A 55,378-nucleotide genomic window follows, 5' to 3' on the forward strand; every position below is an offset into this window, starting at 1 on the left:
CCCGAGCTGGTGGCGCTCGAGGTGCGTCGCGGCCTCGTCAGCGCAGACGGCGCTCTGACCGGCTACGGCGTCGTCTGCGACGCGGACGGTGTCATCGATGCCGACGCATCCGCGGGCCGACGCGAGAGCATGGCAGCCGAGCGGGGCGAGATCGAGGTGTTCGACAAGGGTCCGTCCCTCGAGGTCATCCTCGAACGGTGCGAGGAGGAGACCGGTCTGCCGGCGCCACGTCCGCCCGTCAACGTACGGAAGGCGGTGCGCGCGTGACGGACACGCTCGGGTCGTATCGCGAGTCGGGTTTCGCCGGCGATCTCGGACCGGGGCGCAGCGCGGCGGTACTGGTGGTCGACGTCGTGCAGGCGTACCTCGTCGACGGGTCGCCCCTGCGCGCTCCCGTGGAGGACGCCGTCGCCGCTGCCGCGACTCTCGTCGCGGCAGCCCGCGACGCCGGGGTACCGGTCGTCTTCACTCGCGTGAGCTATCAGGCCGGCGGCGCCGACGGCGGGCTGTTCATGCGGAAGATCCCGGCGCTGAGCGTGTTCGAGGAGGGCTCGGATCTCGGCGACTTCCCGTCGGCCCCGCGGCCCGCAGCGGGCGAGACCGTCGTGACGAAGCAGTACGCGAGTGCCTTCTTCGGCACGTCGCTCGCCGCGACCCTCACCGCACGCGGTGTCGACACCCTCTACATCTGCGGCCTGACCACCAGTGGCTGCATCCGCGCCAGCGCCACCGACGCTCTGCAACACGGATTCCGGCCACTCGTGGTCGCGGACGCATGTGGTGATCGGGAGGCGGGGATGCACGAGTCGAACCTGCTCGACCTGCGTGCGAAGTACGCGGACGTTCTCACCCTCGACGAGGCGGTGGGGCAGTTAGGTGGAGTCGCCGACTGACGCCTGTGAATCACCGAGCACCGCCGCGAGGCTCGATCCCGTGGGGTACCGACTGATCCACACCGCCTGGGCTGCGTGGTAGGTGTCGGGCTTCCCGCCCCACACACTCGTCGCCACGGCGTTGTGCTCGTCGAGTTCGTGGTGCCACGATCCGCGCGCTCGGTCGACGTAGCAGTCGGCTGCGTGATCCCACCACGCGCGATAGTCGTTCTCGTACTGCCCTTCTCCGGTCCACCGCAGCAGGGTCGCGGCGGCGGCGATCGCCTCGCACAGCACCCAGTGCAATCGCTGGGTCACGACGGGCCGGCCGGTCCAGTCGGTCGTGTAGACGAAGCCGGGCGTCGACCCTTCCTGCCATCCGTCGGCAGCGGCGCGCCGATACAGCGATCGAGCGACGTCCACGTGGTCGTGGCCGCGCGCGCTGGTGGCCACGAGGGAGACCTGCAGCATCAGGCGCGACCACTCGAAACCGTGACCGACCGTCGCACCGTAGGGCTTGAACTGATCGGCCGGACTGTCGGAGTTGTACTCCAGCAGCGGTTCCCACTCGGTGGTGAAGTGTTCGGGGATGCGCCAGTCGTTGGCCTCGGACCACTCGATGACGCTGTCGCAGATGCGAGCGGCCCGCTCGCGCCACACCGTGGGGGCGCCGGCGTCCACTGCCGCGAGCATCGCCTCCACCATGTGCATGTTCGCGTTGATCCCGCGATAGTCGTCCAGTTCCGACCAGTCGGCGTTCCAGGTGTCCACGCACATGCCACTGCGGTCGTCCCAGAACCGGGCATCGACGACGGCGAGTGCCTCGGCGAGCAGTGCAGGTCCGCGAGGGTGACCCGCCGCGGTGGCCGTCGACGCCGCGAGAACGACGAAGGCGTGCGTGTAGGCCGACTTGGTCGCGTCGTCGGTCGACTCGACCCAGCCGTCGTGTCGGTCGTCGCGCAGCACCGTCAGGAGTCCGTCGAACAGTCGGTCGGCTCTGCGGCGAGAGCCCGGATGCCCGAGCAGCGCACCGAGGTACTGCACGTGCACCATGCGCGCGGTGATCCAGGTGAACACCGGCCGCGTCAGGTCCGGCTCGCCCGTGTCGTCGAGCCACGCCGCGCCTCCCGACGGGTGATCGAGAGTGCGGCCGAAGTCGAGCAACCGGGCGGATTCGCCGTCGAGCCACGACCTGTGGGACGGAAGCGTCGGCCAGGAGGGACCCGCAGGTATCTCGTTCGAGGACACCGCGTCACCCTACGAGACCGTCGGCGCCTCCCGGCTCGGAACAGCGGCACCGGTGCTGACATGATCGGGTCCCGCATCGAACAGGAGTCCCTCTGATGGCAGCACCCACGCGCGTCCACGTCACCCACAAGTTCACGTCCGCACCGGATGTCGTGTTCGCAGCCCTGTCGGAGCACGAGAACCTCGGCCCCCTGTTCGGAGCGAAGATCACGCGTGTTCGTGACGGAGACAGCTCGCGCAACGGTGTCGGCTCCACGCGCGCACTGAAGCTCGGCCCGCTGCCCGCCTTCCACGAGACGACGATCGTCTCCGAACCGAACACCCTCATCGAGTACAAGATCACCAAGGGCTCACCGCTGCGCGGACACTGGGGCACCCAGCGCCTGACCCCGACGACCGACGGCGGCACCGCTCTCGACTACACCATCGGATTCGACGCTCCGGTTCCCGGCCTGGCTCTCGTCGTCGCGAAGGTTCTCACCTCGACCATCTCCGCCAAGATCGGCAACCTCGTTCCCTGACGTCGGTCAGTACGTGTAGTTGATGTCGCGGGAGAACGTGAACCCGCCCGTGGGTGCGGTGCAGGCGATGATGTCGTCCGGCCCGGACTTGCACACCACCCCGTCGACAGAGAGCACCTGGCCGACGTCGAGCACCAGAGCGTTCTGATCGACGTAGATGCCCTGCGTCGTGCAGAAGCTCCCCGAACCCGCACCGGTGACACGAATTGCCACCTTGTCGTTGGCCGCGTTCGAACACTGCGCACCCTCGACTGGGTTTCGGCCGTCCTCGGCCTGGCATCCCACTCGTCCCTCTGGACCGTCCGACGCCCAGATACCGCAGTGCAGGTTTCCCATCGGCGACGTGAAGTTGTACTTCCCGGGTTCGGTCAGGAACACCGCGGGATCGACGTTGCCTGCCTCGTTGCCGGACGGCTGGAAGGGCGCACCCCCGGGCACGAGATCGGCCGCTTCTTCCGGAGTTTGCTCCGGTGGGGTGGCAGTGGACTCCTCCGACGCCGGTGTCGCGGTGGTCGACTCCACCGCCGGTGTCGCGGTGGTCGGCTCCACCGTCGACGTGGCCACCGTGGTCCCAGCAGCCGGCGCATCCGTCGCGGAATCCCCGCCGGAACACCCCATCAGAGCCGACGCACACAGTGCAGCGATCGGAACGACGAACGTCCGCATCGCCGTCATCGGGCCGGCACCTCGAAAGTGGGGCTCGGCGTGTGCGGGGTGTTCGTCCTGAACGTGACAGTGACCGGTCCTGCACCCGTGTCGATGTCGAGATAGGGGTTGGTCACGTTGGGGCCCTGGAAACGCCAGCTCGCCACTCGGTGTCCGGCGGTACCGCGAGCGCCGGTGTCGTGATTGTGCCAGTCCGCGTACATGGTCACGTAGCACTCGTAGTCGGCCAGCCCCACCCACGCGGGGCTGTACAGATGGGTCGTGAAGTCAGCGTGAATCTCGTCAGGGGTGTAGCCGCTGGTCACTCTGACATCGACCGTTCCGGCGAGGCACTGGGGAACCTCGGCGAGAGTGTGGATGCGCTGCTCCGGTGAGAAGTACATCGGTTGCGCACCGGCGTTCACGGTGCCACCCACCGTGACGACTGCCGTCAGGGCGCCGGTGACGACGACGGCGCGAGTGCTGATCGGGCGCTTCTTCATGACCCTCCTCGAGTGGACTGCACGACCCGTCGAACCTAACACTTTCCGGTACGGAAAGTGTTAGTGTTTCCGTCATGGAAAGCCATCAGTCGCCAGACGATGCTCGCGCCCTGCTGAGTGAGATCCATGCCGACCGAGTCGTTCTGGCCGACCGTCTCGTGGCGCCGACATGGTTCTATCCAACCTTCGCGGCACTGACCGCCCTGTACGTCGGTACACCGTCGCTGCCCGACGGCCACGTGCGTTCGGTGTCGACGTCTGTTCTGGTCGCGGCCGCGATCGTGACGACGGTGCTCTATCCCCGCCTGACGGGGGTACGCCCATCAGGAGTGGGTGTGGTCGGGTGGTGTGTTCTCGGTGGGCTGCTGGTGACCGTGCTCGGATCGTTGAGCGTCTCCTACGGTCTGGTGGCATCTCTGTCCGCGTGGTGGGTCCTCGTGCCACAGGCGCTGTGTTTCGTGCTCGTGCTGTTCGGCGGCCGCCTGTTCGACCGCGAGTATCGCCGCCATCTGCACGCAGACGACGTCCGACGCCCGTCCGGCCGGGCGCACTCCGGACCACGGTCGTGACCGAGGATCGCGGCCCCGAACCACGATTCGATGCCGTCATCCACGCACCGGTCCGGCTGCGCATCTGCGGGCTTCTACGCCGAGTCGACGAGATCGATTTCGCCATCATCCGCGACACCCTCGAGATCAGTGATGCGTCTCTGTCCAAACATCTCCGAGCTCTGTCGGACGCGGGCTACGTGTCGACGAAGAAGACGACATCACTCTCCCGCGGCGACTCGCGACTGGTGACGTGGGTCGAGCTGACCCGGGTCGGTCGCGATGCTTTCGACTCTCACATCGCAGAACTCGGACTCATCGCGCACGGTCGCCCGGAACAGTCGACGGCTCGGCAACCACTGTCGACGAGACTTCCCCACTTCGGACCGACACCCGAATTCGGCTGACGACCGCACGGCGCCGTCGCCTGATCCACGTCGTATCCACGTTGTTCATGCCGACGTCGACTCACCCGCCGTTCGAGTTCACCGGGGCTCGATATCAATGACCCGTCACCGTCGAACAGCGCAGCGGCACAGACAGAATTCGGGTCGCATCCTGTGCGCGGGGAGACCGGTGACGCAACGATCCGAGCGCCCGCCGACACGGGCACCCTGCTCGGCTCGGGCTCGCTCGCGCACGATTGACGTGAGGGCGACGACGGTGCACAGTGCGCGCATGACACCGCCGCGCGAGACCGCCGACCGTCACCGCGCCGTCGCCGCGACCTTCACCACGCTCGTCGAGTCCACGTCGGCCTGGGATGCCCCGGCGCCCGTGGACGGTTGGACCGCACGTGATGTGGTGGCGCACCTCGTCGACTGGTTCCCGGCGTTTCTGACGACGGCCACCGGGCTGGAACTCGATCATGGGCGCTCACCACTCCAGGACCCGGTCGATGCCTGGCGTGTCCACAGCGACGCCGTGCAGAGAGTGCTGGACGGGCCGGACGCCGCGACCCCGTTCCACCATCCGATGATCGGCGAGATGCCACTTCCCGCGGCGGTCGGCCAGTTCTACGTACCCGACGTCTTCATGCACTCGTGGGACCTCGCCGCGGCCGGCGGGCAGGACCTCTCACTCGACGCCGACTACTGCGCCGAACTGGTCGACGGCATGCGGCCGATCGAGGAGCTCATGCGGTCGTCCGGCCAGTACGGGCCGGCTGTCGCCGTACCCGACGACGCCGACGATCAGACGAGGCTACTCGGATTCATCGGGCGCGATCCGCATTTCCTCGGGCGCTGAGGCGCCGCGTCAGTCCTGCACTTCGTCTCGCTCGTGCTGCGTTCTCTGCTCGAGCTCGTCGTCGTCGAGATGGCTCGGTGTCTTGGCGTGAGCCCGGCGGTCCGGGTGCGCGTCCTCCGTGGGAACCAGGACGTCGTCGAGTGTGGGTTCGTCGTGTGGATCGGTCATGAGTGCGGCGTGCCCGCGGACGAGTCATCCAAACGTCCCCGTTCTCACTCCGCGATAACGACCCTGGACGCCCCAGACCGTGCAGGTGTGATCTGGATGAGAATCATTCACCGAGTCACGGAGGTCTCCATGAGCCAGAACCCACGCGTCGCCGTCGTCACCGGAGCAGCCCGAGGAATCGGTAAGAGCATTGCCGAACGCCTGGGCCGAGACGGTCTTCACGTCGTCGTCGCCGACCTGCCTGGTTCGAAGGACGGTGTCGACGAGACCGTCGAGACGATCGTCGGTGCCGGCGGTGTGGCCACGGGCGCCGCGGTCGACGTCGTGGACGAATCCTCGGTCGAATCGTTGGTGCGTACCGCGGTGGACGCAGGCGGGCGCCTCGACGTCTTCGTCGCGAATGCCGGAATCGCCCAGGTCGAGGAGCTGCTGAAATACGACAGCGCCGACTTCGACAAAATCTTCGACGTCAACGTCAAAGGCATCTTCAATTCCTACCGAGCCGCGGCCAACCAGTTCATCGCGCAGGGAGGCGGCGGCAAGATCATCGGCGCGGCCTCGATCGTCGCGTTCCGACCCTTCGCACTTCTCGGCCCCTACTCGGCGACGAAGTGGGCCGTACGCGGTCTCACCCAGGCCGCGGCCATGGAGTGGGCCGAACACGGCATCACCGTCAATGCCTACGGCCCCGGCATCGTCGGCACGGCGATGTGGGATCTCATCGACGAGAAGCTCGCCGCGAAGCACGGCCAGCAGAAGGGCGAGGCGCTCGCCGAGAACGCCCAGTCGATCCTGCTGGGCCGAGTATCGGTGCCCGACGATGTGGCGAAGCTCGTGAGCTTCATGGCATCTCCGGATTCCGACTACGTCACGGGTCAGACGATGCTCGTGGACGGTGGCATCCAGTTCTCCTGACGCGGACGAGGTCAGCCGGTGCGCAACCACCGGCTGATCTCGTTCGCCGCGGACCGCAACGCGTGCTCCACCTCGGCCGCCCGTCGACGGTCCACTTCCCGATCGGGGGTGCTGATGGCCGCGGCTCCCATGACCGCACCCGACGCATCATGGACAGCCACTGCAGCGCACGCTTTCGTCGGAACGAATTCCTCACGCTCCCATGCCACCCCACGACGGGACACCTCGGCGAGGTGGTGTTCCAGTTCGTCGCGGTCGGTGATGGTCGTGGACGTGAGCCGTTCGGTGCCATGGGTGTCGAGGTACTCGGCTGCGTCCTCGCGGGACATCGCAGCGAGCAGGATCTTGCCGAAGGCAGTCGCGTGCCCGGCCTCGTGGAAACCAAAGTTCAGCGGCGTGATGCGGGGGTGGGTGGCGCAGTCGGCGACATGCGCCACCACAACGTCGGACCCGCGGTAGACGGCGAAGTAGCTTGCCGTCCCCAGTGTCTCGTGCAGCTTCGAGATACGCTGCCGCACCGGCACAGGCACGCCGACCTGGCGATGCAGGCTGACACCGAGACGAGCCAACTTGTATCCCAGCTCGAACCGCTGTCGCGCTCGGAGATGAACGAGGTAGTCGCAACCGACGAGTACCTGCAGCAGACGGTAGGTCGTGGGCAGCGGGAAGCCCAGCACCTCGGAGACCTCCTTGGCGGTGGCGCCGCCGCGATCGGCCACCACCTCGAGCACGGCGAGGGTCTTCTCCACCGTGGCGACTCCGCCGGCTCCGGCGCGCCGCAACCGCGTCGGGACGTCGGGGGTCGGGGGATCACGGGGAATTCGATCGTCGTCGAGCACACCCCCATCGTCTCTCAGCACCGCCGCAGGGGGCGGAAGATCGAGCCCACGGGTTTCGTCGATCACAGAACTCGACGGGCGCGACGGTCCAACTCGCGGCGCACCCGGGTGCACTCGTTGGAGACCGACACGACGTCGTCCGGTGGCGCGTCGCGGGCAATGGCGGAACGGCGGTCCGTCACCAGCCGCTCGTACCGTTCCTGCAACAGATCGGTGGACATTTCCGCATAGTTCATCGCCCGACTCAGCTCTGACCGCGAGGGTGACCCGGCAGGTCACACCACACTCTCGATCTCCACGATCAGGATCCATCACCGGAGGTCGACTCGGGCATGAATGGCAGATCCCCCACGGACGGTCCATTGACCCGTTCCATTGTGGCGCCACCCTCTCGCGACGCGGTTGACGTGGAGACCGGCCGCGCCTAATTTGGGTGAACCTTCACCTGTATGGAACTGGAGCCCAGCGATGGCAGAGTCGATCGAGCAGCTGATGCACGCCAACCTCCTGCAGGTCTTCGGCGAACGGGACCCCGCGGCGAGGCGGGCCGCCATCGCGCGGACGTACACCGAGGACGTCGTCTTCTCCGATGCCGAGGCTCGGGTGCAGGGCCACGACGCACTCGATGCCAAGGTGCAGGCGATCCTCGACGACGCACCGGGATTCGTGTTCACCGCGGACGGCAGCGTTCACCTCATGCAGGACGCCGGCTACCTGGCGTGGGCACTCGGACCCGAGGGCTCCGATCCCGTCGTCCGCGGAGCCGATGTCGGCATCGTTCGCGACGGCCTCCTGGCACAGGTCTACACCGTCATCCTCACCTGAGGTCGGTGGCCGCCTCGATGCGGGCCGTCCGTCGTCGGCCGGGTACAACAGGACGATGACCGAGTACGACGTGGCATCCGAGTCTCCTTACGCCTTTCTCGGCGAGGAGGAGACACGGGCCTGGTACGCCTACATGAAGGTGCACCTGCGGCTGCGCTACGAGATGGATCACCAGCTGCGCGGCGATCACGGCATCTCCCTGGCCGACTACGACGTACTGGTGGCGCTGGTCAGCGATCCCGAGCGCACGCTCTCGGTGTCCGACCTCGCCACCCGCATCGGCTCCGAGCGCAGCAGGGTCTCGCATCAGCTCCGCAGCCTGAGCGCACGGGGACTCGTGACCCTGGCGACCGACCCCGACGACCGTCGAGTGACCCGAGTTGCACTGTCCGACAGAGGTAACGACACCCTCGCCGATGTCTCGCCGCGACACATCGACTTCGTGCGGTCCGTCTTCTTCGATGCCCTCACTCCCCCTCAGGTGCAGGAGATGTCGACGATGTTCGAGGGCATCTACGACCAGTTGATCCGACACGGGACACTGCCCCGGCCTGTCGACCATCCGTGAGTCACCCGACGCCGATCAGTCGGAGTCGGACGGGAACCCGGGAGAGCAACGACACATCGGATCTCACGGCGCTTCTCACGGGTTACCGACCCTCGAACACTTCCTGACACCGAGACTGGCGCGATTCACGAACTCCTGGTCGCCCGCTGCTCAGGAAACGGACCGCACGGCGCACGACGCGAGATACGCGGTGTCCGTTCATGCGAGCGTCGGGGCCCGCATGATGCAGAATCAGTCCATGACCACGGCGGAGTACGCATCTCCGCGACGAGCGCGCCCACCATTTCTCGATGTCGATCGGTCCGATCGTGCAGCGACCGAGGCGAAGGCCGCTGCGCTGGACCGAGACCTTCGCGACCGATGCGGTGTCCTGCTCGGCCTGATCGCCTCCGGGGACGACCGCGCGATGGTCGAACTGATGCTGGTCACTCGACCCGTGGTGTTCGCAGCGGCGTTGCGAGTTCTCGGAGACCGTGCGCGCGCCGAGGACACGGCTCAGGAGACGTACTTCCAGGTGTGGACCTCGGCCGGAACGTTCGACTCCGACCGAGGGACACCTCACGCCTGGTTGGCGACTCTCGCGCGCCGACGAGCGATCGACCGTTCGCGCTCCGACACGGCGTCGGCGAGGCGGGACACGGCGTACACCGCATCGCATTTCGACCGCGCTCACGACGGCGTCTGGGAAGCGGTGTGGACGAACGCCGACAACGATCTGCTGACGAAGGCGCTGATCGAACTGACCAGTCTGCAGAGAACCGCTGTCGACCTGGTCTACTTCCAGGGCCTGTCGTGCCGCGAAGCAGCCGAGCGGCTCGGCGTACCTCATGCCACCGTCAAGACCCGCGTGCGAGACGCCGTGCTGCGCTTGCGACTTCACCTCGCGCGCACCGCCTGAGCGAGCGCTCAGAGGGTGCAGCGAGTCCCTGCCTCGGGTGTGGCCAGCTCGACGAGATAGTCGGCCACGATGTCGTTCACGCAGGCATTCGCACCGGAGATCGCGACGGTGTGCTGCTCGCCGTCCACGGGGAGCAGCGTTCCGCCCAGAGTGTCCGCGAGGTTCACACCTCCTTCGTAGGGCGTGGACGGATCACCCGTGATCGAGATCGTCAGAGTGTCGGGAACGCCCTCGACATCCTGTGCGTAGGGAATTCCGAGTGTCGGCTCGGCCGGCCAGAACTCGCACGGATCACGAGCTCCCTCCGGACCGAGTCCCGCGTCCGTGAACGGCGCGATCTCCTGAATTCTCCGTTTGAGCTCGACTTCCTCCTCCGGTGTGTTGCGGTCCTCGTCCATGCAATTGACGGCGTAGAGCGCTTCGCTGAAGTTGGGGTGGGTGCCGTCCTCGTCGCGGCCGCCGAACACGTCGAGGATCTTCAGCAACGTGTCTCCCTGTCCCGCAGTGACCTCGGCTATCCCTCGGATGATGACAGGCCACACCGTCGAGTCGTAGAGTCCCGCGACCACCGCTCCGTATGCAGCGTCGAAGTCGAGGCGCCGACCGCTCTCGGTGACGATGGGATTCTCGACGAGAGGCCTGACGATGTCCTGGAACCTCTCGACCGCCCTGCTCGGATCGGGGCCCAGCGGACAGTCCGGAGACGCCGCACAGGACGCGGCCATCTCGTCGAACGAGCGCTGGAAGCCGGTGAACTGGTCGACTCTGCGGTCGGCCGTGCTCTGAGCGGGGTCGATGGCGCCGTCCAGGACCATGGCGCGCACGTTCTGAGGGAACATCTCGGCGTACACCGCTCCCAGTCTCGTTCCGTAACTCTGACCGAGGTAGCTCAGTTTCTCGTCGCCGAGCACCTCTCGCAGAATGTCCATGTCCCGCGCGGCATCTCGAGTTCCGACCGCCGAGAGGACGTCGTCGCCGCCCGAGCGCTCGGCGCAGCGTTCGACCAGGCGACGCGAGTCGTCCTCCGTCAGCGTTCTCGAGCCGGTCAGCACCGTGGTGTACGCCTCGCCGGCGTCGTTCTCGGCATCGGTGAAACAGTCGATCGCCGGTGTCGACGCACCGACCCCGCGAGGATCGAAGCCGATCAGGTCGAAGTGTTCGGTCACGCGACTGTCCGCCAAGGTCGTCGCACCCGCGGCGGCCATGCTCATTCCCGGCCCACCGGGCCCACCCGGATTGAGCAGCAGTGACCCGATTCGCTCACCCCGCGCGGGTGCCTTCAGCAGGGCGATCTGCGCCGTCCGACCGTCGGGATCGTCGTAGTCCAACGGCACGGTCACGTGAGCACACTCGAAGGTCGGGTCGGCGGCGAACGCAGTGGCATCGGCCGATGTCACCGCGTACCCGTCGCACGATTCGAAGGCCACGTCCTGGCCGTGAACACTGCTCAGATCCGGCTCGGTCCGCGGTTGCGCACACCCGGCGAGCACCAGCGCAGTGACTGCCACGGTGACTCCTGCCGTCCTGCGGCTCACGACAGCGACCCGCTCGGTGCGTGGACGGACGAGGGACTCGCGGAATGCTCGCGCCCACCAAGGTGCTGGGCGAGGAACCGCTCGACCTCGCTGTAGAACGCGATGGTGTTCTCGGGGTTGACGAACCCGTGTCCTTCGTCGTCGAAGACGAGGTAGTCGACGTGGACCCCACACGAGCGGAGGGTGGCGACGACGTTGTCGGACTCGGCTCTGGTGACACGAGGGTCGTTGGCTCCCTGCGCGATGAGCAGGGGCGCCATGGACGCGTCGAGACGGCTGATCGGGGACCGCGCGAGCATGTCCGCTTCCTGCTCCGGGTCACTCGGGTCGCCGACGAACCGGTACCAGTTGTTGACCAGGCTGGCCCGGAGAAAGGACGGTTGTGTCCTCATGAAGTTGGCGAGGTCCGAGATGCCGACCAGATCGACCGCCGCGGTGAACACGTCGGGGGTGAAGGTCGCGCCGACCAACGCGGCGTACCCGCCGTACGAGCCGCCCATGATCGCGACGCGCTCACGATCGGCGTACCCCTGCTGTACGGCCCACTCCACCGCGTCGACCAGGTCGTCGTGCATCGCGCCCGCGAATTCCCCCACCGCGGCGTTGGTGTGAGCCTTCCCGTAGCCGGTGGAACCGCGGAAGTTGACCTGCAGCACGGCATACCCGCGGTTGGCGAGCATCTGCACGACGGAATCGAAGCCCCACGAGTCGCGATACCAGGGGCCGCCGTGCACGAACAGCACCAGCGGCAGCGCGGTCGGGTCGACGCCGAGAGGCAACGTCAGGAAAGACGGCAGCGCACGCCCGTCGCGCGCCTCGATGGTCACCGGTTCCATCGGCGCCATCGCGGTCGGCTCGAGATGCGGGTACGGACGGAACAACTGGCGGCTCGCACCCGCGGTGTGGTCGTAGAGAAAGGTGACAGCGGGATCCCGATCGTGCACGAAGCTGACGGTCCAGCGCAGTCCGCTCCGGTCCGAGGACAGTGCGCCGACATCGCCGTCCGAGAGCTGTTCGAGTGCGCGCAGGATCTCTCCGAAGCGCGGGTCGAGCACCCGTATCTCCTGACGCTCGCCCAGGTATCGCACCCCGAGCAGGTCGCCGGTCTCGGCGTCGCAGATCAGGGGCGACAATGTCTGTTCGACAGCGCGGCGGGCTGCGTCGAGTTCCAACGTCGGGTGCGAGTCGACGACGGTCTCCTCGCCGGTGTCGAGGTCGACGCGCACGAGGTGAGTCAGATCGCGCCCGCGGGTCGAGCCCATCCACAAGCCTGTACCGTCCGGGGTCATCTCGGTCGGGGTGATCCCGATCGGGTAGTCCGTGGCGTCGATCGACGCGATCGGAGTCCGTGTTCCCGACGGGGTGACCCGGGACAGGAGCAGGTGGCCGTCGTCGGTCGTCTCCTGCTCGACGAGAATGTCGCCATCCGCGAGCATCAGCAATCGGTCCGTTCCGGCGCTGCGCCCGATCATGGTGATCTCACCGGTCGCGACGTCGATCCTGTGAAGGTCGAACTCGGCAGGGTTCCGCGCGTTGAGCATCACCGTGTAGCTGCCTGTACTCCCGCGCACCGGCAGGAGTCCGACAGCACGAGCGCCGGGGAACGGCGTGAGATCGACGGCGGGACTGCAGGGATCGTCGAGATCGACACGGAACACGTGGTGGTTCTCGTCGCCTCCACTGTCCTGCAGGTACAGCAGCCACCGGGGGTCGTCGGTCCACTCGAACTTCATGACGCTGCGGGTCTCGTCAGCGCTCACGCATCGTGCATCACCCACGGCGGAGAGATCCGGGGCGATGTCCTGCACCCAGACGTTGAGCCTGTTCCTCCACGGTGCGAGGAAGGCGATTCTGTTGCCTTCCGGAGAGATTCGGGCACCGACCGCGGCGGGCGGGCCGAAGAGGTCGTCGATCGCGATCAGATCGGGTGCAGTGGTCATGGGAGGTCCTCTCCTCTGGTGGGGCGGGTGTCGAGCTGTCTGTCAGTGGTGTCTCTCAACGGACGAAGTGGGTGGTCGAACGCCGGAACGCCCAGACGGTGACCACCACGGCGACCGCGAACAACGGCGCACCCATCGCGATTCTCGCGACGGCGAGCCAGCCGGTGGCGTCGGTGTCGTACAGCCAGTCCTGCACGAGGTACCGGGCACCGAAGAGCACCGCGAAGGTGAGAGTGGCGACGTCGTGGGCGCGGCGCACCGAGGAGTTCCGTCGCCATGCATATCGGTTGCCGTGCAGCGCGTTCCACAGCAGGCCGGTCACCGGTCTGCGGATCAACACCGATGCGAGTACCACGACGCCGGCCACCAGGCTGGTCCAGATGCCGAGAAGGAAGTAGCCGCTCGCACTGCCACTCATCGCCGCGACGGCGCCGGCGGCGAGAACGCCGACGAGACCGCCGCTCGCCCCGGCGATCGACTCACCACCTCGGACGCGATGGACGGTCAGTCCCAGTGCGACGAGCACCGCGGCGCCGATCGCGACCGGCAGCGTCCAGACGGCGTTCGCGACGACGAACACGATCACCGGTATCGCGGTGCGGATCATGCCGCTGGTGCCACCCAGACTGTCCACCACCCTCGCGCCGGCATCGGTGGTCGGTGCGTCCTGCGTGCTGTCGTGCGGCGGGTTCGTCATGTCGCCCTCCTTGCGCCTCGGTCGATCCGGTCGAATGTGTTCATCGACAACCAGAGTCGTCGAGCTGACCGACCGCTGCCAGTGCCTGCGTGCACCGGATACGGTGACACTGTCATCGACCGGTCATGACAGATGTCACGGCGTCAGCCGGTGCTCACTGCGTCGCCCGAGGACACTGCGTCGCCCGAGGACACTGGGCGTCCTTCTCCGGCATGGTGCCGTCGACGAGATAGTCGGTGACCACCTCCTGCGCGCAGGGGTTGGTTCCGAGTGCGAAGACACCGTGCCCACTGCCGTCGACGGTGAGCAGCCGGGAACGATCTCCGAAGTGCTCGTCGAGCAGTTCACCGCCGCTCGAGGGCGTGACCGGATCACGTCGATGCTGCGCGATGAGGATGTTCGTCGGTCCGTCGGAGTCGATGGAGACCGGGGGTTCGGTCGGGGCATGGGCCCAGAACGCGCACGGCATGATGTTCGCCGCCGCTGCGCCGAACAGCGGGTAGTCGACCCTGTCGGTGGCGACGGCACTCTCGTAGGTGGTCACGTCGTGCGGCCACTCGACGTCGTTGCAGGTGACCGCCAGGAAGACGGACCACGAGTTGTCGCCGGCCGACGGTACTGGAGCCCCCTGCGGAAGGTCCCCACCCTGACCCGCCGCGAGGCCGTCCCGGTACGAGACCCACGCATCGGCCGCAGTCTCGTACGTCGCCGGGTTGTACAGCGTGACGAAGGTGGCCAGACGGAACGAGCGACCGTCGACCCCGTTCACGGGCGTGGCATCGAGCCTGGAGGCGATGTCGAAGTACGTCGCCCGCACCTCGTCCTCGGTCGCACCGAGACCGTATCGGTCGTGACGCTCGGCCATCCACCGGGCGAGATCCGGGAAGGTGTCTTCCATTCCTCGGGAATAGCGCCGCATCCCGGCTCGATCGAGATGGGTGTCACCGATGTTGCTGTCCAACACGATTCGGTCGGTGCTCTCGGGGAACATCGACGCATAGGCCGCGCCCAGCGCCGAGCCGTAGGAGTAGCCGAGGAAGCTCGCGGTGTCCTCGCCGAGAGCAGCTCGGACGCGGTCGAGGTCCCGCGCCATGTTCGCGGTGCTCACGTGGCGCAGCAGGCCGTCGTCCTCGGCGGCGCACCGGCGCGCGACTTCTCTCGCAGTACGAACCTGCTCGTCGAAGGCAGCCTGGTCGTACGCGTACGGCGGGACTGCGCCGTAGTAGTGCAGGTCGTCGGTGAAGCCGCAGCTGATGGGACTGGAATGGCCCACCCCACGGGTGTCCATGCCGATGAGGTCGTAACTGTCCAGCACGGACTGCGGCATGCCCCGATTCACCAGGAACGTCGGTTGGTCGAGCCCCGTACCACCGGGGCCGCCCGGGTTGAGCAACAGCACCCCTCGCCGTTCCTCCGGCTTCTGGGAGGGCAGCCGAGAGATCATGACGTCGATCTGTCCAGCATCGGGGTCGTCGTAGTCGATCGGCACGGGCACCGACGCGCACTGCAGGCGCGACGGTTCCTCCGCTGGGTCACCGACGTCGTCGGGACATGAGGCCCACTCGAGGTCGGGCATGGAATATGGTTGCTGCACTGCAGTATCGGGCTGAGACGCGGTGGAGGTCGTCGAGCAGCCGACGAGAACGAGGCTGATCGCGGCCACCGCAGCAGTACGCGTGTCGTATCGGTTCACGGGATGTCCATTCGGTAGCAGGGGTGGCCGACGGCCGATCAGTTGCCGGCGGCGTCGAGCCAGTGATAACGCAGTCGCAGAGCGCGTTCCGTGCTGCCCACGGCGGCACCGACGGTGGAGGCGACCGTCGACCACGTCGGCAGATCGATCGGTGCGGCGATGACACCGACCGACTCGGCGATCGGCGGAATTCGAGACACCGTCTCGACGAGATACACCGCGAGCGACAGGACTCCGCTGAGAACGAGGGCGATCGAGACGACGCCGATGACCGAACTCGCCGCGGGGTGTCGCCTGTCGAATCGGGCCCGGCGCCCTTCGGCCGAGCGAGGGTCGGGGCTCAGCTGCCGCTCGCTCCCGTCAGCGGAGACGAGATGGCACCGCTTGACACCGAAACCACTCATCGCGACCTCGATGCGGCCGTCCTCGACGGGGAACGCGGCGGGCAGTGCCGACCGTGCTTCGCACAGACCGTCTCTGTACAGATCGGCCGTGACAGAACCGGAGGCCTGGTCCTGCCAGTGCCTGATGTCGACGGACCATTCCGGCTCATGGGGGCCCGACGGTGGGAGATGAAACAGCGCACGTCCCAGCAACTGCCACCATCGGAACGGCTGCAGTGCTCGCCCGTCGCCGGGTCGCACCCGACGAGCCGCGCGGCGGCGCCTGACTCGATCGAACATGATTCGCTCCTCTTCCGCCGGCCGTGCCATTAGCACGCTGTACTGTCGCGAACGATGGCGACGACGCTAGCACACCGTGCTAGCACATTGTGCTGGTCGCGTGATCGGTCCTGCTCCGAGCAGGAACGAGCGCAGAGGAACAGAGGGGACGCGATGCCGACACCGGAGGAACCCGGCCCGGACACGCGGGCGCGGATACTCATCGCTGCCTGCGAGATGATCGGTGAGGACCCGGCGTCGACACTCAGCGTGCGATCGGTCGCCGCGCGCGCCGGAGTGAGCATGGGTTCTCTCCGTCATCACTTCCCCACCCAGCGCGCACTGCGCGAGGCCGTTCTCGCCACGATCTACGACGTGGTGACACCGGACGCCGACGTCATCCACGACCGATCGATACCGGCTCGGGATCGCCTCGTGCGCTGCCTCGAGCAGGTCCTGGTGCCTGCCGTCGGTGCGCAGGCGCGGCGCGCGTTGATCAGCACCGTCGAGGCGTTCGCAGTACCCGAACCCACCGCAGACATCCGAGCCGCCTACGCGTCCTTCGCCGAGGAAGCGCACCGGAGAGTCGAGCAGTGGCTCGACATTCTCGCCGCCGAAGGTGCAGCGCCACAGGGTGATCAGTCGCTGAACGCCGCGTTCCTCAACACGGTTCTCGACGGCCTGTTCTGGGACCGGGCGATGCCCACCGATCCCGCCACGCTGCACCGAGCGACCGCCATTCTCCAGCATGCAGTGGATTCGGTCCTCACGCCGCCGTGACCACGTCGAGGATGTGGCTCGGGGCTTCATCCTCACCGCGAGGAGAGGGATGACCCGCGCTGCGCCGTCTCGACACCGCCCGGTGGTCGTGATATGCCTGGCGGCATCGTCGCCACCGCGCACGCATCGACCGACCGGAAGGTCCACCCATGACCGCCGACCTCGCCGCAGGCCCCGACACCCACTCGTCCTCGGCATGGGCGCCGCTGCGTGGCCGGGTGTATCGCACGCTGTTCATCGCTCAGTTGGTGTCGAACATCGGCCTGTGGATGCAGACGGTGGGATCACAGTGGTTCCTGGTGGAGCAGAACAGCAGCGCGACGGTGGTCGCCCTCGTGCAGACGGCCAGCCTGCTGCCCACCTTGTTCTTCGCCCTCCTCGCCGGCGGACTCGCCGATCTGCTCGATCGGCGCAAGTTGTTGATCGCGATCAGCACGTACACCGCCATCGCCGCGACGGCCACCGCGGTGCTCGCCTTCACCGACGTGCTGACCCCGGTGATGTTGCTGGCGATGACGTTCCTGCTGGGGTGCGGCTCTGCGCTGTCGTCTCCCGCATGGCAGGCCATTCAGCCGGAACTGGTCCCGGCCGAACAGATCCCGGCAGCATCCGCCCTGGGCGGCGTGACCGTGAACGGTGCGCGCGCCGTCGGCCCGGCCATCGGCGGCGTGATCGTGGCTGCGGCCGGACCCGCCGCGGTGTTCGCCATCAACGCCCTGACGTTCGTCGTCATCATCGGCGCGCTCGTGTGGTGGCGTCGGCCCGCAGACGATCGATCCGTCGACCGAGAGCGCCTCGGCAGGTCCATGCTGACCGGGCTGCACTACATGCAGTCCGCACCGATCGTGCGCCGGATCCTGCTGCGCTCGGCCCTGTTCGCCTTCCCGGCATCGGCGCTGTGGGCCCTGCTGCCCCTGGCCTCTTCGCGCCACCTGCACTTCGGCGCGTCGGGGTACGGGCTCGTCCTGGGAATGCTCGGTGTCGGCGCAGTGTCCGGCGTGGCGCTCTACCCGCGGTTGCGACAGTCGATGTCGGGCAACGCCGTGCTGGCACTGTCCGCGGTGACCTATGCCGTCGGCGTCGTCTCCGTGGCCTACCTCCCCGCCGGCGCGGCCGTCCCGTTGCTGCTGCTGTCGGGCGCCGCGTGGATCGCCACCCTGACCACTCTCAACGCGGCGATTCAGCTCTCTCTCGCGCACTGGGTGAGAGCTCGGGGGATGTCGATCTACCTGTTGGTGTTCATGGGCTCCCAGGCGCTGGGCTCGTTCGTCTGGGGTCTGGTCGCGTCGCACGTCGGTTTCGCCGCGGCGCTGCTGATCTCGGCGGTGCTGTTGGTGGTCACCGCCGCCAGCGTCACGGTCCTGCCTCTGCGCGCCGACACCGGCACGCTGCCGCGCGGGGTGTCGACGGCGTGGCCGACACCGATGGTGATGTTCGAACCCGAACCCGACGACGGCCCCGTGGTCGTCTCGGTGACGTACCGGGTGCGGCCCGACTCGACGACCGACTTCGACCGCGCCATGGCGGCCGTCGGGAAAGCTCGCCGCCGGACCGGCGGGTACTCCTGGGCACTGTTCAGGAACGGCGAGGACCCGTCTCTGCGTGTCGAGCAGTTCACCGCCCGGTCGTGGGGCGATCTCGAGCGGCAGCACCGTGAGCGCTGGACCGAGTCGGATCACCAGCGGATGACCGAGGCTCTGTCCTACACGGTGACCGGTACGACCGAGAAGGAGGAACACCTGTTCGGCGTACCGGCCGACCGGTAGTGCGAGACCCCGGCCGGACGTGACGACCCCCGGTCAGGCGTGCAAAAGCGTTGTCGTCAGCCACTGATCGGAACCCACGAAACCTGGAGGTCGCCATGCCCTACATCACCACCACCGACGGAGCCGAGATCTACTACACCGAGCAGGGCACCGGAAAGCCCGTGGTGCTGAGCCACGGATGGCCGCTGTCGTCGGATGCCTGGCAGGTCGAGCTCAAGCTGCTCGCCGACGCCGGCTACCGGGCCATCGCCCACGATCGCCGCGGACACGGCCGGTCGTCCAAGACCTACACCGGCAACGACATGGACACCTACGCCCGTGACCTCGCCGAGCTCGTCGAGGCTCTGGATCTGCAGGAACTGACGTTGATCGGCCACTCGACCGGCGGCGGCGAAGTCGTCCGCTACGCCGCCCAGCACGGCGGATCCCGCGTCGCCCGCGTCATCACTGCCGGCGCCGTCCCGCCCATCATGCTGAAGTCGGAGTCCAACCCGGAGGGCACCCCGATCGAGGCACTGAACGACATCCGCGACGGCGTGCTGACCGACCGCTCGCAGTTCTACCAGGATCTCGCGCAGCCATTCTTCGGCGCCAACCGTGACGGCGCCGCGGTCTCGCAAGGCGCGATCGACGACTTCTGGCGTCAGGGAATGCTCGTCAACCTCGCTGCCGCCTACGACTGCGTGAAAGCGTTCTCCGAGACCGACTTCACCGAGGATCTGAAGGCGCTGACGGTCCCGATCTTCATCGCCCAGGGTGACGACGACCAGATCGTCCCCATCGCGGCGGCGGCCCTGAAGTCCATCGACCTCGTCCGGGACGGCACGTTGAAGGTGTACCCGGGCGCACCGCACGGCATCTACGGCGACTACCAGAAGGCCCTGGACGCAGACATTCTCGACTTCCTCGCCCGATGACCACCCCCCTCGCCCTCGGGCCCGTCGGCAACGTCTTCTACTTCGTCGACGACCTCGAGGCCGCAGTCGAGTGGTACTCCGCCCGGCTGGGTCGCACACCGATCCAGCGGGGCGGGGCACTGGTGGCCTACGACATCGACGGGGTACGGCTCACGCTGCACGAGAACGACGACTACAACTCGTCCGGGCCGGACGGAGTCTCCGCCTACTGGACCGTGACCGACGTGGATGCGATCGTCGCGGACTGGACAGCCCACGGAGCGGTTGCACACCGGGGACCCAAGACGGTCTTCACCGGTGAACGTCTGTGCCAGCTGCTCGATCCGTTCGGCAATCTGTTCTCGGTGCGACAGGCTCCTGCGCAGACGAGTGTCGACGGCTAGGACAGGGGATCAGAGATCGAAAAAGCGGCCACGTATATCGCGTGGCCGCTTTTTCTGACTGTTGGAGCCGCCTAAGAGAATCGAACTCTTGACCTTTTCATTACGAGTGAAATGCTCTACCGACTGAGCTAAGGCGGCGCGGCTCCCTGAGGAGCCATCGCAAGTTTAACCGGTCCCCCCGCCCGAACCCAAAACGGGGGTCAGCGGGCCGCCGCGCCCAGTGTGGCGACCATCGCGTCGACCGCGAACTTGGGCTTGACGTTCATCTCCAGCGCTTCGCGGCACCGGAGGATCGCCTCGATGCACTGCAGCAACGACTCGGGAGTCGACACCGAGGCGAGGCCGCGGGCCTGGTCCTCCATGTCGGGGTGCGTCATCGTCGACGAGGCGCCGTACGACTGTGCGAGAGCGTCGCGGTACAGCCCGGCGAGGTCGATGAGTGCCCGGTCCAGCGAGTCTCGACCGGTACGAGTGCGCCTCGACTTCTGCCGCTGTTCCAGTTCCTTGAGCACGCCGGCGGATCCTCGCAGCGCGCCCGCTGCACCCTTGCCGGTGCCGCCGGCGCCGAGTGACGTCCGCAGTTCGTCGGTCTCCCGCTCGTCGCGGTCGGCGTTGATCTGCACCGCGTCGGACTCGGCGGCCTTCACCAGTTCTTCGACCACCGCGTACTGGGTGGCGGGGCGGAGCGCCGCCTTGGCGATGCCCAGTGCCCGCTGCCGTCGCTCGCGTGCCTCGGGGTCCGTCGCCAAGCGGCGCGCGCGGCCCACGTGTCCGCCGCCCACCGAGGCGGCCCACGCGGCGGTCTTCTCGTCCAGGCCGTCGTTCTCCCGCAGTACGCGTGCGATGTCCGCGGGTTTGGGCGTCACCAGAGCCACGTGCCGGCAGCGCGAGCGGATGGTGACGGCGATGTCCTCCGGATCCACGGACGGTGCGCAGAGCAGGAATATGGTGCGGGCCGGCGGCTCCTCGACCGCCTTGAGGAGCGCGTTGTAGGCGCGCTCGCCCAGCCTGTCCGCGTCCTCGATGACCACGATCTGCCACGTCCCCGTGGTGGGGCGACGCGCTGCCATCTGCACCACCTCGCGCATCTCCTTGACAGAGATGCTGAGGCCCTGCGGCACGATGCGGCGCACGTCGCCGTGGGTGCCGTGCAGGGTGGTGGTGCAGGCGTGGCAGTGGCCGCACCCGATGACGTCCGGATCCGTGCACTGCAGCGCAGCCGCGAAGCAGACAGCGGCGATGGAGCGGCCGGACCCGGGAGGCCCGGTGAACAACCACGAATGCGTCATGCGGGAACCGATGTCACCCTCACGCGCAGCCGCCGCCGCGTCGGACAGCTCGGCGACCACCTCGTGCTGACCGACCAGCCGTTCGAACACTCGCGCCATGGGAGGAGAGCTTAGTGCTCCTGTGCGACAGCCCCACCGCGACGCTTGGCCAGCAACGAGGACACCCCGGTCATCACGGCCACGACGATAGAGCCGACGACGAGACCGATCAGCGCGGATGCCAGCGTGTTGACGATCCAGGCCAGCACACCCCCGATACCGGCGACGTCGTGGACCGCGTCCTCCATGTGGTGGACGAACTCGTAGATCGGGTGGAAGCCCAGCTCGTCGATGCCGTTGAGCAGGATGTGGCCGCCGACCCACAACATCGCCGCGGTGCCCACCACGGACAGCACCGCCATGACCTTGGGCATGCCCTTGACCAGGCCGCGCCCGACGGTCTGCGCGATGCCCGACGAGGTGTCGGCCAACCGGAGACCGATGTCGTCCATCTTCACGATGAGACCGACAACGCCGTAGACGAGGACGGTGATCACCACGGCGACGACGGCCAGGATGATCAGTCGGCTCCAGAAACCCTCGGCGGCGATGGTGTCGAGCGCGATGACCATGATCTCGGCGGACAGGATGAGGTCGGTGCGCACAGCTCCGGCGACGACAGCGTCCTCGTCGCGAGGTCCGTCCTCCTCGTGATCGTGAGCGCCGTGTCCGGAGATGGCGCCCCAGATCTTGTGCATCGCTTCGTAACTGAGGTAGGCACCGCCGACCATGAGGATCGGCGTCAGCAGCCACGGCAGGAACTGGCTCAGCAGCAGCGCGATCGGCAGGATGATGAGCAGCTTGTTACGGAGCGACCCGAGGGCGATGCGCCGCACGATGGGGAGCTCACGTTCGGCGGCGAGGCCGCGCACGTACTGCGGCGTCACGGCGGTGTCGTCGATGACCACACCGGCGGCCTTGGCCGTCGCCTTGCCTGTCGCGGCACCGACGTCGTCGATCGACGCCGCCGCCAGCCTGGCAAGCGCTGCCACGTCGTCGAGCAGGGCTACGAGTCCGCCGGCCATCAGTACTCCCGAAGTAGGTCAGTGGTTCGAGAGTGAGAGTACCGCTCCAGGGGTGGGCTCGGCCGCGCATCGACTGTGGCCGCTGCACCGGGTGCGCACACCCTCTCCGTGACGTGCACACCCCCTGCAGCCTGCTACAACCGGTGTCCGCCCACTGAACCCCGTGCGTCAGAGCGCGCGCCTAGAACTCCAACCCCATGTCACCCGCCACCACACCCATTGTCGACTGCCCGTCCAGAGCCTCGCGGAGGATGTCGGCGTGCCCGCTGTGGTGGGCGATCTCGCGCAACAGGTGCAGCAGTACGCGCCGCGCGGTCCACCAGATGCGCTCCGGCGCCCACGGTGCGGTGGGTTGCGGGATCAGGTCGTCGAGGTTGCCGAGCGCGGCGATGCACTGCTCCAGCGCTCGGCCGGCACAGTCGAGTTCGGCCAGCACCTGTTCGATCGACTCCGGCACCTCGGGCTCGCCCGATCCCGAGAAGTCGACGGTCGAGTTCTCGTCGCGCTCCTCGAGCATGGTCACGTTCCCGCGGATCACCGACGCGACGTGCGCGATCAGCGAGGCGAGCGTGAACTCACTGACGGTCGTGCGCCGACGCGCCTGCTCATCGGTGATCCCCCGCGCCGTGATCGCGAGCATCCCGCGCTGATCGGCCAGGATGGTGACCAGATCGAGCTTCTCGCCCGTGACGTCGACCGACGGCCCCACGGATGTGTACGTCCCCGCCATGATGTGACCCCTCTCCTCGTGTGTGAGGAGAACGCTAGGGGCAATCGCGGACAGATGCGGTCCTCAGGACTCGGCGGGCGGCGTCTTCTTCGCAGCGGTCTTCTTGGCGGCCGCCTTCTTCGCGGGAGCCTTCTTGGCCGGCGTCTTCTTCGCTGCCGCCTTCTTGGCGGGAGCCTTCTTCGCCGGCGCCTTCTTGGTGGCCTTCTTCTTCACGGGCCCGCGAGCGCGACGATCCGCGAGGAGTTCCATGGCCCGCTCGTCGGTGATGGTGCCCACCTCGTCGCCCTTGCGCAGGCTGGCGTTGGCCTCACCGTCGGTGACGTACGGACCGAAGCGGCCGTCCTTGATCACCATCGGCTGACCACTGACAGTGTCCACACCGAGTTCGCGCAGCGGCGGCGTGGCCGTACCCTGACGTCCGCGACGCTTGGGCTCGGAGTAGATCTTCAGAGCCTCCTCGAGGGAGACGGTGAAGATCTGGTCCTCGGTGGCCAGCGAGCGGGAGTCGGTACCCTTCTTGAGGTAGGGACCGTAGCGCCCGTTCTGCGCCGTGATCTCTTCCTTGCTCTCGGGGTCGACGCCCACCACGCGCGGCAACGACAGCAGCTTCAGCGCGTCGTCCAACGTGACCGTCGCGAGATCCATCGACTTGAGCAACGAACCCGTTCGCGGCTTCGGTGCGGTCGCTTTCTTCGCGGCCTTCTTGGCGGGAGCCTTTTTCGCCGTCTTGGTGGCCACGGCGGTGCCGCCGCCCCCGTCGGACGAATGCTGTTCCACCGGAACGATGTCCGGGGTGGGCTCGGGCTCCTCGGGGATGACCTCGGTGACGTACGGCCCGAATCGTCCTTCCTTGGCGACGATCTCATGACCCGACAGCGGGTCGACACCGAGCTTGCGACCCTCCTGCGGAGTCGCGAACAGCTTCTCGGCGAACTCGAGCGTCAGCTCGTCCGGCGGAAGGTCGTCGGGCAGGTTGGCGCGCTGCGAGATCGGATCCCCGTCGGGATCGTCCGGGTTCTGCACCATCCGTTCGAGGTACGGGCCGTAGCGACCGACGCGGACGTGTACGTCGCGACCTTCGGAGTCGTCGAACAGGTGGATCGAGTTGATGACGCGGGCGTCGATGTCCTCGAGGTTCTGGCCGACCATCTTCTTCAGTCCGCCGGACCGTGCGACCGACCCCTCCGTGCCGTTCTCACCGCCGAAGTAGAAGGCGGACAACCAGTCTCCACGTCGTTCGCGGCCACCGGCGATGGCGTCGAGGTCGTCCTCCATGCCTGCGGTGAAGTCGAAGTCGACCAACCGGCCGAAGTGCGCCTCCAGCAACGCGATCACGGAGAACGCCACCCACGACGGCACCAGGGCGCTACCGCGCTTGTAGACGTATCCGCGGTCGAGGATGGTCTTGATGATCGACGAGTACGTCGACGGGCGACCGATGCCGAGTTCCTCGAGCGTCTTGATGAGCGACGCCTCGGTGAAGCGGGCCGGTGGGTTGGTGGTGTGACCGTCGGGATCGAGACCGGTGGCCGTGACCGCCTGTCCCTGCTCGAGAACCGGCAACCGGGACTCGGCGTCGTCGGACTGTCCGCCGGCCTGGTCGTCGACACTCTCGACGTAAGCCTTGAGGAAGCCGGCGAACGTGATGGTGCGTCCCGACGCGGCGAAGGTGCACTCCTCACCGGTACCCGCGGTGCCCGAGATACGCAGCGACAGAGTGGTTCCGCGCGCATCCGCCATCTGGGAGGCGACGGTGCGCTGCCAGATCAGCTCGTACAGCCGGAACTCGTCGGTGTCGAGCGAGCTGTGCAACTGACCGGGAGTCGCGAAGGAATCACCCGCGGGGCGGATGGCCTCGTGCGCCTCCTGGGCGTTCTTGACCTTCCGGGTGTACTGCCGCGGAGTGTCGTGCACGTACTCCGGGCCGTACAACTCGGTGGCCTGGCGACGTGCGGCATCGATCGCCGACGCCGACAGGTTCGTCGAGTCGGTACGCATGTAGGTGATGTAGCCGTTCTCGTACAACCGCTGCGCGATACGCATGGTGCGCTCGGAGGACATGCGGAGCTTGCGCCCGGCCTCCTGCTGCAGGGTCGAGGTCATGAACGGCGGGTACGGACGACGCGTGTACGGCTTGGACTCGACCGACGCGACGGTCAGATCGACACCGTCCAGAGCCTCGGACAACCGGCGTGCGCGCGCCTCGTCGAGAACGGTGACGCCCTCGGACTTGAGTTTGCCGTCGGCACCGAAGTCGCGTCCCGACGCGACGCGAGAGCCGTCGACGTTGACCAGGCGCGCACCGAACGCCCGCGGCGTCGCCTCGGCGCCCGCGTCGAGCTGCGCCGAGATGTCCCAGTACTCGGCCGATCGGAACGCCATGCGCTCACGTTCGCGCTGCACGATGACACGTGTGGCCACCGACTGGACGCGGCCCGCCGACAGCTTCGGCATGACCTTCTTCCACAGCACCGGCGAGACCTCGTAGCCGTACAGGCGGTCGAGGATGCGGCGCGTCTCCTGGGCGTCGACGAGGTCGGTGTCCAGTTCGCGGGTGTCGGCGGCGGCGGCGAGGATGGCCGGCTCGGTGATCTCGTGGAAGACCATCCGTCGAACCGGAATCTTCGGCTTGAGCGTCTCGAGGAGATGCCACGCGATGGCCTCGCCCTCGCGGTCGGGGTCGGTGGCGAGGTAGAGCTCGTCGGCGTCCTTGAGCAAGCTCTTGAGCTCGGCGACCTTGCCCTTCTTCTCCGGGCTGACGACGTAGAGAGCCTCGAAGTCGTGGTCCACGTCGACACCGAGACGAGCCCAGGACTCGCCCTTGTACTTGGCCGGAACGTCTGCAGCACCACGCGGGAGATCTCGGATGTGCCCGACCGAGGCCTCGACCACGTAGTTCTTGCCCAGATAGGGCGCGATCTTCTTGGCCTTGGTGGGTGACTCGACGATCACGAGACGCCGAAGCCCGGACGCGCCGGACGACGAGTTCCCCGTGCTGTCTCCTGCTGCCACCTGCTGCCGAACCTTCCTGGTCCCCGCGAGAGGGAACCCGTTCACCTGCGTCGATACCCCGAACCGTTCGAAGCCGACACACTACAGAGTGACACACACGTGCAACTCGTATGTGACACCGCGGCCCATCGACCATCGGTGACCTCCGTCCGAGTCCCCCTCTTCCTCTACACGAGGACGGGCCACCCGCCCGCGGCGAGAGCGCCCGGTGGCGGCTCGCCGATGTTCTCGATGAGCCTGGTCACCCGACGTCGACCGGTGATCCGGAGTGCCGGCGTCCCTCCGTGGGTTCCCACCAGAGTCGGCGCCACACCGGCGCGCATCAACGACTGGGCGAGCACCGGATGCGTGTCGGGGGCGTGCGGATCGAGTCCGAGGACGAACCGGGCGCCGCCTGCCTCCTGCCGTCCCGCCGCGACCACCCAGGCCCGCAGGGCGCGCGGTCCGGGCACCCAACCCCCGGGCACCGCCTTCACCGCTCCCCGGACCCACTCCGCGGCGAGCGACGCCAGCTCGGGCACCGGCTCGGTCCGGACCAGTGGCCGTCCCTCGTCGGTCGTCGTGATCTCGGCGTCGAAGCCGCACGACTCGATCAGGTCGGCCACCGCGTGGGCACGCCAGGTGGCGTCGACGACGACGGAGATGCGCGTGCGCCCGGACACGATCACGGGCTGACCCTGCGCAGCCAGCAGCCCGGCGAGGTCGGCCGCGTCGGGCGGCGTCGACTCGGCGGAGAAGAAGGACAACTGGCTCACGATCGCGACAGTAAGCCACGAACGCCCCGCCGGCGTGGTGTCCGCGACGCAGTGTCACGGAAACGAGACGTCCCCCGCCACCTCGGAAGGCGACGGGGGACGTGTCGGTAGAGACTGTCCGATCGAGATCAGACGGCGCGGACGCCCGTGGCCTGGGGGCCCTTGGTGCCCTGTCCGACCTCGAACTCCACGCGCTGGTTCTCCTCGAGGGTGCGGAAGCCGCTGCCCTGGATCTCGGAGTAGTGGACGAAGACGTCAGCGGAGCCGTCCTCGGGTGCGATGAAGCCGAAGCCCTTTTCGGCGTTGAACCACTTCACAGTTCCCTGTGCCATGCTTGTCTATCCTTTTCTTGAACACCGGATGCGATGAACGGCACTTACAGTCCATCGGGCCGGTTCCGACCGCTGTGATGATCCCCCCCCAAGAGTCACCCCGTGGGCAGAGCTTCACGCACCGCGCTCGCAACATTAGATCCTGCGAGCGTGAAAACGAACACAGAAGCTGCGACCGAGAACAGTGAACCACGTCGGACGGCGGCGCGACAGTCGACGAGACAACAACTTCGTAAATATCCTCGCGGGCTCTGTCCGCCCGTTCTTCTACGATCGACACGAGCACCGAGGGAGTGAGAGACAGTGAGCACGACGACCGACGCACCGGCCTCCTCGTTCGGCGGAATGCTGCTCGGACGAGCGCTGGCGGGAACGTCGCCGGGAGAGTCTCCGCTGACCCATGCGGTGGAGCTGCCGGGACGTGAGTCCCGGTACGCCGCATGGCCGCAGTGGCTCGAGCCCGCGGTCGTCGAGGTCTTCCAGGACTGCGGGATCCCGCAGCCGTGGACCCACCAGGCAGAGGCCGCGTCGCTCGCGTGGTCGGGCCGCAACGTGGTGGTCTCGACGGGCACGGCATCGGGCAAGTCGCTGGCGTACCGGATGCCCGTGCTGTCCCGTCTGTCGACCGACGCGCGCGCCACCGCGCTCTACCTCGCGCCCACCAAGGCGCTGGGGGCAGACCAGCTTCGGGCTGCAGTGGACATGACGGACTCGCTCGCCGCGCGGGGCTTCCCGGACATCGCACCGAGTGCGTACGACGGCGACACACCCCTCGAGGTGCGCCAGTGGGCCCGGGCGAATTCACGGTGGATCTTCACCAACCCCGACATGCTGCACATCTCGCTGCTCAAGGGCCATCAGCGGTGGGCGCACTTCTTCCGCAACCTGGCGTACGTCGTCGTCGACGAATGTCATTCGTATCGAGGGGTGTTCGGCTCCAACGTCGCCCTGATCCTGCGACGACTCCGGCGCATCGCCGCGCGCTACGGCGCCGCGCCCGTCGTCGTTCTCGCGAGCGCCACCGCGTCGAATCCCGGGGCTGCGGCCAGTCGCCTGGTCGGTGCACCGTGCGAGGAGATCACCGAGGACGGATCTCCCCACGGTCCCCGGACCGTCGCCCTGTGGGAGCCACCGCTTCTGGACGTCACGGGTGAGAACGGGGCGCCGATCCGGCGCGCCGCCGGTTCCGAGGCCGCACGCATCATGGCCGACCTCGTCGTCGAGGGCGCCCGAACACTGACGTTCGTCCGTTCCCGACGCGGCGCGGAGCTGACGGCACTGGGTACCGCGCGGCTGCTCGCGGACGTCGATCCCGATCTGCCGCAGCGCATCGCGGCATACCGGGCCGGATACCTCGCCGACGACCGCCGCGAACTAGAGCGGTCGCTGTCCGACGGCACCCTGCTCGGCGTGGCCACCACCAACGCACTCGAGCTCGGCGTCGACATCGCGGGGCTCGACGCCGTCGTCGTCGCCGGCTTCCCGGGGACGGTCGCGTCGTTCTGGCAGCAGGCCGGCCGCTCCGGTCGCCGCGGCCAGGGATCGCTGGTGATCCTGGTGGGCCGGGACGACCCGCTCGACACGTACCTCGTGCACCATCCGGCCGCGTTGCTGGACAAGCCCATCGAGGCGACGGTCACCGATCCCACCAACCCCTACGTGCTGGGGCCACAGCTGCTCTGCGCGGCCATGGAACTCCCGCTGACCGACGACGAGGTGATCGAGCTCGGCGCTCAGGACGTCGCGCAGTCCCTCGCGGACCGGGGTCTGCTCCGCCGTCGGCCGCACGGGTGGTACATCACCGCGGACGCGACCCCCCATGCGGCGGTGGACATCCGGGGCGGTATCGGGTCGCAGATCGCGATCGTCGACGGCTCCACCGGACGCATGCTCGGCACCGTCGACGCCGGCCGCGCGCCCTCGACGACCCACCCCGGCGCTGTCCACATACATCAGGGCGAGTCGTTCGTCGTGGACACGCTCGACTTCGAGGACGGCCTCGCGGTGGTGCACCACGAGGAGCCCGAGTGGACCACCTCGGCGCGCGAGATCACCGACATCGTGATCGAGGACGTGCACGAACAGCAGTCGTACGGGGAGGTCGACGTCGCGCTGGTGCAGGTCCAGGTGAGCCACCAGGTGGTCGGATACCTCCGCAGACTGCCGTCCGGAGAGATTCTCGACTCCGTGGAACTCGACATGCCGATGCAGGAACTCCACACGCGCGCAGTCATGTACACGATCACGCCGGAGTTGCTCGAGTCCGCCGGCGTGACCGCCGAACGTGTCCCCGGGTCGCTCCACGCGGCGGAGCACGCGGCCATCGGTCTGCTGCCCCTCGTCGCGACATGCGACCGATGGGACATCGGCGGCGTGTCGACGGCACTGCACGCCGACACCGGCCTGCCGACGGTCTTCGTCTACGACGGGTACGACGGTGGCGCCGGATTCGCCGACCGCGGCCACGCCGTCATCGGCACCTGGCTCTCCGCGACCCGCGAGGCCATCGCGTCGTGCGAGTGTGTCTCGGGGTGCCCGTCCTGCGTGCAGTCACCCAAGTGCGGCAACGGAAACGATCCGTTGGACAAGGACGGCGCCGTGCGCGTGCTCGACGCCGTCCTCGCCTGTCTGGAGGGTTAGGCAGACACGGTGGCCGGTTCGCCGAGCGCCACCGGTAGCGTGCGGAACCCGTGCAGCACACGGGTGTCCCGCTTGACGCCGGTGCCGGCGGACGACAGATGCGGGAAGCGGTCGAACAGCGTGCGCAGTCCCACCTCGCTCTCCGCGCGCGCGAGTGCGGCGCCGAGGCAGTAGTGGCGCCCACCCGAGAACGACAGGTGCTTGTTGGCGTTGGACCGACCGACGTCGAAGGTGTCGGCGTCGTCGAAGACCTGCGGGTCCCGATTACCGGCCGCGAGGACGCACACCACCAGATCGCCGGCCTCGAGGTCCATGCCTTCGAGGGTGACGGAACCCTTCGCGACGCGGGCCGTCATCTGCACCGGCGACTCGAGCCGCAGCATCTCGTCGACGGCCGTTCCCCACAGCGACGGATCGTCCTGCAGTCGCGCGAGCTGGTCGGGGTTGTTCATCAGCAGATTGATGCCGCTGCCGAGCAGGTTGACCGTCGTCTCGAACCCTGCCGCCAACACCAAACCCGCGGTGGCACGGAGTTCCCGATCGTTCAGGTACACCCCGTCCTCGGACGCCGCGATGAGCTGACTCATCAGATCGTCGCCCGGGTTGTCGCGCAATCCCGCGATGTGGGTGGCGAGCCACCGGTCGAAGCCCTCGAGGCCCTGCTCGACCTCGCGGAACTGCGACCACGTCAGACCGACGTCGAGACTGGGCGCCGCGAGTTCGCCGAACTCGAGCACCTTGTCGCGGTCCGCCTCCGGCACGCCGAGGATGTCACCGATGACGGCGACCGGAAGCTTGGCGCAGTACGACGACACGATGTCGACCGTGCCGCCGCCCGCAGCCACGAGTTCGTCGAGAAGCGTGTCGGCCACCTGCTGCACGTTGTCGCGCATCGCGTTGACGGCGCGCGCGGTGAACACCGACGACACCAGCTTGCGGTAGCGGGTGTGCGAGGGCGGCTCGACCGACAGCAGCGACGGCGGCGCCAGCGGGTGCAGAGCGGCGGTTCGGGTGCGACGCTCGATCGCCCGCAGCGGCTTCGGGAGATTGCCGCCCACGACGACGGTGCGGTAGTCGTCCGAGCGCAGGAGGTCGAAGATCAGCCCGTGGTCGACGGTGAGGTAGGCGACGCGGCCCTTGACGATCTTTCCCCGGTCGCGAATCTCCTGGTAGACGACACCGGGGTTCGCGCGAGTCACCGGATCGGCGATGAGCTTGGCCTGCGGGTCACCGATCTTGATGCCGCGTTTGGCGAAGAAGCGCACCACTCCGTGCACCGCGAACCACCGCAGCCGCGATCGTGCCTCGTCCTTGACGTCCGCCACTCTCGACATTCCGATTCCCCCGATGCTCGGCCTGCGATAACCCGGTTGCGCGTTACCGCACGTCACACGTGTGACTCACCTCATGATGCGCCGGTCACGACGCCGGTGTCTACCGTCGTGTCATGACCCTGCGTCGGAGCGTCGCCTCCTTGTGGATCGCCACAGTCCTCTACTGGCCGATGCAAGTGATCGTCTCGCGTTCCTGGACCACCCCGTACAGCTGGCGTGACGACGTCATCAGCGCCCTCGGTGCGGCGACGTGCACCGACTACTGCTCGCCCGATCACGTCGTCATGAACGCGACGTTCGTCGCCGTGGGCGGCGCCACCGCAGCGGGCGCGGCGCTCCTGGTACGTCCCTGGGTGGGCATCGCACGGACGGGGTGGATCCTCGTGGCGCTCTCCGGTCTCGCGACGTGCGCCGTCGGGTTCCTCCCGATGGACGTCGCACCGGTCCCCCACACCGTCGCGGCGCAGGTGCACTTCGGCCTGCAGCTCGCCGGAATGCTGTGTGTCGCAAGATCCGTCGGGCGAGTCGCCTCGCGATTCACCTACGCCTGCAGTGCGATCGCCGTGGTGGGCGGCATCGCCTTCCTCAGCCCCGGGAAGTGGGGACTGGGCTCGGGTGTCACCGAGCGGCTCGCCCTCGACACCCTGAACGTGTGGACCATCGGCATGGGCGTGCTCCTGCTGGCGCGATCGTGGAATCCAGGCCCCGGAATCCGGGGTCGATAGTCCACGATCACCGAGGCACCAGTTGCGTGTCTCTGTGAGGCGGGCAGCTGCACGAGCCGCCGTGGCCGCCAGTGTGAAGACCGGCCGCCCCGTCGCACCGGAAGTACGCAGGCTCGCCGAGTCGCGCTGACCGACATACCGAGGTGCTGGTTCACTCCTTCACCGGCCCCGCCCGCGCAGAGGCCACCGCATCCCTCTCCCCTAAGCGCAGCAGCGCGATCCGCACTCGCACCCGGACCTGCACGTCCCACTCCTCCACCGCGCATCCGTCCAGCACCGCATCCATCCGGGCAGCCGACGCCGTCGCCGCCGCGCACCCCGCCTCGGACCCCGACGTCAGTGCGGCGGCACCCGCCAGCGCAGCGAGGTCCGCCGCCGACTGCGCCTGATGACGGGCCGAGACGGCGGCACCCACCGAGACCACCGCCGCGGTCACCACCACCAGCGCCGCCGTGACGAACGCTCCCAGCACAGTCGCCGAACCGCGGTCATCCACCCGTCGGCTCCGCCGTCGCCACCGCACTCGCCGACACCGTCAACCCCGGCAGCGGCGACGACGCCTCCACCCGCACCGTCACCAGATCGCCGACGCGCGACACCGTCACCCGCGCACCGGGCGGGGCCACCACCGTCGCCGACGTCACCGCGCTCTCGTCTCCGAGCGCCGAGAGCCGGGCACCCTCCCGCGCCGCGTCGATGCACCGGATGTGCTCGGTGACGGTGACCAGCGCACCGAGGCACAACACCAGGACGGCGACGATCGACGAGATCGCCAGCGCCGCCTCGACCGTCACCGCCCCGCGGTCGCCCGTGAGACCCGAGTCCCCCGTCAGACCTGTGTCTGCAGAGCCTTGTCGATGATCGACGTCAACGCGGTCACGATGCTGTCGCCCGTCACAACGAGGGTACGAATGGCACTGCATCCGAAATGATGCGGCCCCGGTGAGAGGTGCAACTCTCGACCAGGGCCTCAGCCACCGACAGATCGGACCTGCCCGTGAACCGTGCCCGAAGTGTATCGGCACCCATCAACAACAACCACGATGCGCGCGACTTCGCCATCGTCACAAGCGTTTTCGTCGCCCTCTACGCCACCGTCTACTACGGCCTTACCGCCGTTGTCGCCCTTGGGTGGCACGCATGAGCACCCACGGACGTGTACGCCTCTACTGCGCCACATGCGGTCACCTGGTGGCCGAAGTGCACCCACCCGTCCCGCCCGTGCCCACCCACTGTGTCGGGTGTTCCCACCGCGTCGTAGCCGCCGACGACCACGAAGTGACCATCACGCCCGTCGCGTCGCATGACGCACCCGGGGCGCCCATCCGCGTAGACGTTTCCCGGTTCCATGTCGGCCCCGACGAAATCGAGTTCGGCCTGAGCCTGCACGGCGGGACCACCGACGTGTGGACCCTCGACACCGCCCGCGCCGCCCTGGACGCCATCGCCGCCGCCGTCGACACCCTCGAACGGGAAATGAACGCGCACCGCTGACCCTCTCCGCACCACGTCGTTCTCAGGGCGCGCCCGACGCTAAACAGCGGCCCCCAGTTGAACTGTGCTGACAATCCCACGAGACCTGGCCGTGGGAGCCGCCCCGCTGACCGATCACCGGCGGGGCGGTCAACCAACAGCTCCCCGCGCCCACCAGGCCGGGGGGCCAGAGGTCGTGGAGCGGAACGACGGTCAGCGGACAATGGGGGTCACCCTGGGGGGTTCCGGACAAGCCCCGAAGGGTCCGCGCCTTACACGCTCCGGTGCACCCAACCGCTACGGTCCAGTCCATGACCATCCCCGACCCCCTCCTCGCATACGTTCAGGCTTCGCTCGCCGCCACAGTCGAAGCCGCCGATAACGTACTCACTGCGGCCGACTACGCGCCGCCGTCCGCAGAACCCGAAACGGACCCCGACCCTTACACGGCGTTCGTCTCTACCGTCCGGGCTTCCGCACAACGGCTGGCGGAAATGGTCAGGGAGCTGGACGGCGAGGAACGGTTCCGCGCGGGACAGTGAGCTGGCTCATCGGCCCCTGCGCTGGTCGGACCACACCAGGTAAACGGCGAACGCTTCGAGGGCGAGCATCGCGGCTTGCACCGCAAAATCGAATACTTGCGTGGACATGGAACCTCCGGGGACACCCTTGGTGGGAGCCAGGCCCGAGGCCATCAGCACGACACCGGAAACGATACCCCAGGACGCCGACAGCGCCACAGACGCAAAACGATGCCCAAGGGCGGGTAGCCCCCTTACTGTGGTGCGCATGGCTAAATACGAACTGAAAAGTACGAAAACCGGTGACCTTGTGGCGGAAGGTGACTTCGACTCCGCGAAAGACGCGTGGACCTGGGGCGTTGCAGAAGCCAACAAGCACGGCATCCACGCTTACCAGGTCGCAGATGAGCACGGCGAAAACTGGATGAAGTGCGGCGGCGTCACCGCAGCCGAGTAGTCCCCCTCCCACTGCACCACCAAAGCGCCCCCAATCCGTGGATGGGTTGGGGGCGCTTCTCGGTTGGTTGCTGTGCGGGTTTCGTTCGGCAGCGACGACGGTAGCACGCCGGTCCCGTACACCAGTACGGGTGTAAACCGTTGCCGCATAGAGTGATCGAGTGAATACGCCATCCACGGAAGCTGTCTTTGTCAAGCCGTCCGACCTAGCAGAACGCTGGGCAACGCCCGTCCACACCATCCACCGACTCTGCGCGCGCGGCGAGATACCGCACATGCGCATCGGCAAGCTCATCCGGATACCACTGGACGCCATCTATGTCTACGAACGACTTACCCTCCGGTGGCCCACCACCCTCGACCACGAGAAGATCACCGCCGTCATCCGCGGCACAGCGACACCTAACACGCGCCGCCGACGCCCGCTCCCCGCGCATCCATCCCCAGTCGACGTCATGGGGGAGCCGAAAAAATTCTGACCAGCAACGATGCCAGCCTCAGCCCGCGGACCAGCGGGCTACATAACGGAACGGTAACGACCCCACGGCTGAGCGCACCACACCAGGCACACTCACACCCACGGCGGGGACCGAGACTGATGGCGTCAGCCTCGGCACCCGCCCCAAAAAACACCAGCTCACAGCCTTGAAACCCCGAAATCAAGGCCCCACGGCGTTTCTGACAGCGCTCGGGGAGGGATTGGACAGTATGCCCAGGGGAGGGCCGCCATCCGCGCTCGGGGGCCCCCCCCCCGGCCGGTCAGTGACCGGGGCCGCTCGGGTTCCCGCTTATGAATAGCAGACCACAGCTACCCGTCCGATCTATAAGCACGCGCCGTTACGACACCCGCTCACACTAAAGATCCTGGAATCTTACCGGTCCGGTCTGGGAAGACTGGTGCGCAATGATGGGTCACCACCGGGGTCTTCAAGCAAGGCGCTCAAGACTTGTTCGTTCGCACGACGCCGTTCACATCACTGGTCATCCTCGACCGTCCGTGGGATCGGTATATCAGTTGCACTCTGCTCAGGATCGGCACCAGCGCCCTCCCGTCCGCTCAGCTCTGTTTGCCCGATCGATTCCGCGACTAGAAGCTCCCCCTGCGTATCGCGTCCCAGCACATCGGATAAACGACTCCGGTCTTCATCCGAGCCCAAATCCACGAGCAGGTTCCATGTAGCCCACCCGATATCTTCCAGAGGCAACTCGGCACGGGTATTTAAACTTGCGGTGCCAGTGGCGAAATGGAGATTCAGGTCGCGATCCCCAACTACGGTCACCGCTTTACGCACAAGACCACCAGAACCCATAGTATCTGCGATCTCACCAAGCAAGGCATCACCCGCCACGCCGACTCGCGACGATGATGCGAAGCTGACTGCCCGAACATCGTCTGCAACATCTACACCTATCAGCGGCAGTTCCGCGTTAGCAGCACGACTCTCGATTCTAGTGATCGACGGCGGTCCCTGAATAGAGAAGTCAGACGCAGTGGCCAGACCTGATGCGCCCGAGAACCAGCTCTTAAAACCGCCACCACGAAGCGCGATCGACCCGCTGTCGATCTGCCAGAGAAAAGGGTCATCTTTCGGGACTGCGAGTTCATTCCTACGAATCAAACATTTCTTCGCGCGCATGCCTGGCAGCGCAGTCGTCATCAATAATTGCAGTTGTTCATCTGCGCCAGAGCGTTCCAGGCCCTCGAATGAATGAACGTCAACAGCTCTGCCTATGTTGCGCCAGAAATCTGCGTGGTCAGCGGGCACAATGCGGAATAGCTCACGTAGAAGCTGCGGCGATAGCTTCCCACCCAAGGAGTCTACTGGACCTGGAAATTCGAGCGGAGCGCCGCCACCCGAAACCCATGCTGCTTCTAACAGGTGGGTGAATTGAGTCGCTGACGGCGCATCGAGCAAACTATCAACTACGTCCAATGCCTCGCTCGTACTGTCCCTATCAAGTTCGATAGCACCGGAGAAACCGCGCTCTACTCGTGCCGCCGACTCCTCGGCCGCATCGCCTGCTACAAGACCCTGACCGCCTCTGAGAACATAAGAGGACAAGATGCCACCGGTCTGGACAAACTTTGGCGCCGTAAACTGTTCTAGTGCTGGGAGGCTCGTGACAAGACTGCGGCTAGACTTCGCGGTTTCGCTTAGCACATTCTCGACAACGGCGGCTGAGTGATCCTCGGTTGACCCCTCCTCGGGTACGATAAGATCGGCAAGCTGTAGGAGAATCGGACGACGGTCGGAAAGCGTCCGCACGTCCTCCGCAATCTCCTCGGAGAACGGCGATGTTCTGAGGTAGACGTGACGGTCTAGACGTGTGCCGCCCCTCCATTCGAGAACGAAATCCGGCAGGTAAGAATGGTTAAAATTGCCCGTTGGCACCAACACGGCGTCTTGATCCGCCCGTTGCAGAATTTGCGCAGCCAACGATTTAATCATCCTGACTGACTCAATTGGATTTTCAATTTGCGTGGCTAACCGGACCTGCTCAGCGGATGTCAAAAGTCCACCCCATTCCTAATCATTTCGCTTTCAATAAGCGCAAAGTGGTCACGGGTAAGCATAAGGTTGTCGACCTGCTTGTCGGATAAGACGATGATCCACAGGTTGTCAGACACCTCTTTAGCAACCTCGGCCGAAAATTCGGCCTTGGGGTCTTCATCCTCAAGAAAATTCACGTCGACCAAATCCGAATGCATGACCGCTCTTTGGATGGACTCGACCGTCGTATGCGTGTCCCAAGCTCTGGACTGGTGGGGAGAAAACGAAATCCAGAAAAAATGGTCCGCGAGGAAGTGATTAGTTGCCCGTGCTCGGTAGCAGTGCGCTAGAAAGGCCCGATAATGAGCCGGCAAGTCGGACTCATTTTTGTAATTCTTACATTCGGCAAGGAACCCCTGACCCTTAAATTCCTCGCCGCGCATGAAACCACCCAGGTCGAACGAAAAGCTTTTACTGTTGCCCTTCGGATTTGCTTTCTTTACAGTTAGTTTATGGACTGCCACACCGTCCGGATTTAGGAATGACGCTTGAACGCGCGTCGTTCGATCCAGCCACAGCTTGGCACGACGCGCTCCCGCCCGACCCTTACTCTGCTCAACCTCACCTGCCATCGACGCGACCTTCCAAGTGCAACGTGAGTTGCATAACACCATACGCAAACATGTGTCGAGGCTACGTCACGAACGGATGAAGTACAGCTCGCTACGGGCACAACAACCAGCTTGCGTGCGCTTCTGGTCGTCAAGCATCCGGGGCGTCGACAACCTGGGTTGGATGAGGAACCGACTAGCTCAGAGACTTCACCACATCGCGGACCGCTTTCGGCACCATGTCTTTTGAGACCTCCACGTCCGAACACCCCCTGACCCTGCGTCCTGTGGACTGGTATGTGGTCTTGAGCCGAACCACGCCCCCGTACGGCTCAGCACAGATGTTCACCGGTGATGCCAACTTGAACGGATGGCTTTTCGCACAATATATGTGGTCGACGTGAAGCACTCGTTCCCAACCACGACGACCTTCTACCGCCTGTACGAGTGCATTGCCGAAATCGTCCGCAGATTCGAACCTCTCGGAAGGATTTTTGCGCAGCGCCTTTCTCACCACCGAAGCCAACGACTGCGGCACATGAGGTGCAACATCGCGCAAATCATCAAGCTGCCCCGTTCTTATTCGCTCAATTTGTTCTTCAAGTGGAAGTCGAATCGGAACTGGATACTGACCCGCCATAGCGAAGAAAGCGGTCGCGCCTAAAGAATACAGGTCGGAACGAATAGTGCACCGATCAAGAGAGATCACCTCTGGTGCAACCGTTTGCCAAGTCCCATTGGCTTCCGTAGATCCTGTGGCGTCGAGGAGCGAACAGAATCCCAAATCAGACACGCGAACTTCGTCACCGTCGACCAATATGTTTGCAGGCTTAATGTCACGGTGCAGCATTCTCTCCGCATGAATACGATCAACACCCGCCGCGGCGTGTCTCATCAACCTGACAGCGCGATGAATCTCTAAACCGACACCTTTAGCGACGGATTCAAGATCGCCGCCCTCGATAATTGGCGTGACGATAAATCGTATATCGCTTTCGCTATCAACGTCTGCATTCAGCACTTCAATGAGGCACCTACTTTTTAATTCCTCCAGTAACCGTGCTTCATCCCAACGAGTGGGGTGAAGCGTGCCTTCAACTGGTAATAATTTAACCGCGACCATTGTGTCAAGATGCTCATCGTGCGCCCTATAGACGTCGCCATCGGACCCTAGTTTGCCCCGAATGTCATACCGGTCATTGATGCGAGTGCCGATTGCGAAGCGAGGTAGAGGCGGGTTCACCCGTGTAGCGTACTGTCTCTTCATGGCTGTTCTAGGCGTTTGCGTGGTTCCCGGTTCCGGTGCGCCCAGACTGTACGGGGTGATGCTCGATGGAAACTACGCGCAACCTCAGTTGCAAGACCCTGGCTTTCAGCTTCGAACCAACTCGAGCGACCCCTCCGAACAAGCCGTGGACCTCGCGCGTCTGCTCCTAGCCAAGCTACCGGCACTAGGACCGACAGTGACAGCGATTCGGACAGCCGGCACTACACCCGTGCCACGCCGAAACAGGGCCGCATTCTCACGAGCACACGCCGAGGGCGCGGTGCTCTACGTTCTACGCGAACACCTCGGCGCGCCAGTACTGGCTGGGGACCCCAAATTCCTAGCGAAGCACCTCGGCGCACCACACCTGGAAGTCGAGGCTAGGGCTAAAGGTTTAAATAGCGCCAACACGCAGGCCGCGCTCGCAGCGCTTTGCGCCCTTCCCAAAGACTAAACCGCTGTACAAATTCTCGCCCCATTCGCTCGTAACGAACAGGGAGTCGACTTCGGGCACCTTCCATTCTGCCCAATCGGGCGAAAGTGAGTTCACCACAATTCCGACCACTACACTCCTGTTGCCGAGTAAACGAATCTTGGCGGCGGCGCGCGCAAGTTGGGTGCCGCTCGCAATATTTATACCGAGAATTATCGTATTCCCCGAGAGATCAGCTCTTATACTTGGATCAAGCATCATTGCCGCACCAATGAGTCTTTCCGACCGTGGATTAGCTGCCATAAGGCCGTACGTTTCGAAGTGCTCACGGCGAAAAGCCAAAATCTTCTCAACATTCATACGCAGGTCATCGGCACGGTTGAGCCGGTTCGCGCGCCCATGACCTTCGTTCATCACGTCAAGCATGCTGGCCATTGCGTTGTCCCTTCGCGTTTCGAGCATTGTTTCTAGTGCTCTTAAAAGTCACTCCCGGAGATTCTATTACGATAGAACATCTTTCTCCGGCGCACACGCGAACCGCCCAAACAATTTGTGCCACCCGACCGCACTCAAACTATTCGCGGGACGAGCGCGACCGAGTATTTTCGCGAGGTGTGGTGCGGCTAGACGATGCTCAGATGGCGACGGCTTTTTCCCTACCGAAGCGCTTGTCTGCCTCGTCGTCCCCTGCTCGCCTCCCACCCATGGGGAGGTACCCAGGCGGGTCGGGGCGACGGTGGTTCTTTTGCGTCGACTTACCGAAGCGCCGCTCCGCCTCGAGGACACCGGAGTAGGCGAAGCCGTACTCGTCGCTCCACGGCTCATCGACAGTGCCGCCGCCTTCCGTCGTGCGAGTGCGGCTCATGCGGTGCTCCACCGGCTCACGAGGTGCGCAGTCGTCCATCCAGCGCGGGTTGGCGACCATCTTCACCCCGAACCGCTTTTCTGCGACCTCTGTAGCGTGGCGCTCCGCGGAACCGGGGGTCATCAGGTACGACTCGGGTACCTCGTGGTCGAAGTTCGGGTCACTCATCGCCGGTCACGTCCTCACCGAGCACGCGGGCAATCGCTGACGCCATGACCGCCTGGGCGCGGTCCTCGAGCGCTTGCACGCGGTCCATGTCGCGGGCACCGCGCATCTCGGAATCCACGACCCCCATCAGGTGCGCACGTTCGCTCTGCGCAGCCTTCACGGTGGCGGCTTGCGCCCGCGTCGGAATCCACAGGTGCGCCTTGTTCGAAACGGCCCACACCAAGAACGCGTCCAAATCGCAGTCCGGCACCCGGAGGTCCAGGTGGTTCGCGATGAACAGAAGGCTGTCCGTTTCGTTGGCGTCGGCGCCGTTGGATCGGCGGGCGTCGAACCACGACGGGTCGAAGCGACCTGAGTTCCAGATGCTGGCCTGGGCTTCGCGCAGTTCCGTGTATCGGTCCCGCAGCGCCCGAAGTTCCATCCAGTCGGTGGCGACTCCCCGGTCCATTGCGCCCATCGCGGTCGTGGCACCGTTCAACCTGCCCACGATGGTGCGGACCTCGGACATGAGCGCCTGAAGATCACTGTCCAGTTCCGCGAGCATCGCGTCGGCGCCGTGTTCGGCGGCGTACTCCATCCGGGCGGCGCTGTCGTTGACGATCAGGTTGCATTGCTCGAGCGTTGCGCGGGCGTCCGCTGCGGCGCGCACCTTGTCCGCCAGTCCCGTGAAGAAGCCTGGGGGGATTTCGCCGGACTCGTACAAGTCGCGGCCCTGCTCTGCCGCTTCAGCTTCGGCTACGGTCGCCGCGAGGTCTGTCAGCGCGTCGTTCGCGGCGACGTTCACGCGGCTCGCCGCACTGTACGCCGGGAGATGCCCCAGCATCTCGGCCAGTCGTGGGTGGCGTAAAGCCCGGTCGAGGAACGGGGTAGCCAGGAACCCAATTTTGTTTACTGTCATGCTTTTTGCTTCTCCTTGTGTGATGCGGGTCGGTCGCGCCAGATGACACGACCGTCGATGAAATCGGCTCTACCGCCGTAGGTTCGGGGCCGGGTGCGCACGGGCGCATCGGGCTTCGGGGTGGTGGTTGTCGTCATGGTTTCTCCGCGTGTTCAGCGACCGCCCAGACCAGCCGCGCAAGACCGCCGTACCGGGCGACAGCACCGGAGAACGCCGCATTGAACGATTCGGTATCTCCGTGTTGCACTGCTGCCACAACCCGGGTCGCTTCGGCGCGGTCCACGTCGGTGGGTCTCATCGGGTGCCACCGGGTTCGGTTGCGTACCTGCGGGCTTCCACGGTGTCGAGGTGGTCGGAGATGGCGTCCCGGATGGCGTAGAGCTGGGCGGAGTTGAACAGTAGGTAAACCGTCCCCGCCCGGGTCTTGGCGATCAGGGTTGCGCGTGCGCTACCGGGTTCAGGTCGTAGGCGGTGTGAGGTCGCACTAGGCATTTCGTAGTTCCTTCCGGATTTTGGTGACGGTCGCGGTTGAGCAACCAATGTCGCGGGCGATGGCGGCGCCCGTTTCCCCGTCGGCGAGTCGTCCGCGGATTTCTTCGGTGGCGGGGTGACGGTTACCGCGTCCGTAACCCGCGACGAATGTTCGTTCGGCGTAGTTCCGCTTCATGGCCCGGTGGGTGGCCACGAGCGTTGAGAATGCGTACACGGTTCGCCCGCCGCGCACTGCCTTGCGGACAGTTCCGGTCGCGCACCACCTGTCGAGAGTTCGCCGCGACTTGCCCGTGCGCGCGAGCACTTCGTCCCTGGTAAGCCAGCGTTCCCCGAAGTCGGGGGCATCAGTCGAAGTCATATGCGTCACCGTTCGTCTCCTCCGCGTGGGCCAAGAAGTCCTGAAGTGGTGGGAACCGCCGGCAGTGTCCGGCGCGGACGTCGGCCATGCGGTCAGCCATGTCAGCGGGCGGTGTGAAGTGCGGCTCCGTGAGGCGCGCCAGGACACGTTCTGTGAGCCGTTTCGCCGCGAGTGGAGAGTCGTAGAGGACTCCTCGAATGTCGCCGTTGACGCGCCACACCGGACCCAGGTTCGACATATCGCAGCCGATTTCTCGTGCCCAGTACGCGAGGCTTTCGAGCTCGAGGTCGGCGGCCTGCATTGCGTCGAGGTTGATCGGTACCGATGGACCGAACCCTGATCCGCCTGTGACGTTCTCGGCGCCCTCGGGCTTCGCGGTGGGGCGTCGGTACAGCATGTCCCGTAGGAACGTCATGGTCTCGGGAACGGTTTCGACAATGGTGGTGAGTGCGTACATCAGGCGGCACCGGCCCGAATGAGCGCGGCAATGCGGTCCCGGATGGTGTCCGTGAGGGGTGGTGCTTCGTCCACGAGCGCGGCGATGTGCGCTTGCAGGTCGGGCGTCAGGGTGGTGGTGGACACCGGGCCTCCTGTTTCGGGCATGAAAAACGCCCCCCAGCGCAACGCTGAGGGGCTAACGGGTGATCGGGGTCAGGTGGTGCGGGGGCGCCCCACCGTGGACGCGTGGCGGCGTTTATGGCGCTTCGCACACTCCGCGAGGCTGGCCGCTTCGTAGAGCGTCAGCGTTCTCGACTGTTGATGCGCGCGGACTTCGCCGCTTTGCCGCCACCGTTGCAGGGTGCGACGTGCGCGCCCGGTTTCGGCTTGAGCCTGACTCTCAGTAATCCAGTCGACCGCCGTTTGCTCGGCCACGTCGCACCTCCTATTGGCGTTAAGCGCCATGATTTTTGGGCAAGAAAAAAGGGGGTGGGGAGCGCAACACGAGAATGGCAGCTTCGGCGGCGCTCAACCCAACGTGGCGCCGCACCACCAGCACCACACCAATAAGATTACCGACCGACACGGCGGGAGCTTTACCGCCCGCCAGGGCAACGGGTGAAGAACACCGACCGTTCGAAATCGGATTTGTCGTACGGGCGTACGCGCGCCGTATCAACTACGTACGCCCCCTCATCGGGAACCTGGTCACGGGCCGATTGCGTCATTCAGTCGCTAGCATTTGCTTCGGTTTTGTCGAAGCAAATGCTTCAGTTTTGCTTCGACCATGCGCGCCTGGCTATCGGCCCGTCACACTGGGAGTACCGCCCACGCTGGGCGGGACAAAAAGCGATCTTTCCAGTTCAGGCGGCATATCGCGTCGACCGGCGGAGGACTGGCGTTTCGCGTTCGGGGCTTTGCCCCCCCTGGATGGCGGGCCGGAACTTGGGCGTGGTACGCGTGTGCGCGGACGGGCACGCGAGTGTGCGCGCCTGAGCGCGCGGGCACGTGCGCAGGCGGTTCCCGTTGGTTTACCTTACAGGTAAACGATAAAGAGACTTGGCTAAGTACGTATTAGCTAGAGAGAAACAACCACTCTCTTTGAAGCTAGCTTTCCGCGCGTGAGGCGCAACCACCCCGAGGGGGACACCCGCTACGCGGTCCCAAGATTCTTCAGCCGAGAGACGGATTGCAGAGGCGCGCAATGGGGTCTGATTGCGATTCTAACGGGCTTTCCGCCTCAACGTGGGTGGAGTGCGCCGGACAGACCACTCCAACGGCTTAGAACGCAAATGAGCCATTCTACGAACTGTCAGGCCGATGACGCCCAAAAGGGCGGGCCGCGCTGACGCGTTATCACCCTTCCGGCGATGGATCCGAGAAATGTCCCCGACGGATGACGCTCGTGGCGAATCGGCTTGGCCGGTGCTGCGGCTGGCGCCGCAGGGCTGGGGAGGGCGTTAGTGGTCGAATCCCCCCTCAGGTGCCCGCTGAGCATCGTTCAGTACCTCGCCCAAAACCGTGGGCGCAATGCGAGGTTTAGTCGCTCTGCGTGGGCGCTGGGCGGTAGGAATGACGCTTCGCGATTGTTTAAGTGGTTCGACTTCCTGGCCCCGCCTGTATCTCTTAATCGGGTCGGGTCGGGACGGTCAGACTCCCCACGGGACTCCCAACAGGACTCCCCACGGGACTCCGCGCGCTGTCCCCCTGGGACACTTCGGAATCATCGCTGGTCACGGCCAAATCACCCAGACCGGCGGATGTTTCGTGTTTCGCGTTCCGTCTCACGCGTTCGGAATTGCGTTTCGGTTGCCGGTACGACCGGACTTGCTCGCCGGTCCTAGTCCAGTGCACCCGGACTCGCTAACCGGTCGTATCGGACTGACGCGTGGGTGCGCGTCTTCACTGCTTCCACTCGATCCGGACGCGCCTCGGGTCCAACCCACCACCCGCGGGCCTCTGGCCACTCCCCACCGGCAGCACTGTCACCGTCATCAGGTGGTCGATCACCTTCCCACGCGCGTCAGGTGTCAGCTCCTCCCACACACCCGCAATGTCCCCTGCACCCAGCAAACCCGCGATTGGCGACGACTCACGCGCCGCCGCCAACTGCGCGTCGAGCCGACCCAGGGACGTCTGCAAATCGGCGCTCCCCCGCCGCAACTGAGAACCATCAATCTGCCCGTCAGCGAACAACCCGGCCAGCTCATCCTTCCGGGCCTGCAACCCGTCCCGCTGCACCTGAAGCGCACCAACGTCCGGACCGTCATCCACCACAGGAATCGCGGCATCAGCACGCGACAACCGCTCAATCACAACGTCTCTCACGAAATCATCAAGCGGTTCCTTCCGGGCCGACAAGTGAGGCCGGTCCACGCACCGATAAGACTTGTACCTCCGGCCCGACGAAGCACCCATGGTGTAAACCTTCATGGGACCGCCACACTTCCCGCACCTGTAAATTCCGGCTCCCTGGTGCGCTCTCTCGTACGACACGCTGGTCCGTCTGGACGGGTCCGTGACTACCGCCCGAACCGCATGCAAGGTGTCGACGTCAAAGATCGCGGGCCACTGCGCCGGACCGACAATCACGCCATCCTTCTCCACCAGACCCGCGTTCCGCGCGCGCACCAGCACTTTCCGCAGCGCCGTCACAGTCCACGTCTCGACACCACGGGCAGTCTTCAGTCCACGGTCCTTCCACTGTCGCGTAATCGCCATCAGTGTGACCCCACGGAGCAACTGGTCAGCAGCCTCGCGCAACGCGTCAGCTTCCGTCTCCCGCAACGTCACCCCGTCCGCCTCGTACCCGAAGGGGCGCGGACCGCCGCGGAACTTACCGTCTAACGCCTGCTGGTCCTTCGCCGCTTTGATCCGCTCCGCGGACCGTTCAACTTCGTACCTAGCGATGCTCGCGAACATGGAAGCGTTCAGTCTTCCGCTGGGGGTGGACAGGTCGATTCGACCAGCCTTCACGGTCCGAATATCGACGCTGTTCTCGTCGCACACACGCACTAAGTCCGCCAGATCGGGAAGCGACCGATAGAGGCGGTCTGTGTGCCAAGCCAGCAACCCGCCCAGCGTGCCCGTCGACAACCGCTCAAGCATCCGGGCATACTCCGGGCGTTGCTTGCCTGAGTACGCGCTAACGTCGTTGTCAGTGAAGACGTCCACGACCGTCCAACCGAGTTCGTCCGCGAGAGCCTGGCAGTCGGCGCGCTGACGCTGCACACCCGCACCTTCGCCGCCCCGGTCCTGCGAGATGCGGCAGTAGATCACTACGTCGGTAGACACGCCGACAGTCTAACTTGATTCTTCGTCACCACCGTGTAGAGCACCGCACCGAACGCCGCAGCCGCGATGGTGCCGATCGCGTACTCGGCCGTCGACATCCCGTCGTCCTTCCGCGCCACCATCAGGATGCGCGCGCCCACCTCGGTCAGGAACTTTCTCATGTTCTCCCCCTTCTTGTTCCGAGGAGGACGTTCCCCCTCGGCGTTCTCGGGCGGGGGTCACATCACCCCGCCGTTCAGGACGGACCCGGCCAGCCCGATCACCACGGGCACGATGCCGAGGCAGACGAACGCGGGCAGGAAGCACAGCCCCAGCGGTCCGCTCACCATCACTCCGGCGCGTTCGCCCGCGGCAGCGGCGGCATCGTCGGCCCGCACGCGCAGATCGGCTGCCGCCTCGGCGGTCGCGTCGGCCATCGAGGTTCCCGACCGCGCCGAGCGGAGGATGACGCGTGCCACCGACTCGGTGTCGGGATGCGCCGCCAGCGCCGACCAGACTGCATCGGGATCCGCTCCGAGAGTGAGCAACTGGGCGGCGCGGCGCAGTGCCGACGCCATGGGTTCGGGCGCGACGGAGGACACCGCCGAGGATGCGCTGCCGATGTCGAGTCCCCCACGGAGACAGGCGGACAGCAGGTCCAACGCGCCCGCGGTGGCGTGGTGGTCCGTCGGCGCCACCCCCACCGATGCGGAACCGTTCGCGCCCGGCACCCGGAGCCGGGCGCGCACACCGACGGCGGACGGGAGCGCGAGCACCGCGGCGGCGAGGAGCACGAGAGTGATCGTCACGGTGCCACCTTCGCGACGATGGCGTCGGTCCAGAGCAGCCCGGCGCAGGCGAGGGCCACTCCGACGACCAGCATGATGCCGCCGGCGCCGCCTCCGGTGAGAACCGCGAGGGGCGCTGCGCCCATGGCCTGGCCGAGCAGGACGCCGACGGCGGGCAGCGCGGCGAGGACCATCGCCGTGGCGCGCGGGCCGGCCATGGACGCCTCGATGCGCCGGGCCGAGCGTCCGCGATCGCGCAGATCGGAGCGCACCGCGTCGAGCAGTGCCGCGAGACCCAGCCCGTGCACCTCGGCCACGCGCCACACGGCACCCACCCGATCCCACGCCGGCCCGTGTCCGCCGACACGCACGGCATCCGACATCGTGCCGCCCAGTTCCGCACGGGCCGCGGCCGCGGCGAAGACGGTGCCGACCGGCCCGGGGTGCTCGCGCGCAGCGGTGCGGCAGGCCGTGGCCGGGTGGGCTCCCACGCGGAGTTCGGCCACCATCGTCTCGAGCGCCGCCGCCAGGGTGTCCCCCGCGCGCCGCCGGTCCGCCCGCACGGCGCCTCGGCCGCGCCGCAGGGCGACGGTTCCCAGCACGACGGCCACCGCAGCGCCCGCCGCGGCACCGAGGCCCAGCGCTGCCGCACCTGCCGCCACGGGTATCCAGGCACGCGCCGGCACTCGCACGGACACGAGCGAGCGTCGGCGCACCGGTCCGAGGCGCCGGCGCGCGTCCGTGCAGGGCAGCACCAGCAGAGCCGCCGCGAGACAGGCCGCCGCGAGCATCACGTGGACCCCTCCCGCCGGCGCAGGATCGCGGTGAGAGCGTCGAGTCCTGGACCTCGTGCCCGCGTTCGCGACCAGGCGTCGACCACGGTGCACAGCCCGCGGTCGTCCCGTTCGAGCACGCCGATGGACGACAGCACACGCTGCCCGCTCGGCGTGCGGGCGGTGTGCAGCACCACCTGCACCGCGGCGGCGAACTGGCTGTGCAACGCCGCCCGGTCCATGCCACCGAGGGCCGCCAGCGCTTCGAGTCGTGCGGGTACCTCGTCGGGCGAGTTGGCGTGCACGGTGCCCGCGCCGCCGTCGTGTCCGGTGTTGAGCGCGGTGAGCAGGTCCACGACCTCGGCACCGCGGACCTCGCCCACCACGATGCGATCGGGACGCATGCGCAGGGCCTGACGCACCAGATCGCGCACCCCCACCTGGCCCACTCCCTCCACGTTCGCGGGCCGGGCGACGAGCCGCACCACGTGGGGGTGCGAGGGCGCCAGTTCGGCGGCGTCCTCGACACAGATGATGCGCTCGGCCGCGTCCACCTCGCCGAGGAGTGCCGCCAGCAATGTCGTCTTGCCGGTTCCTGTGCCACCGACCACGAGGAAGGCCAGGCGTCCGGACACGATGCGGCGCAACAGATCCTCGGCGCCGTCGGCGAACGCGCCGGTCGCGGCGAGCGCTGCCAGACCCTGCGTCGCGGGACGGAGCACGCGGAGCGACAGGCACGTCCCGCCCTGCGCCACCGGCGCGAGAACGGCGTGCAGTCGCACTCCGAACGACCCGGGATCGATTCCGGGCAGACGACCGTCCACCCACGGCTGCGCATCGTCGAGCCGCCGCCCGGCCGACAGCGCCAGCCGCTGGGCGAGGCGGCGCACGGCGGCCTCGTCCCCGAACCCGACGCCGGCTCGCCGCAGACCCTGTCCCCGGTCCACCCACACGTCGTCGGGTCCGGTGACCAACACGTCGGTCACGCCGGGCTCGCGCAGGACGGCGTCGAGCACGCCGGCACCGCGGAACTCGGTGTCCAGGAGATGCAGTGCGCGCAGCAGATCCGCGTCACCGAGCACGCCGCCCGCCTCGGCCCGGAGCGCCTCCGCGATGAGGGCGGGCGTCGGATCCCGGTCGGCGTCGACGAGGCGCACCCGGACGCGATCGAGCAGATCCGTCGACACCCATCCCGTCATGTCGTGGGCGCCGAGGTGAGCAGTGCCAGGACGTCGCCGGCAGCTCGCGCCAGGGGAGATCGGCGGCCGAGGACCAGTCCACGCCCGTCGAGCATCGCGGCGAGTCGACGCTCGGGGCGCACGGAGGCGAGCAGGGGAAGACCCACCACGTCGGCCACCTCCGCGGCCGTCAGTCCGGACGGCGCGGGACCGCGGACCACCACTCCCACGTTGGCCGATGTCGAGGTGATCGACCGGGCGAGACACTGCGCCGCCGCGGCCGACCGCACCGTCGCCGGGACCAGCACGACCACCAGATCTGCCGCCTGCACGGACATCTCGTGAATGGGGCCTGCGCGCGGTACGTCGCACACGACGACCTCGCCCGCCGTGACTCCGGCGTCGACGACGGCGCGCCAGGCCGCTGCCGTGATGGTGTTCGTCTGCTCGCGCCGGGTCGAGAGCACCGCCAGATCGCCGCGCCCGGGCAGCGCGTGATGCAGTGCGTCGGCCGTGACGGTTCCGCCGTCGATCACCAGTTCCGGCCAGCGCAGGCCCGGTGTGCCGTCGAGTCCCGTGACGAGGTCCATCCCGCCGCCCGCCGCGTCTCCGTCCATCAACACGGTGCGCCCGGACCGGGACGCGACGACGGCCGATGCCGCGGCGAACACGGACGCACCGGCGCCGCCGCAACCGCCCACCACCGTCACGACCACACCGCCACCGACGGGGACGCGTGCGGCCGCGGACAGCACCCCCATGAGATCGGCCTCCTGCGCCGGCAGCGCGAGCACACGGGAGGTGCCGAGCCGCGACGCGCTCTGCCAGGCCTCGACGTCCGCCGGTCCGTCGGTCACCACGACGACACCGGGATGCCTCGGAAGGTGTTCCCGCACTGCTCGTTCGGCAGCTGCCGTTCCCAGCACGACGATGTCCGAGGACTGCCACAGCGCGCGGTCAGGCAGCGCGCCGAGGTGCGTCGACTCCCGACCCGCGGCGGCGGCGATGCGCCGGACGCGATCGGAGAGTGCGGCGTCGGGCACGATCACCAGGAGTGCTGAATCGAGGTCGGTCACGCCGTCGATCGTGCGGCGTCCGCGGTCGGTCCGCCAGGGCGACGAGCCGAACCTGTGGACAACTCGGTACCCGGGGACGGCGCCTGCGCCAGCGCGGAGAAGGTGCTAGCGCACCGGAAGTAGGGGACGACCCCCGCCAGGGGGGGAGGAGGCGGGGGTCGTCGGAGTTCAGCCCCGGGGGGTCGGGCTGAACACGCCCGGTTCGAGACCGGGTAGTCGAAATCTTACACCGCCGACCACCCGCACCGACACGGACGACCGTCGGTCCGTCGCGCCGTCGAAGCAGGTGGAGACACCGTGACCCGCGATCCACCTCCGGGCACCCTTAGGCTGACGGGGTGAGCACACCCCTCCGCCCGGACGCCCCCGGCCGCGTCGCCGCGTTCTTCGATCTGGACAAGACGATCATCGCCAAGTCCTCGACGCTGGCCTTCAGCAAGCCCTTCTTCGACGGGGGTCTCATCAACCGCCGGAGCGTGCTCAAGAGCAGCTACGCGCAGTTCCTGTTCCTGGTGTCGGGCGCGGATCACGACCAGATGGAACGGATGCGCATCCACATCGCCAACATGTGTACCGGCTGGGACGTCGAGCAGGTCCGAGCCATCGTCGCCGAGACGTTGCACGACATCGTCGATCCGCTGGTCTTCGCCGAGGCTGCCGACCTCATCGCCGACCACAAGCTGCGCGGCCACGACGTCGTCATCGTCTCGGCCTCCGGCGAGGAGGTCGTGACGCCCATCGCGGAGGCTCTGGGCGTGGACCACGACATGGGTACCCGGATGGCCGTCGAGGACGGCAAGTACACGGGCGAGCTCTCGTTCTACTGCTACGGGCCCGGCAAGGTCACCGCCATGGAGGAGTTGGCCGAGCGCGAGGGATACGACCTGTCTCGGTCCTACGCCTACTCGGACTCGATCACCGATCTGCCGATGCTCGACGCGGTCGGACATCCCACCGCGGTGAACCCGGATCGAGGCCTGCGCCGCGAGGCGTCGGCCAGGGGATGGCCGATCCTCACGTTCTCCGACCCGGTCTCGCTGCGCGCCCGGTTCCAGGCCCCGTCGTCGGGCACGGTGGCCGGCATGGCCGCCGTCTCGTTCGGCGCCCTGGCCGCGGGCGCCGCGACGTACACGCTGCTGCGTCGGCGACGCTGAATCGATCGGGTTCGCGAAACCCTTGCTGTGGCGCGAGTCACAGAGTACAAATGGTCTTACGGGAAGACGGAAGGCCAAGAGCGGGCCGGAAGAGAAGGATCGCTCTCCCAGCCGGGCTTTCCCCAGCACGACCGATCAGTACCCACGCGTAGCGCGCCGCTATGATGGCACAAGCGTTGTGGGCCTGCGAAAGTCGCGCATCAGGGATGAGAACTTCGCACTGGTTGCGGACACGAGTCCCGGGCGCACGATTTCCCGCCGAGGCCTCGCGGAGTCCGCTCCGCCGCAACCCACTCTGCACGCCTGGTAACCGACGTTCGTGCTGACGGGCGACGTCGTCGAGGTGAGAACTCGGCAGCGTCGCCCGTTTCATGCGTCAGACGGAGTTGTCCGCGATGGTGGTCGCCTCGGCTGCTCCGGCCTCGAAGGTGCCGCAGCACAACAGCACCCAGCTCCCCACGCCCTGCTCGGTGCCGCGGGCGAAACCGTCGGCGCCGGTGCGGTACGCGGCGAGCCGCTTCGCCCAACTGATCTCCGGGACCCCGAGATTGTGGGGGTCGAAGCCCGTGGACACGGCCACCAGCCGCGAGGCCGCCCGGGCCACGATGCCGTCGGCCGTGCCGAACGGCTTCAGCGCCAACAGTTCTCCGTGCACCACGGCGGCCAGCACCGGGGCGGGCGCCTTCGTGGCGCCGGTCACGAGATCCGCCAGGAACGCGAGGCGGTCGGCTGCGTCCGCACGGGGTCGTCCGAGATCGTCCTGTGTCGTCGCCAGGTCCGCGGCGGCCAGGAGGTGCAGCCTCGCCAGCGCCTGCAGCGGCGCCCGTTGCCAGACGCCCACCATGATCGGCAGGGAGTCGCCGTCGAGAGCCTGGGCCACCCGGAGCGCGCCGGCGAGCAGGGGCGGGGCGGCCTCACCGTCCTCGGGCATCGCCGTGGAGGACCCCTCCATCGCGGCGGAGGCCCGCGCGGCCCGGACCGCCGCCTCGGCTGCCGTCGCCTTCCATCCGCGCCGGTTGGCCTTGTGCCGGTGCACCTCGCCCAGCGCGTTCCGCGCCCGCTCGGCGGCGTCGCGCACCCCTTCGAGCTCCAGGATCGGGCCGAGGGGATCTGTGGCTGAGCTGGTCATCCGGTCAGGCTATCGGTGGTCCTACGTCGCGGTGGATCCGGCGTTCCGCTCGGCAGCCATCAACTCGGCACGCTCGCGGCGCCGGACGGCCTGCTGCTCCGGGTCGGGAACGGGCACCGCGGCGAGCAGCCGCTTCGTGTACGGGTCGGCCGGCGCGCGCAGGATGGTGTCGGTCCGATCGAACTCCACCAGCTTGCCCGCACTCATGACCGCGATGCGGCGAGCCAGCACCTCCACCACGGCGAGGTCGTGGCTGATGAACAGGCACGCGAAGCCGTACTCCCGCTGCAGCTCCTGGAAGAGCTCGAGCACCTTGGCCTGTACGGACACGTCGAGCGCGGACGTCGGCTCGTCGGCGACGAGGAGGGTGGGTTCGAGAGCCAGGGCGCGGGCGATGCCGACACGCTGGCGCTGACCACCCGACAGCTGATGCGGGTAGCGGTTGCGCATGTCCCGGGACAGGTGCACCTGATCGAGCAACTCCTCGATCTTGGTGTTGCGCTGACCACGGTCCATCTCGGTGTGCAGCAGCATCGGCTCGCCGATCGACTGGCCGATGGGCCACCGAGGGTTCAGCGACGAACCCGGATCCTGGAACACGATGCCGACCTTGCTGCGCACCGGACGCAGGTCGCGGGTCGACATCGACGTGATGTCCGTTCCGGCGATGGACAACGACCCCGAATGCAGCTTGAGCAGGCCGACGGCTGCCTTGCCGATGGTCGACTTGCCCGATCCGGACTCACCGACCAGACCGACCACCTCGCCCGGCTCGATGGTGAGGCTGACACCGTCGACCGCGCGGAAGCCACCGGAGCGACGCGAACCCGGGTACTCGATGACGGCGTCGACGAGTTCGAGCGCGTACCGCACGTCGGGGGTGTCGTCGGTGCCCGCCTGCCCGGTCCGGGAACCGAGGTGGGGCACGGAGGCCAGGAGTTCGCGGGTGTAGGCGTGATCGGGACGATGGAAGATGTCGCCGGAGGTGCCCTGCTCGACGATGTCGCCACCGCGCATGACGAGGATGCGGTCGGCCATGTCGGCGACCACGCCCATGTCGTGGGTGATGAGCAGGATCGCCGCGTCGACCCGACCGCGGAGGTCGCGCATGAGCTGCAGGATCTCGGCCTGCACGGTCACGTCGAGTGCCGTGGTCGGCTCGTCCGCGATGAGCACGGACGGCTCGGATGCCAACGCCTGGGCGATCATCGCGCGCTGGCGCTGGCCACCGGACAACTGGTGGGGGTAGTACTTGACGCGCTTCTCCGGCTCCGGCATCTCGACGAGCCGCAGCAGCTCGATGACACGGTCCTTGGCCTGCGCCTTGCTGAGCTCGCTGTGCGCGCGGATGGCCTCGGTGATCTGCCACCCGATGGTGTAGACGGGGTTCAGAGCCGTCATCGGCTCCTGGAAGATCACGGCGATGTCCTTGCCGCGCACCGAGTTCAGCTCACGTTCCTTCAGGCCGATCAGTTCGCGACCGTTGAGCGTGATGCTGCCACTCACGCGGGCGTTGTCGGCCAGCAGGCCGGGCACCGCCATGGCGGTGGTGGACTTACCCGAGCCCGATTCGCCGACGATGGCGAGGATCTCGCCGCGAGCGAGGTCGAACGAGACGTTCCGTACGGCTGTACGCCACGTCTTGTCGACTTCGAAGTCGATCGTCAGATCCGAGACTCCGAGAATCGGGCCGGTCTTGTCGTCACTCATGTCCGTCAGCTCCGTTTCGGGTCGAGCGCATCTCGCAGCGCATCGCCCATGAGGATGAAGGCCAGCACGGTCACCGACAGGAACCCGGCGGGGAAGAGCACCAGGTGCGGCGAGGTGGAGATGTAGTTCTGGCCGAGGTTGATCTGCAGGCCCCACGAGATCGCCGGCAACTGCAGCCCGATACCCAGGTAGGACAGCGTGGCCTCGGCCGCGATGAACGTGCCGACGGCGATGGTCGCGTACACGAGCACGGGTGCGAGGGCGTTGGGCAGGATGTGGCGGACCAGGATGCGGAACGTGCTCGCGCCCAGTGCCTGTGCGGCCTGCACGTACTCGCTCTGCTTGATCGAGATGACCGACGAGCGGACCAGCCGCATGGCCGTCATCCACCCGAAGGCGATGAGGGCCAGCGCCACCGTGGTGACGGTCCGCTCACTGGTGACGGTGAGCAGGACCAACGCGCCGAGCAGGAGCGGGATGCCGAAGAAGATGTCGGTGAAGCGGGCGAGCAGGCTGTCGAGAACGCCGCCGAAGTACCCGGCGAGCGCGCCGATCAGGACGCCGATGATCAGCACGCCGATGACGGCGAGCAGTCCAATGGTCAGCGAGATGCGGGCGCCGTAGATGACGTTGGCGTAGTAGTCGCATCCCTGCAGGTCCGTTCCGAACCAGTGCTCGGAGCTCGGCGAGAGCCGGGTGTCCGACAGGTCGCAGGCGCGCGGATCGATCCCGCGAGCGAACAGCTGGGGCACCACGGCCATCAGGACGAGCACCGCGGTGATGACGGCACCGAACCAGAAGAAGACGCTGCGCCGCAGCTTCTTCCACGCGTTACCCCACAGGCTCGCCTGGCCGACCAGCTCCTGTGCCTCACCGGTCACGACGTTGCCCGGCTCGCCCTCGGCGGCGACATGCTGTGCATCGTTGGTCATAGCGCCTACTCGTATCGAATTCGGGGATCGAGGAGCGCGTAGAGCACGTCCACGACGAGGTTGAAGAAGATGTAGAAGAAGACCATCAGCGTGACGATGCCGACGACCACCGCGCCTTCCTGACGCTGCACGGCGTCGAAGATCGCGCGTCCGAGGCCCGGCAGGTTGAACACCGACTCGGTGACGATGGCGCCGCCCAGCAACGCACCGATGTCCGCGCCGATGAACGTCACGACGGGAATCATGCTGTTGCGCAGTGCGTGACGCAGGACGATGCGCCGGTACCCCACGCCCTTGGCGCGGGCGGTGCGGATGTAGTCCGCCGCCATGGCCTCCGACACCGCGGACCGCGTGAGTCGCGCGACGTACGCCATGGACAGCGACGCCAGGACCAGGCCGGGCAGCAGGTAGCTGTACCACCCGTCGTTGATACCCGCGATGGGGAACAGGTCGAACTTGTAGCCGAAGAGGTACTGGGCGACGAAGCCGAAGACGAACACGGGAACCGACACCAGCAGCGTCGTCGACACCAGCACGAGGTTGTCGAAGAACGAGTTGCGGCGCAGACCGGAGAGCACACCGGCCGCGATGCCGATGACGGCCTCGAAGACGATGGCCACGATGGTCAGCCGCACCGTCACCGGAAGACGCTGGGAGATGGTGTCGAGCACCGGGCGCCCGGCGAAGTCGGTACCGAAGTCACCCTGCAGGAGCCCGCCGACGTACTTGACGTACTGCACCAGGAACGGGTCGTCGAGGTTGTACTGCGCACGCAACTGCGCGACGACGGCCGGGGCGAGCGGGCGATCGCCCGCGAGCGCGCGGATGGGATCACCCGGAA

Annotated in this window: 61 protein-coding genes, 1 tRNA gene and 1 pseudogene (2 of these 63 running past the window's edge); 21 read left to right on the forward strand and 42 right to left on the reverse strand. The window is 66.8% G+C overall.

Features of this window, described 5'->3' with window-relative positions; all coding sequences use genetic code 11:
• Window positions 1–267 carry the 3' end of a hydantoinase B/oxoprolinase family protein gene (locus OG947_RS09310; RefSeq protein ID WP_037186312.1) on the forward strand. The gene continues 1,623 nt to the left of window position 1, outside the view, so 267 of the gene's 1,890 nt are visible here — the last part of the coding sequence; the start codon falls outside the window, past its left edge; its stop codon occupies window positions 265–267.
• Window positions 264–893: an isochorismatase family protein gene (locus tag OG947_RS09315; protein WP_328813757.1), complete on the forward strand. Its 630-nt coding sequence runs from the start codon at window positions 264–266 to the stop codon at window positions 891–893. Before OG947_RS09310 ends, OG947_RS09315 begins: the two co-directional genes overlap by 4 nt.
• Here OG947_RS09315 and OG947_RS09320 read toward each other — a convergent pair.
• On the reverse strand, window positions 873–2,120 hold the full coding sequence (locus tag OG947_RS09320; RefSeq protein ID WP_328813758.1) for an AGE family epimerase/isomerase: 1,248 nt from the start codon (window positions 2,118–2,120) through the stop codon (window positions 873–875). The two genes, OG947_RS09315 and OG947_RS09320, sit on opposite strands and share 21 nt — an antisense overlap.
• A 95-nt stretch (window positions 2,121–2,215) precedes the next feature.
• Here OG947_RS09320 and OG947_RS09325 point away from each other — a divergent pair, with 95 nt between their 5' ends.
• A complete protein-coding gene (locus tag OG947_RS09325; protein WP_328813759.1) occupies window positions 2,216–2,641 on the forward strand; it encodes an SRPBCC family protein in 426 nt (141 codons plus the stop codon).
• Window positions 2,642–2,647: 6 nt separating this feature from the next.
• Here the strand turns inward: OG947_RS09325 and OG947_RS09330 are convergent, their stop codons facing one another.
• Window positions 2,648–3,316 carry a hypothetical protein gene (locus OG947_RS09330; RefSeq protein ID WP_328813760.1) on the reverse strand — a complete coding sequence of 223 codons (669 nt, stop codon included), beginning with the start codon at window positions 3,314–3,316 and terminating at the stop codon, window positions 2,648–2,650.
• The gene (locus tag OG947_RS09335) at window positions 3,313–3,789 is read right to left on the reverse strand and encodes a hypothetical protein (RefSeq protein WP_328813761.1); all 477 of its coding nucleotides are present in this window, start codon (window positions 3,787–3,789) and stop codon (window positions 3,313–3,315) included. The genes OG947_RS09330 and OG947_RS09335 overlap by 4 nt, the downstream gene beginning before the upstream one ends.
• A gap of 74 nt (window positions 3,790–3,863) precedes the next feature.
• On the opposite strand from OG947_RS09335, the gene OG947_RS09340 reads away from it, so the two are divergent.
• The 3 genes from OG947_RS09340 to OG947_RS09350 all read left to right on the forward strand — a co-directional run bounded on the left by OG947_RS09340 (window position 3,864) and on the right by OG947_RS09350 (window position 5,585).
• Entirely contained in the window at window positions 3,864–4,358 is a 495-nt protein-coding gene (locus OG947_RS09340) for a hypothetical protein (protein ID WP_328813762.1), read from the forward strand.
• A complete protein-coding gene (locus tag OG947_RS09345; RefSeq protein WP_307096551.1) occupies window positions 4,355–4,744 on the forward strand; it encodes a transcriptional regulator in 390 nt (129 codons plus the stop codon). The genes OG947_RS09340 and OG947_RS09345 overlap by 4 nt, the downstream gene beginning before the upstream one ends.
• A 271-nt stretch (window positions 4,745–5,015) precedes the next feature.
• Window positions 5,016–5,585, forward strand: coding sequence for a maleylpyruvate isomerase N-terminal domain-containing protein (locus tag OG947_RS09350; RefSeq protein WP_328813763.1), 570 nt, complete (start codon window positions 5,016–5,018; stop codon window positions 5,583–5,585).
• 9 nt (window positions 5,586–5,594) lie between these two features.
• Here OG947_RS09350 and OG947_RS09355 read toward each other — a convergent pair whose 3' ends face one another.
• Entirely contained in the window at window positions 5,595–5,753 is a 159-nt protein-coding gene (locus OG947_RS09355) for a hypothetical protein (RefSeq protein ID WP_200933861.1), read from the reverse strand.
• A gap of 129 nt (window positions 5,754–5,882) precedes the next feature.
• Between OG947_RS09355 and OG947_RS09360 the strand changes: the two genes are divergently transcribed.
• On the forward strand, window positions 5,883–6,668 hold the full coding sequence (locus OG947_RS09360) for an SDR family oxidoreductase (protein WP_222650630.1): 786 nt from the start codon (window positions 5,883–5,885) through the stop codon (window positions 6,666–6,668).
• Window positions 6,669–6,679: 11 nt separating this feature from the next.
• On the opposite strand, the gene OG947_RS09365 is transcribed toward OG947_RS09360, so the two are convergent.
• Together OG947_RS09365 and OG947_RS09370 are read right to left on the reverse strand one after the other, a co-directional pair.
• Window positions 6,680–7,507, reverse strand: coding sequence for an IclR family transcriptional regulator (locus OG947_RS09365; protein ID WP_328813764.1), 828 nt, complete (start codon window positions 7,505–7,507; stop codon window positions 6,680–6,682).
• Window positions 7,508–7,569: 62 nt separating this feature from the next.
• Window positions 7,570–7,728, reverse strand: coding sequence for a hypothetical protein (locus tag OG947_RS09370; RefSeq protein WP_197027825.1), 159 nt, complete (start codon window positions 7,726–7,728; stop codon window positions 7,570–7,572).
• A gap of 247 nt (window positions 7,729–7,975) precedes the next feature.
• Here OG947_RS09370 and OG947_RS09375 point away from each other — a divergent pair, with 247 nt between their 5' ends.
• The 3 genes from OG947_RS09375 to OG947_RS09385 all read left to right on the forward strand — a co-directional run bounded on the left by OG947_RS09375 (window position 7,976) and on the right by OG947_RS09385 (window position 9,798).
• A complete protein-coding gene (locus OG947_RS09375; RefSeq protein ID WP_056443437.1) occupies window positions 7,976–8,332 on the forward strand; it encodes a nuclear transport factor 2 family protein in 357 nt (118 codons plus the stop codon).
• Between the two features lie 55 nt (window positions 8,333–8,387).
• On the forward strand, window positions 8,388–8,900 hold the full coding sequence (locus tag OG947_RS09380; RefSeq protein WP_056443434.1) for a MarR family winged helix-turn-helix transcriptional regulator: 513 nt from the start codon (window positions 8,388–8,390) through the stop codon (window positions 8,898–8,900).
• Window positions 8,901–9,138: 238 nt separating this feature from the next.
• On the forward strand, window positions 9,139–9,798 hold the full coding sequence (locus tag OG947_RS09385) for a sigma-70 family RNA polymerase sigma factor (protein WP_328810838.1): 660 nt from the start codon (window positions 9,139–9,141) through the stop codon (window positions 9,796–9,798).
• An 8-nt stretch (window positions 9,799–9,806) separates the two neighbouring features.
• Here the strand turns inward: OG947_RS09385 and OG947_RS09390 are convergent, their stop codons facing one another.
• The 5 genes from OG947_RS09390 to OG947_RS09410 all read right to left on the reverse strand — a co-directional run bounded on the left by OG947_RS09390 (window position 9,807) and on the right by OG947_RS09410 (window position 16,346).
• Window positions 9,807–11,306, reverse strand: coding sequence for an alpha/beta fold hydrolase (locus tag OG947_RS09390; protein ID WP_328813765.1), 1,500 nt, complete (start codon window positions 11,304–11,306; stop codon window positions 9,807–9,809).
• Between the two features lie 23 nt (window positions 11,307–11,329).
• Window positions 11,330–13,273 carry a S9 family peptidase gene (locus OG947_RS09395; protein ID WP_328813766.1) on the reverse strand — a complete coding sequence of 648 codons (1,944 nt, stop codon included), beginning with the start codon at window positions 13,271–13,273 and terminating at the stop codon, window positions 11,330–11,332.
• A gap of 55 nt (window positions 13,274–13,328) precedes the next feature.
• Window positions 13,329–13,970, reverse strand: a complete 642-nt coding sequence (locus tag OG947_RS09400; RefSeq protein ID WP_328813767.1) for a DUF3159 domain-containing protein — start codon at window positions 13,968–13,970, stop codon at window positions 13,329–13,331.
• A 154-nt stretch (window positions 13,971–14,124) separates the two neighbouring features.
• Window positions 14,125–15,546 carry an alpha/beta hydrolase gene (locus OG947_RS09405; RefSeq protein WP_328813768.1) on the reverse strand — a complete coding sequence of 474 codons (1,422 nt, stop codon included), beginning with the start codon at window positions 15,544–15,546 and terminating at the stop codon, window positions 14,125–14,127.
• A gap of 155 nt (window positions 15,547–15,701) precedes the next feature.
• Window positions 15,702–16,346, reverse strand: coding sequence for a hypothetical protein (locus tag OG947_RS09410; protein WP_261781762.1), 645 nt, complete (start codon window positions 16,344–16,346; stop codon window positions 15,702–15,704).
• Between the two features lie 153 nt (window positions 16,347–16,499).
• Here OG947_RS09410 and OG947_RS09415 point away from each other — a divergent pair, with 153 nt between their 5' ends.
• From OG947_RS09415 to OG947_RS09430, 4 genes are all read left to right on the forward strand, one after another.
• Window positions 16,500–17,105, forward strand: a complete 606-nt coding sequence (locus OG947_RS09415) for a TetR/AcrR family transcriptional regulator (RefSeq protein WP_027506528.1) — start codon at window positions 16,500–16,502, stop codon at window positions 17,103–17,105.
• Window positions 17,106–17,254: 149 nt separating this feature from the next.
• Complete coding sequence (locus OG947_RS09420; protein ID WP_328813769.1) at window positions 17,255–18,871, forward strand: MFS transporter; 1,617 nt, start codon at window positions 17,255–17,257, stop codon at window positions 18,869–18,871.
• Between the two features lie 95 nt (window positions 18,872–18,966).
• The gene (locus tag OG947_RS09425) at window positions 18,967–19,788 is read left to right on the forward strand and encodes an alpha/beta fold hydrolase (RefSeq protein WP_328813770.1); all 822 of its coding nucleotides are present in this window, start codon (window positions 18,967–18,969) and stop codon (window positions 19,786–19,788) included.
• The gene (locus tag OG947_RS09430; protein ID WP_328813771.1) at window positions 19,785–20,171 is read left to right on the forward strand and encodes a VOC family protein; all 387 of its coding nucleotides are present in this window, start codon (window positions 19,785–19,787) and stop codon (window positions 20,169–20,171) included. Before OG947_RS09425 ends, OG947_RS09430 begins: the two co-directional genes overlap by 4 nt.
• A 62-nt stretch (window positions 20,172–20,233) precedes the next feature.
• Here the strand turns inward: OG947_RS09430 and OG947_RS09435 are convergent.
• From OG947_RS09435 to OG947_RS09465, 7 genes are all read right to left on the reverse strand, one after another.
• Window positions 20,234–20,309 (reverse strand) — tRNA-Thr (locus OG947_RS09435).
• Between the two features lie 62 nt (window positions 20,310–20,371).
• Window positions 20,372–21,559, reverse strand: coding sequence for a DNA polymerase III subunit delta' (locus OG947_RS09440; RefSeq protein WP_328813772.1), 1,188 nt, complete (start codon window positions 21,557–21,559; stop codon window positions 20,372–20,374).
• A gap of 11 nt (window positions 21,560–21,570) precedes the next feature.
• Window positions 21,571–22,524 (reverse strand): DUF808 domain-containing protein, encoded by a 954-nt coding sequence (locus OG947_RS09445; protein WP_222647574.1) that lies wholly within the window; start codon window positions 22,522–22,524, stop codon window positions 21,571–21,573.
• 181 nt (window positions 22,525–22,705) lie between these two features.
• The gene (locus tag OG947_RS09450; RefSeq protein ID WP_307096584.1) at window positions 22,706–23,254 is read right to left on the reverse strand and encodes a mycothiol transferase; all 549 of its coding nucleotides are present in this window, start codon (window positions 23,252–23,254) and stop codon (window positions 22,706–22,708) included.
• 63 nt (window positions 23,255–23,317) lie between these two features.
• Window positions 23,318–26,266 (reverse strand): type I DNA topoisomerase, encoded by a 2,949-nt coding sequence (topA, locus tag OG947_RS09455; RefSeq protein ID WP_328813774.1) that lies wholly within the window; start codon window positions 26,264–26,266, stop codon window positions 23,318–23,320.
• Between the two features lie 167 nt (window positions 26,267–26,433).
• Window positions 26,434–27,021: a hypothetical protein gene (locus tag OG947_RS09460; RefSeq protein WP_222638935.1), complete on the reverse strand. Its 588-nt coding sequence runs from the start codon at window positions 27,019–27,021 to the stop codon at window positions 26,434–26,436.
• Window positions 27,022–27,149: 128 nt separating this feature from the next.
• Complete coding sequence (locus tag OG947_RS09465) at window positions 27,150–27,353, reverse strand: cold-shock protein (protein WP_005248460.1); 204 nt, start codon at window positions 27,351–27,353, stop codon at window positions 27,150–27,152.
• 345 nt (window positions 27,354–27,698) lie between these two features.
• On the opposite strand from OG947_RS09465, the gene OG947_RS09470 reads away from it, so the two are divergent.
• Window positions 27,699–29,993, forward strand: coding sequence for a DEAD/DEAH box helicase (locus tag OG947_RS09470; protein ID WP_328813997.1), 2,295 nt, complete (start codon window positions 27,699–27,701; stop codon window positions 29,991–29,993).
• Here OG947_RS09470 and OG947_RS09475 read toward each other — a convergent pair.
• Entirely contained in the window at window positions 29,990–31,327 is a 1,338-nt protein-coding gene (locus OG947_RS09475; RefSeq protein ID WP_222647571.1) for a cytochrome P450, read from the reverse strand. The genes OG947_RS09470 and OG947_RS09475 overlap by 4 nt on opposite strands.
• 113 nt (window positions 31,328–31,440) lie before the next feature.
• On the opposite strand from OG947_RS09475, the gene OG947_RS09480 reads away from it, so the two are divergent.
• Window positions 31,441–32,052 (forward strand): DUF998 domain-containing protein, encoded by a 612-nt coding sequence (locus tag OG947_RS09480; protein WP_328813776.1) that lies wholly within the window; start codon window positions 31,441–31,443, stop codon window positions 32,050–32,052.
• Window positions 32,053–32,203: 151 nt separating this feature from the next.
• Here the strand turns inward: OG947_RS09480 and OG947_RS09485 are convergent, their stop codons facing one another.
• The 3 genes and pseudogenes from OG947_RS09485 to OG947_RS22655 form a co-directional block, all read right to left on the reverse strand.
• Window positions 32,204–32,548, reverse strand: coding sequence for an Rv3654c family TadE-like protein (locus OG947_RS09485; protein WP_328810848.1), 345 nt, complete (start codon window positions 32,546–32,548; stop codon window positions 32,204–32,206).
• Complete coding sequence (locus OG947_RS09490; RefSeq protein WP_197027832.1) at window positions 32,541–32,846, reverse strand: TadE family type IV pilus minor pilin; 306 nt, start codon at window positions 32,844–32,846, stop codon at window positions 32,541–32,543. The genes OG947_RS09485 and OG947_RS09490 overlap by 8 nt, the downstream gene beginning before the upstream one ends.
• 35 nt (window positions 32,847–32,881) lie before the next feature.
• Window positions 32,882–32,968, reverse strand: a pseudogene (locus OG947_RS22655) (DUF4244 domain-containing protein); the annotation flags it as partial.
• A gap of 362 nt (window positions 32,969–33,330) precedes the next feature.
• On the opposite strand from OG947_RS22655, the gene OG947_RS09495 reads away from it, so the two are divergent.
• The 4 genes from OG947_RS09495 (at window position 33,331) to OG947_RS09510 (ending at window position 34,981) form a co-directional block, all read left to right on the forward strand.
• On the forward strand, window positions 33,331–33,546 hold the full coding sequence (locus tag OG947_RS09495; protein WP_328813777.1) for a hypothetical protein: 216 nt from the start codon (window positions 33,331–33,333) through the stop codon (window positions 33,544–33,546).
• Window positions 33,547–33,836: 290 nt separating this feature from the next.
• Complete coding sequence (locus OG947_RS09500; protein ID WP_328813778.1) at window positions 33,837–34,067, forward strand: hypothetical protein; 231 nt, start codon at window positions 33,837–33,839, stop codon at window positions 34,065–34,067.
• Between the two features lie 247 nt (window positions 34,068–34,314).
• Window positions 34,315–34,503 carry a hypothetical protein gene (locus OG947_RS09505; protein ID WP_328813780.1) on the forward strand — a complete coding sequence of 63 codons (189 nt, stop codon included), beginning with the start codon at window positions 34,315–34,317 and terminating at the stop codon, window positions 34,501–34,503.
• A gap of 160 nt (window positions 34,504–34,663) precedes the next feature.
• A complete protein-coding gene (locus OG947_RS09510; RefSeq protein ID WP_328813781.1) occupies window positions 34,664–34,981 on the forward strand; it encodes a helix-turn-helix domain-containing protein in 318 nt (105 codons plus the stop codon).
• A 495-nt stretch (window positions 34,982–35,476) separates the two neighbouring features.
• Here OG947_RS09510 and OG947_RS09515 read toward each other — a convergent pair whose 3' ends face one another.
• From OG947_RS09515 to ssd, 16 genes are all read right to left on the reverse strand, one after another.
• Window positions 35,477–37,015, reverse strand: a complete 1,539-nt coding sequence (locus OG947_RS09515) for a hypothetical protein (RefSeq protein ID WP_328813783.1) — start codon at window positions 37,013–37,015, stop codon at window positions 35,477–35,479.
• On the reverse strand, window positions 37,012–37,626 hold the full coding sequence (locus tag OG947_RS09520) for a hypothetical protein (protein WP_328813784.1): 615 nt from the start codon (window positions 37,624–37,626) through the stop codon (window positions 37,012–37,014). Before OG947_RS09520 ends, OG947_RS09515 begins: the two co-directional genes overlap by 4 nt.
• Before the next feature lie 175 nt (window positions 37,627–37,801).
• The gene (locus OG947_RS09525) at window positions 37,802–38,848 is read right to left on the reverse strand and encodes a serine/threonine-protein kinase (protein ID WP_328813785.1); all 1,047 of its coding nucleotides are present in this window, start codon (window positions 38,846–38,848) and stop codon (window positions 37,802–37,804) included.
• Window positions 38,849–39,266: 418 nt separating this feature from the next.
• Window positions 39,267–39,740: a hypothetical protein gene (locus OG947_RS09530; RefSeq protein ID WP_328813786.1), complete on the reverse strand. Its 474-nt coding sequence runs from the start codon at window positions 39,738–39,740 to the stop codon at window positions 39,267–39,269.
• 199 nt (window positions 39,741–39,939) lie between these two features.
• Window positions 39,940–40,338 (reverse strand): hypothetical protein, encoded by a 399-nt coding sequence (locus OG947_RS09535; protein WP_328813788.1) that lies wholly within the window; start codon window positions 40,336–40,338, stop codon window positions 39,940–39,942.
• Complete coding sequence (locus OG947_RS09540; RefSeq protein ID WP_328813789.1) at window positions 40,331–41,236, reverse strand: hypothetical protein; 906 nt, start codon at window positions 41,234–41,236, stop codon at window positions 40,331–40,333. Before OG947_RS09540 ends, OG947_RS09535 begins: the two co-directional genes overlap by 8 nt.
• Window positions 41,237–41,720: 484 nt before the next feature.
• Window positions 41,721–42,086 carry a helix-turn-helix transcriptional regulator gene (locus tag OG947_RS09545; RefSeq protein ID WP_328813791.1) on the reverse strand — a complete coding sequence of 122 codons (366 nt, stop codon included), beginning with the start codon at window positions 42,084–42,086 and terminating at the stop codon, window positions 41,721–41,723.
• Window positions 42,073–42,543: a hypothetical protein gene (locus tag OG947_RS09550; protein ID WP_328813792.1), complete on the reverse strand. Its 471-nt coding sequence runs from the start codon at window positions 42,541–42,543 to the stop codon at window positions 42,073–42,075. The genes OG947_RS09545 and OG947_RS09550 overlap by 14 nt, the downstream gene beginning before the upstream one ends.
• Complete coding sequence (locus OG947_RS09555) at window positions 42,543–42,668, reverse strand: hypothetical protein (protein WP_328813794.1); 126 nt, start codon at window positions 42,666–42,668, stop codon at window positions 42,543–42,545. Before OG947_RS09555 ends, OG947_RS09550 begins: the two co-directional genes overlap by 1 nt.
• 69 nt (window positions 42,669–42,737) lie before the next feature.
• On the reverse strand, window positions 42,738–42,959 hold the full coding sequence (locus tag OG947_RS09560) for a hypothetical protein (RefSeq protein WP_328813795.1): 222 nt from the start codon (window positions 42,957–42,959) through the stop codon (window positions 42,738–42,740).
• Window positions 42,960–44,426: 1,467 nt separating this feature from the next.
• Window positions 44,427–45,818, reverse strand: a complete 1,392-nt coding sequence (locus OG947_RS09565) for a recombinase family protein (RefSeq protein WP_328813796.1) — start codon at window positions 45,816–45,818, stop codon at window positions 44,427–44,429.
• Entirely contained in the window at window positions 45,803–45,979 is a 177-nt protein-coding gene (locus tag OG947_RS09570) for a DUF4244 domain-containing protein (RefSeq protein ID WP_328813797.1), read from the reverse strand. The genes OG947_RS09565 and OG947_RS09570 overlap by 16 nt, the downstream gene beginning before the upstream one ends.
• 57 nt (window positions 45,980–46,036) lie before the next feature.
• Entirely contained in the window at window positions 46,037–46,606 is a 570-nt protein-coding gene (locus OG947_RS09575) for a type II secretion system F family protein (RefSeq protein ID WP_328813798.1), read from the reverse strand.
• Complete coding sequence (locus OG947_RS09580) at window positions 46,603–47,376, reverse strand: type II secretion system F family protein (protein ID WP_328813998.1); 774 nt, start codon at window positions 47,374–47,376, stop codon at window positions 46,603–46,605. Before OG947_RS09580 ends, OG947_RS09575 begins: the two co-directional genes overlap by 4 nt.
• Window positions 47,376–48,557: a TadA family conjugal transfer-associated ATPase gene (locus tag OG947_RS09585; RefSeq protein ID WP_285187113.1), complete on the reverse strand. Its 1,182-nt coding sequence runs from the start codon at window positions 48,555–48,557 to the stop codon at window positions 47,376–47,378. The genes OG947_RS09580 and OG947_RS09585 overlap by 1 nt, the downstream gene beginning before the upstream one ends.
• Window positions 48,554–49,612: a septum site-determining protein Ssd gene (gene ssd, locus OG947_RS09590; protein WP_328810850.1), complete on the reverse strand. Its 1,059-nt coding sequence runs from the start codon at window positions 49,610–49,612 to the stop codon at window positions 48,554–48,556. Before ssd ends, OG947_RS09585 begins: the two co-directional genes overlap by 4 nt.
• Before the next feature lie 338 nt (window positions 49,613–49,950).
• Here ssd and OG947_RS09595 point away from each other — a divergent pair, with 338 nt between their 5' ends.
• Entirely contained in the window at window positions 49,951–50,766 is an 816-nt protein-coding gene (locus OG947_RS09595; protein ID WP_328813800.1) for an HAD-IB family hydrolase, read from the forward strand.
• Window positions 50,767–51,142: 376 nt separating this feature from the next.
• Here OG947_RS09595 and OG947_RS09600 read toward each other — a convergent pair whose 3' ends face one another.
• The 4 genes in view from OG947_RS09600 to OG947_RS09615 are tightly spaced (at most 21 nt apart) and all read right to left on the reverse strand, a layout consistent with a single transcriptional unit that may run on beyond the window.
• Window positions 51,143–51,895 carry a hypothetical protein gene (locus OG947_RS09600; protein ID WP_056443385.1) on the reverse strand — a complete coding sequence of 251 codons (753 nt, stop codon included), beginning with the start codon at window positions 51,893–51,895 and terminating at the stop codon, window positions 51,143–51,145.
• A gap of 21 nt (window positions 51,896–51,916) precedes the next feature.
• The gene (locus OG947_RS09605) at window positions 51,917–53,605 is read right to left on the reverse strand and encodes an ABC transporter ATP-binding protein (RefSeq protein WP_442973106.1); all 1,689 of its coding nucleotides are present in this window, start codon (window positions 53,603–53,605) and stop codon (window positions 51,917–51,919) included.
• Between the two features lie 5 nt (window positions 53,606–53,610).
• Window positions 53,611–54,537 (reverse strand): ABC transporter permease, encoded by a 927-nt coding sequence (locus tag OG947_RS09610; RefSeq protein ID WP_051613564.1) that lies wholly within the window; start codon window positions 54,535–54,537, stop codon window positions 53,611–53,613.
• A gap of 5 nt (window positions 54,538–54,542) precedes the next feature.
• Window positions 54,543–55,378, reverse strand: partial view of an ABC transporter permease gene (locus tag OG947_RS09615; RefSeq protein WP_027506699.1) — the 3' portion only. It continues 88 nt past the right edge of the window; the window shows 836 of its 924 coding nt (coding positions 89–924); the start codon falls outside the window, past its right edge; it ends in the stop codon at window positions 54,543–54,545.

The organism is Rhodococcus sp. NBC_00297 (assembly GCF_036173065.1).
Lineage (GTDB): Bacteria > Actinomycetota > Actinomycetes > Mycobacteriales > Mycobacteriaceae > Rhodococcoides.

Bases quoted from the DNA above. Each gene is read 5' to 3' on its own strand.
- OG947_RS09325 (WP_328813759.1), top strand. From the start codon at position 2,216: ATGGCAGCACCCACGCGCGTCCACGTCACCCACAAGTTCACGTCCGCA.
- OG947_RS09330 (WP_328813760.1), bottom strand. From the start codon at position 3,316: ATGACGGCGATGCGGACGTTCGTCGTTCCGATCGCTGCACTGTGTGCG.
- OG947_RS09335 (WP_328813761.1), bottom strand. From the start codon at position 3,789: ATGAAGAAGCGCCCGATCAGCACTCGCGCCGTCGTCGTCACCGGCGCC.
- OG947_RS09340 (WP_328813762.1), top strand. From the start codon at position 3,864: ATGGAAAGCCATCAGTCGCCAGACGATGCTCGCGCCCTGCTGAGTGAG.
- OG947_RS09350 (WP_328813763.1), top strand. From the start codon at position 5,016: ATGACACCGCCGCGCGAGACCGCCGACCGTCACCGCGCCGTCGCCGCG.
- OG947_RS09355 (WP_200933861.1), bottom strand. From the start codon at position 5,753: ATGACCGATCCACACGACGAACCCACACTCGACGACGTCCTGGTTCCC.
- OG947_RS09360 (WP_222650630.1), top strand. From the start codon at position 5,883: ATGAGCCAGAACCCACGCGTCGCCGTCGTCACCGGAGCAGCCCGAGGA.
- OG947_RS09370 (WP_197027825.1), bottom strand. From the start codon at position 7,728: ATGTCCACCGATCTGTTGCAGGAACGGTACGAGCGGCTGGTGACGGAC.
- OG947_RS09375 (WP_056443437.1), top strand. From the start codon at position 7,976: ATGGCAGAGTCGATCGAGCAGCTGATGCACGCCAACCTCCTGCAGGTC.
- OG947_RS09380 (WP_056443434.1), top strand. From the start codon at position 8,388: ATGACCGAGTACGACGTGGCATCCGAGTCTCCTTACGCCTTTCTCGGC.
- OG947_RS09385 (WP_328810838.1), top strand. From the start codon at position 9,139: ATGACCACGGCGGAGTACGCATCTCCGCGACGAGCGCGCCCACCATTT.
- OG947_RS09395 (WP_328813766.1), bottom strand. From the start codon at position 13,273: ATGACCACTGCACCCGATCTGATCGCGATCGACGACCTCTTCGGCCCG.
- OG947_RS09400 (WP_328813767.1), bottom strand. From the start codon at position 13,970: ATGACGAACCCGCCGCACGACAGCACGCAGGACGCACCGACCACCGAT.
- OG947_RS09405 (WP_328813768.1), bottom strand. From the start codon at position 15,546: ATGCCCGACCTCGAGTGGGCCTCATGTCCCGACGACGTCGGTGACCCA.
- OG947_RS09410 (WP_261781762.1), bottom strand. From the start codon at position 16,346: ATGTTCGATCGAGTCAGGCGCCGCCGCGCGGCTCGTCGGGTGCGACCC.
- OG947_RS09415 (WP_027506528.1), top strand. From the start codon at position 16,500: ATGCCGACACCGGAGGAACCCGGCCCGGACACGCGGGCGCGGATACTC.
- OG947_RS09420 (WP_328813769.1), top strand. From the start codon at position 17,255: ATGACCGCCGACCTCGCCGCAGGCCCCGACACCCACTCGTCCTCGGCA.
- OG947_RS09425 (WP_328813770.1), top strand. From the start codon at position 18,967: ATGCCCTACATCACCACCACCGACGGAGCCGAGATCTACTACACCGAG.
- OG947_RS09430 (WP_328813771.1), top strand. From the start codon at position 19,785: ATGACCACCCCCCTCGCCCTCGGGCCCGTCGGCAACGTCTTCTACTTC.
- OG947_RS09440 (WP_328813772.1), bottom strand. From the start codon at position 21,559: ATGGCGCGAGTGTTCGAACGGCTGGTCGGTCAGCACGAGGTGGTCGCC.
- OG947_RS09445 (WP_222647574.1), bottom strand. From the start codon at position 22,524: ATGGCCGGCGGACTCGTAGCCCTGCTCGACGACGTGGCAGCGCTTGCC.
- OG947_RS09450 (WP_307096584.1), bottom strand. From the start codon at position 23,254: ATGGCGGGGACGTACACATCCGTGGGGCCGTCGGTCGACGTCACGGGC.
- OG947_RS09465 (WP_005248460.1), bottom strand. From the start codon at position 27,353: ATGGCACAGGGAACTGTGAAGTGGTTCAACGCCGAAAAGGGCTTCGGC.
- OG947_RS09470 (WP_328813997.1), top strand. From the start codon at position 27,699: ATGCTGCTCGGACGAGCGCTGGCGGGAACGTCGCCGGGAGAGTCTCCG.
- OG947_RS09475 (WP_222647571.1), bottom strand. From the start codon at position 31,327: ATGTCGAGAGTGGCGGACGTCAAGGACGAGGCACGATCGCGGCTGCGG.
- OG947_RS09480 (WP_328813776.1), top strand. From the start codon at position 31,441: ATGACCCTGCGTCGGAGCGTCGCCTCCTTGTGGATCGCCACAGTCCTC.
- OG947_RS09500 (WP_328813778.1), top strand. From the start codon at position 33,837: ATGACCATCCCCGACCCCCTCCTCGCATACGTTCAGGCTTCGCTCGCC.
- OG947_RS09505 (WP_328813780.1), top strand. From the start codon at position 34,315: ATGGCTAAATACGAACTGAAAAGTACGAAAACCGGTGACCTTGTGGCG.
- OG947_RS09520 (WP_328813784.1), bottom strand. From the start codon at position 37,626: ATGGCAGGTGAGGTTGAGCAGAGTAAGGGTCGGGCGGGAGCGCGTCGT.
- OG947_RS09530 (WP_328813786.1), bottom strand. From the start codon at position 39,740: ATGGCCAGCATGCTTGACGTGATGAACGAAGGTCATGGGCGCGCGAAC.
- OG947_RS09535 (WP_328813788.1), bottom strand. From the start codon at position 40,338: ATGAGTGACCCGAACTTCGACCACGAGGTACCCGAGTCGTACCTGATG.
- OG947_RS09540 (WP_328813789.1), bottom strand. From the start codon at position 41,236: ATGACAGTAAACAAAATTGGGTTCCTGGCTACCCCGTTCCTCGACCGG.
- OG947_RS09545 (WP_328813791.1), bottom strand. From the start codon at position 42,086: ATGACTTCGACTGATGCCCCCGACTTCGGGGAACGCTGGCTTACCAGG.
- OG947_RS09550 (WP_328813792.1), bottom strand. From the start codon at position 42,543: ATGTACGCACTCACCACCATTGTCGAAACCGTTCCCGAGACCATGACG.
- OG947_RS09570 (WP_328813797.1), bottom strand. From the start codon at position 45,979: ATGAGAAAGTTCCTGACCGAGGTGGGCGCGCGCATCCTGATGGTGGCG.
- OG947_RS09580 (WP_328813998.1), bottom strand. From the start codon at position 47,376: ATGCTCGCGGCGGCCTGTCTCGCGGCGGCTCTGCTGGTGCTGCCCTGC.
- OG947_RS09585 (WP_285187113.1), bottom strand. From the start codon at position 48,557: ATGACGGGATGGGTGTCGACGGATCTGCTCGATCGCGTCCGGGTGCGC.
- OG947_RS09600 (WP_056443385.1), bottom strand. From the start codon at position 51,895: ATGACCAGCTCAGCCACAGATCCCCTCGGCCCGATCCTGGAGCTCGAA.
- OG947_RS09605 (WP_442973106.1), bottom strand. From the start codon at position 53,605: ATGAGTGACGACAAGACCGGCCCGATTCTCGGAGTCTCGGATCTGACG.
- OG947_RS09610 (WP_051613564.1), bottom strand. From the start codon at position 54,537: ATGACCAACGATGCACAGCATGTCGCCGCCGAGGGCGAGCCGGGCAAC.